Annotated in this window: 54 protein-coding genes, 5 tRNA genes, 1 rRNA gene and 1 other annotated feature (1 of these 61 running past the window's edge); of the genes, 11 read left to right on the forward strand and 49 right to left on the reverse strand. The window is 28.8% G+C overall.

Annotated features, from left to right (window positions below; translation table 11 throughout):
• Positions 1–395 precede the first annotated feature (395 nt).
• The 3 genes from groL to QMG30_RS23370 form a co-directional block, all read right to left on the reverse strand.
• Positions 396–2,024: a chaperonin GroEL gene (gene groL / locus QMG30_RS23360; protein ID WP_281819546.1), complete on the reverse strand. Its 1,629-nt coding sequence runs from the start codon at positions 2,022–2,024 to the stop codon at positions 396–398.
• Positions 2,025–2,083: 59 nt separating this feature from the next.
• Positions 2,084–2,368 (reverse strand): co-chaperone GroES, encoded by a 285-nt coding sequence (groES, locus tag QMG30_RS23365; protein ID WP_281819548.1) that lies wholly within the window; start codon positions 2,366–2,368, stop codon positions 2,084–2,086.
• A gap of 316 nt (positions 2,369–2,684) precedes the next feature.
• Positions 2,685–3,563, reverse strand: a complete 879-nt coding sequence (locus tag QMG30_RS23370; RefSeq protein WP_281819549.1) for a DNA-3-methyladenine glycosylase family protein — start codon at positions 3,561–3,563, stop codon at positions 2,685–2,687.
• A 122-nt stretch (positions 3,564–3,685) separates the two neighbouring features.
• On the opposite strand from QMG30_RS23370, the gene QMG30_RS23375 reads away from it, so the two are divergent.
• The gene (locus QMG30_RS23375; protein WP_281819551.1) at positions 3,686–4,411 is read left to right on the forward strand and encodes a DUF6062 family protein; all 726 of its coding nucleotides are present in this window, start codon (positions 3,686–3,688) and stop codon (positions 4,409–4,411) included.
• Positions 4,412–4,518: 107 nt separating this feature from the next.
• On the opposite strand, the gene QMG30_RS23380 is transcribed toward QMG30_RS23375, so the two are convergent.
• The 5 genes from QMG30_RS23380 to QMG30_RS23400 all read right to left on the reverse strand — a co-directional run bounded on the left by QMG30_RS23380 (position 4,519) and on the right by QMG30_RS23400 (position 9,776).
• Positions 4,519–5,379, reverse strand: coding sequence for a DUF2225 domain-containing protein (locus tag QMG30_RS23380; RefSeq protein ID WP_281819552.1), 861 nt, complete (start codon positions 5,377–5,379; stop codon positions 4,519–4,521).
• Between the two features lie 576 nt (positions 5,380–5,955).
• A complete protein-coding gene (locus QMG30_RS23385; RefSeq protein ID WP_281819553.1) occupies positions 5,956–6,354 on the reverse strand; it encodes a hypothetical protein in 399 nt (132 codons plus the stop codon).
• A gap of 179 nt (positions 6,355–6,533) precedes the next feature.
• Complete coding sequence (locus QMG30_RS23390; protein ID WP_281819554.1) at positions 6,534–7,661, reverse strand: DHHW family protein; 1,128 nt, start codon at positions 7,659–7,661, stop codon at positions 6,534–6,536.
• 23 nt (positions 7,662–7,684) lie between these two features.
• Positions 7,685–9,097, reverse strand: coding sequence for an MBOAT family O-acyltransferase (locus tag QMG30_RS23395; protein WP_281819555.1), 1,413 nt, complete (start codon positions 9,095–9,097; stop codon positions 7,685–7,687).
• A 58-nt stretch (positions 9,098–9,155) separates the two neighbouring features.
• Positions 9,156–9,776: a DUF4358 domain-containing protein gene (locus QMG30_RS23400; protein ID WP_281819556.1), complete on the reverse strand. Its 621-nt coding sequence runs from the start codon at positions 9,774–9,776 to the stop codon at positions 9,156–9,158.
• Between the two features lie 583 nt (positions 9,777–10,359).
• Here QMG30_RS23400 and QMG30_RS23405 point away from each other — a divergent pair.
• The gene (locus tag QMG30_RS23405; RefSeq protein WP_281819558.1) at positions 10,360–11,325 is read left to right on the forward strand and encodes a copper amine oxidase N-terminal domain-containing protein; all 966 of its coding nucleotides are present in this window, start codon (positions 10,360–10,362) and stop codon (positions 11,323–11,325) included.
• Positions 11,326–11,614: 289 nt separating this feature from the next.
• Here QMG30_RS23405 and QMG30_RS23410 read toward each other — a convergent pair.
• The 35 genes from QMG30_RS23410 to QMG30_RS23580 form a co-directional block, all read right to left on the reverse strand.
• A tRNA-Thr gene (locus QMG30_RS23410) sits at positions 11,615–11,687 on the reverse strand.
• 45 nt (positions 11,688–11,732) lie between these two features.
• Entirely contained in the window at positions 11,733–12,374 is a 642-nt protein-coding gene (sigH, locus tag QMG30_RS23415) for an RNA polymerase sporulation sigma factor SigH (RefSeq protein ID WP_281819560.1), read from the reverse strand.
• 17 nt (positions 12,375–12,391) lie between these two features.
• Positions 12,392–12,904, reverse strand: a complete 513-nt coding sequence (locus tag QMG30_RS23420) for an NYN domain-containing protein (RefSeq protein ID WP_281819562.1) — start codon at positions 12,902–12,904, stop codon at positions 12,392–12,394.
• Between the two features lie 212 nt (positions 12,905–13,116).
• Complete coding sequence (gene rlmB, locus QMG30_RS23425; protein WP_281819564.1) at positions 13,117–13,860, reverse strand: 23S rRNA (guanosine(2251)-2'-O)-methyltransferase RlmB; 744 nt, start codon at positions 13,858–13,860, stop codon at positions 13,117–13,119.
• Positions 13,861–13,876: 16 nt separating this feature from the next.
• The gene (locus tag QMG30_RS23430; protein WP_281819565.1) at positions 13,877–15,478 is read right to left on the reverse strand and encodes a putative polysaccharide biosynthesis protein; all 1,602 of its coding nucleotides are present in this window, start codon (positions 15,476–15,478) and stop codon (positions 13,877–13,879) included.
• Positions 15,478–15,891, reverse strand: a complete 414-nt coding sequence (locus tag QMG30_RS23435; RefSeq protein ID WP_281819567.1) for a Mini-ribonuclease 3 — start codon at positions 15,889–15,891, stop codon at positions 15,478–15,480. The genes QMG30_RS23430 and QMG30_RS23435 overlap by 1 nt, the downstream gene beginning before the upstream one ends.
• Before the next feature lie 29 nt (positions 15,892–15,920).
• Positions 15,921–17,324, reverse strand: coding sequence for a cysteine--tRNA ligase (gene cysS / locus QMG30_RS23440; protein WP_281819568.1), 1,404 nt, complete (start codon positions 17,322–17,324; stop codon positions 15,921–15,923).
• 29 nt (positions 17,325–17,353) lie between these two features.
• Positions 17,354–18,040: a serine O-acetyltransferase EpsC gene (gene epsC / locus QMG30_RS23445; protein WP_281819570.1), complete on the reverse strand. Its 687-nt coding sequence runs from the start codon at positions 18,038–18,040 to the stop codon at positions 17,354–17,356.
• Positions 18,041–18,110: 70 nt separating this feature from the next.
• Positions 18,111–18,332, reverse strand: a binding site (T-box leader).
• Between the two features lie 241 nt (positions 18,333–18,573).
• Positions 18,574–19,323 (reverse strand): hypothetical protein, encoded by a 750-nt coding sequence (locus QMG30_RS23450; RefSeq protein WP_281819572.1) that lies wholly within the window; start codon positions 19,321–19,323, stop codon positions 18,574–18,576.
• A gap of 156 nt (positions 19,324–19,479) precedes the next feature.
• Positions 19,480–21,723, reverse strand: a complete 2,244-nt coding sequence (locus tag QMG30_RS23455) for an acetate--CoA ligase family protein (RefSeq protein WP_281819573.1) — start codon at positions 21,721–21,723, stop codon at positions 19,480–19,482.
• 306 nt (positions 21,724–22,029) lie between these two features.
• The gene (locus tag QMG30_RS23460; protein WP_281819574.1) at positions 22,030–22,458 is read right to left on the reverse strand and encodes a DUF134 domain-containing protein; all 429 of its coding nucleotides are present in this window, start codon (positions 22,456–22,458) and stop codon (positions 22,030–22,032) included.
• A gap of 3 nt (positions 22,459–22,461) precedes the next feature.
• Entirely contained in the window at positions 22,462–23,271 is an 810-nt protein-coding gene (locus QMG30_RS23465) for an Mrp/NBP35 family ATP-binding protein (RefSeq protein ID WP_281819576.1), read from the reverse strand.
• Positions 23,272–23,442: 171 nt separating this feature from the next.
• On the reverse strand, positions 23,443–24,084 hold the full coding sequence (locus QMG30_RS23470) for a TetR/AcrR family transcriptional regulator (RefSeq protein WP_281819577.1): 642 nt from the start codon (positions 24,082–24,084) through the stop codon (positions 23,443–23,445).
• A 42-nt stretch (positions 24,085–24,126) separates the two neighbouring features.
• Positions 24,127–27,228, reverse strand: coding sequence for a beta-galactosidase, LacZ type (gene lacZ / locus QMG30_RS23475; protein WP_281819578.1), 3,102 nt, complete (start codon positions 27,226–27,228; stop codon positions 24,127–24,129).
• Between the two features lie 231 nt (positions 27,229–27,459).
• Positions 27,460–27,933, reverse strand: coding sequence for a 2-C-methyl-D-erythritol 2,4-cyclodiphosphate synthase (ispF, locus tag QMG30_RS23480; protein ID WP_281819579.1), 474 nt, complete (start codon positions 27,931–27,933; stop codon positions 27,460–27,462).
• A gap of 29 nt (positions 27,934–27,962) precedes the next feature.
• Positions 27,963–29,933 (reverse strand): fructose-1,6-bisphosphatase, encoded by a 1,971-nt coding sequence (locus QMG30_RS23485; protein ID WP_281819580.1) that lies wholly within the window; start codon positions 29,931–29,933, stop codon positions 27,963–27,965.
• Positions 29,934–30,473: 540 nt separating this feature from the next.
• Positions 30,474–31,631: an ABC transporter permease gene (locus tag QMG30_RS23490; RefSeq protein ID WP_281819581.1), complete on the reverse strand. Its 1,158-nt coding sequence runs from the start codon at positions 31,629–31,631 to the stop codon at positions 30,474–30,476.
• Between the two features lie 10 nt (positions 31,632–31,641).
• Positions 31,642–32,292 (reverse strand): ATP-binding cassette domain-containing protein, encoded by a 651-nt coding sequence (locus tag QMG30_RS23495; protein ID WP_281819583.1) that lies wholly within the window; start codon positions 32,290–32,292, stop codon positions 31,642–31,644.
• A 37-nt stretch (positions 32,293–32,329) separates the two neighbouring features.
• Positions 32,330–33,118 (reverse strand): class I SAM-dependent DNA methyltransferase, encoded by a 789-nt coding sequence (locus QMG30_RS23500; RefSeq protein ID WP_281819584.1) that lies wholly within the window; start codon positions 33,116–33,118, stop codon positions 32,330–32,332.
• A 41-nt stretch (positions 33,119–33,159) separates the two neighbouring features.
• Complete coding sequence (locus tag QMG30_RS23505; RefSeq protein WP_281819585.1) at positions 33,160–35,292, reverse strand: B12-binding domain-containing radical SAM protein; 2,133 nt, start codon at positions 35,290–35,292, stop codon at positions 33,160–33,162.
• A gap of 31 nt (positions 35,293–35,323) precedes the next feature.
• Entirely contained in the window at positions 35,324–36,655 is a 1,332-nt protein-coding gene (locus tag QMG30_RS23510; protein ID WP_281819588.1) for an aminotransferase family protein, read from the reverse strand.
• Positions 36,656–36,685: 30 nt separating this feature from the next.
• Positions 36,686–38,077, reverse strand: a complete 1,392-nt coding sequence (locus QMG30_RS23515; RefSeq protein WP_281819589.1) for a radical SAM/SPASM domain-containing protein — start codon at positions 38,075–38,077, stop codon at positions 36,686–36,688.
• Positions 38,064–38,279 (reverse strand): hypothetical protein, encoded by a 216-nt coding sequence (locus tag QMG30_RS23520; protein ID WP_281819590.1) that lies wholly within the window; start codon positions 38,277–38,279, stop codon positions 38,064–38,066. Before QMG30_RS23520 ends, QMG30_RS23515 begins: the two co-directional genes overlap by 14 nt.
• Before the next feature lie 3 nt (positions 38,280–38,282).
• Positions 38,283–39,617 (reverse strand): B12-binding domain-containing radical SAM protein, encoded by a 1,335-nt coding sequence (locus QMG30_RS23525; RefSeq protein ID WP_281819591.1) that lies wholly within the window; start codon positions 39,615–39,617, stop codon positions 38,283–38,285.
• Entirely contained in the window at positions 39,610–39,915 is a 306-nt protein-coding gene (locus QMG30_RS23530) for a PqqD family protein (protein WP_281819592.1), read from the reverse strand. The genes QMG30_RS23525 and QMG30_RS23530 overlap by 8 nt, the downstream gene beginning before the upstream one ends.
• 32 nt (positions 39,916–39,947) lie before the next feature.
• Positions 39,948–40,811 carry a CPBP family intramembrane glutamic endopeptidase gene (locus QMG30_RS23535; protein ID WP_281819594.1) on the reverse strand — a complete coding sequence of 288 codons (864 nt, stop codon included), beginning with the start codon at positions 40,809–40,811 and terminating at the stop codon, positions 39,948–39,950.
• Between the two features lie 109 nt (positions 40,812–40,920).
• On the reverse strand, positions 40,921–41,142 hold the full coding sequence (locus QMG30_RS23540; protein ID WP_281819595.1) for a hypothetical protein: 222 nt from the start codon (positions 41,140–41,142) through the stop codon (positions 40,921–40,923).
• Positions 41,143–41,173: 31 nt separating this feature from the next.
• Entirely contained in the window at positions 41,174–41,389 is a 216-nt protein-coding gene (locus QMG30_RS23545; protein ID WP_281819596.1) for a hypothetical protein, read from the reverse strand.
• 53 nt (positions 41,390–41,442) lie between these two features.
• Positions 41,443–41,853 carry a hypothetical protein gene (locus QMG30_RS23550; RefSeq protein WP_281819598.1) on the reverse strand — a complete coding sequence of 137 codons (411 nt, stop codon included), beginning with the start codon at positions 41,851–41,853 and terminating at the stop codon, positions 41,443–41,445.
• Entirely contained in the window at positions 41,846–43,636 is a 1,791-nt protein-coding gene (locus QMG30_RS23555) for an ABC transporter ATP-binding protein (protein WP_281819599.1), read from the reverse strand. The genes QMG30_RS23550 and QMG30_RS23555 overlap by 8 nt, the downstream gene beginning before the upstream one ends.
• 476 nt (positions 43,637–44,112) lie before the next feature.
• Positions 44,113–44,481 (reverse strand): DUF1667 domain-containing protein, encoded by a 369-nt coding sequence (locus QMG30_RS23560; protein ID WP_330680842.1) that lies wholly within the window; start codon positions 44,479–44,481, stop codon positions 44,113–44,115.
• 29 nt (positions 44,482–44,510) lie between these two features.
• Positions 44,511–45,776 carry an NAD(P)/FAD-dependent oxidoreductase gene (locus QMG30_RS23565; RefSeq protein ID WP_281819600.1) on the reverse strand — a complete coding sequence of 422 codons (1,266 nt, stop codon included), beginning with the start codon at positions 45,774–45,776 and terminating at the stop codon, positions 44,511–44,513.
• A gap of 50 nt (positions 45,777–45,826) precedes the next feature.
• The gene (locus QMG30_RS23570) at positions 45,827–47,257 is read right to left on the reverse strand and encodes an NAD(P)/FAD-dependent oxidoreductase (protein ID WP_330680843.1); all 1,431 of its coding nucleotides are present in this window, start codon (positions 47,255–47,257) and stop codon (positions 45,827–45,829) included.
• 289 nt (positions 47,258–47,546) lie between these two features.
• Positions 47,547–49,118 carry a hypothetical protein gene (locus QMG30_RS23575; RefSeq protein WP_281819601.1) on the reverse strand — a complete coding sequence of 524 codons (1,572 nt, stop codon included), beginning with the start codon at positions 49,116–49,118 and terminating at the stop codon, positions 47,547–47,549.
• 164 nt (positions 49,119–49,282) lie between these two features.
• Positions 49,283–49,846: a glycerol-3-phosphate responsive antiterminator gene (locus QMG30_RS23580; RefSeq protein ID WP_281819603.1), complete on the reverse strand. Its 564-nt coding sequence runs from the start codon at positions 49,844–49,846 to the stop codon at positions 49,283–49,285.
• 509 nt (positions 49,847–50,355) lie between these two features.
• On the opposite strand from QMG30_RS23580, the gene QMG30_RS23585 reads away from it, so the two are divergent.
• The 9 genes from QMG30_RS23585 to QMG30_RS23620 all read left to right on the forward strand — a co-directional run bounded on the left by QMG30_RS23585 (position 50,356) and on the right by QMG30_RS23620 (position 56,381).
• Positions 50,356–51,975 (forward strand): complex I subunit 5 family protein, encoded by a 1,620-nt coding sequence (locus tag QMG30_RS23585; protein ID WP_281819605.1) that lies wholly within the window; start codon positions 50,356–50,358, stop codon positions 51,973–51,975.
• A 180-nt stretch (positions 51,976–52,155) separates the two neighbouring features.
• Positions 52,156–52,635, forward strand: a complete 480-nt coding sequence (locus QMG30_RS23590; protein ID WP_281819607.1) for a Na+/H+ antiporter subunit E — start codon at positions 52,156–52,158, stop codon at positions 52,633–52,635.
• 29 nt (positions 52,636–52,664) lie between these two features.
• Entirely contained in the window at positions 52,665–52,886 is a 222-nt protein-coding gene (locus QMG30_RS25275) for an MrpF/PhaF family protein (protein WP_353511686.1), read from the forward strand.
• Complete coding sequence (locus QMG30_RS23595) at positions 52,886–53,182, forward strand: monovalent cation/H(+) antiporter subunit G (RefSeq protein ID WP_281819608.1); 297 nt, start codon at positions 52,886–52,888, stop codon at positions 53,180–53,182. The genes QMG30_RS25275 and QMG30_RS23595 overlap by 1 nt, the downstream gene beginning before the upstream one ends.
• Complete coding sequence (locus QMG30_RS23600) at positions 53,182–53,715, forward strand: Na(+)/H(+) antiporter subunit B (protein WP_281819609.1); 534 nt, start codon at positions 53,182–53,184, stop codon at positions 53,713–53,715. Before QMG30_RS23595 ends, QMG30_RS23600 begins: the two co-directional genes overlap by 1 nt.
• A complete protein-coding gene (gene mbhE / locus QMG30_RS23605; protein ID WP_281819610.1) occupies positions 53,712–53,969 on the forward strand; it encodes a hydrogen gas-evolving membrane-bound hydrogenase subunit E in 258 nt (85 codons plus the stop codon). Before QMG30_RS23600 ends, mbhE begins: the two co-directional genes overlap by 4 nt.
• Positions 53,970–53,995: 26 nt before the next feature.
• The gene (locus QMG30_RS23610; RefSeq protein ID WP_281819611.1) at positions 53,996–54,382 is read left to right on the forward strand and encodes an MnhB domain-containing protein; all 387 of its coding nucleotides are present in this window, start codon (positions 53,996–53,998) and stop codon (positions 54,380–54,382) included.
• A 35-nt stretch (positions 54,383–54,417) separates the two neighbouring features.
• Positions 54,418–54,771, forward strand: a complete 354-nt coding sequence (locus QMG30_RS23615; protein ID WP_281819612.1) for a cation:proton antiporter subunit C — start codon at positions 54,418–54,420, stop codon at positions 54,769–54,771.
• Positions 54,768–56,381: a complex I subunit 5 family protein gene (locus QMG30_RS23620; RefSeq protein ID WP_281819613.1), complete on the forward strand. Its 1,614-nt coding sequence runs from the start codon at positions 54,768–54,770 to the stop codon at positions 56,379–56,381. The genes QMG30_RS23615 and QMG30_RS23620 overlap by 4 nt, the downstream gene beginning before the upstream one ends.
• A gap of 5 nt (positions 56,382–56,386) precedes the next feature.
• Here QMG30_RS23620 and QMG30_RS23625 read toward each other — a convergent pair whose 3' ends face one another.
• From QMG30_RS23625 to QMG30_RS23650, 6 genes are all read right to left on the reverse strand, one after another.
• A complete protein-coding gene (locus QMG30_RS23625) occupies positions 56,387–56,938 on the reverse strand; it encodes a DUF421 domain-containing protein (RefSeq protein WP_281819614.1) in 552 nt (183 codons plus the stop codon).
• Between the two features lie 233 nt (positions 56,939–57,171).
• A tRNA-Met gene (locus QMG30_RS23630) sits at positions 57,172–57,245 on the reverse strand.
• 22 nt (positions 57,246–57,267) lie between these two features.
• Positions 57,268–57,340: transfer RNA gene (locus QMG30_RS23635), tRNA-Val, on the reverse strand.
• Between the two features lie 32 nt (positions 57,341–57,372).
• A tRNA-Asp gene (locus QMG30_RS23640) sits at positions 57,373–57,447 on the reverse strand.
• Positions 57,448–57,451: 4 nt separating this feature from the next.
• Positions 57,452–57,524, reverse strand: a tRNA-Trp gene (locus QMG30_RS23645).
• Between the two features lie 145 nt (positions 57,525–57,669).
• Positions 57,670–57,671 (reverse strand): 23S ribosomal RNA (locus tag QMG30_RS23650) (its annotated part continues 107 nt past the right edge of the window); the annotation flags it as partial.

A 57,671-nucleotide genomic window follows, 5' to 3' on the forward strand; every position in this document is an offset into this window, starting at 1 on the left:
AAAAAATATATAAAAACACAAAAAAATAAAAAAGGTACGCAAAAATCTCAAAATCAAAAAAGCTTGATATGCCCTATTTACAAGGGGTTTCAAGCTTTTATTTTCTTTCAACTGTCAAAGACAGGATTATATAACAATACTCTTTACTATACAACTAGAAAAACATAAATACCTTTAATTCCTAACATACAATTTTTTATAAAATATAACACATATATTGTGTAAAATCACAAAAGCATTATATAACAATACTCTTTACTATACAACTAGAAAAACATAAATACCTTTAATTCCTAACATACAATTTTTTATAAAATATAACACATATATTGTGTAAAATCACAAAAGCCACCAGCTAAAAACTGATGGCTTTTTAATAATATATATATCTTTAATTACATCATGCCCATTCCTGGAGCTCCACCGCCCATTGGCATTGCTGGTTCATCTTCTTTAATATCTGCTACAACTGATTCTGTTGTAAGTAATGTTGAAGCTACGGAAGTAGCATTTTGAAGAGCACTTCTAGTTACTTTGGTTGGATCTATAATACCAGTAGATACCATATCAACATACTCTTCAGTAAGAGCATTAAATCCAACATTAACTTCTGATTCTTTTACTTTGTTAACAACTACTGAACCTTCAAGTCCTGCATTTGTAACGATTTGACGAAGTGGAGATTCTAATGCTTTTAAGATGATGTTGATACCTGTTTTTTCATCACCTTCAGCATTATCTGCTAATTTAGCGACTTCTTTAGAAGCATGGATATAAGCTGTTCCACCACCTGCAACAATACCTTCTTCTACTGCTGCTCTTGTAGCTGCTAATGCATCTTCCATTCGAAGTTTCTTCTCTTGCATTTCTGTTTCTGTAGCTGCACCAACTTTAATTACTGCAACTCCACCAGCCATTTTAGCTAATCTTTCTTGTAATTTTTCTCTATCAAAGTCTGAAGTTGTTTCTTCTATTTGAGCTCTGATTTGACTAACTCTAGCATCAATATCTTCTTTTGCACCAGCACCATCAACAATGATAGTATTTTCTTTTTGTACTTTAACTGATTTTGCTTTTCCAAGCATTTCCATTGTAGTTTCTTTTAAGTCAAGACCTACTTCTTCAGAAATTACTGTTCCGCCTGTTAAGATTGCAATATCTTGAAGCATTGCTTTTCTTCTATCACCGAAACCAGGAGCTTTAACAGCTACAACACTGAATGTTCCTCTCAAACGATTAAGAACTAATGTCGCTAAAGCTTCACCTTCAACATCTTCAGCGATTATTAATAATTTTGAACCTGATTGAATGATTTGTTCAAGTATAGGTAATATTTCTTGGATATTACTGATTTTTTTATCTGTAATCAAGATATATGGGTTATCTAGTTCTGCAACCATCTTATCCATATCAGTAGCCATATATGGTGATAAGTAACCTCTATCGAATTGCATACCTTCTACTAATTCAAGTTCAGTATCCATAGTCTTTGATTCTTCAATAGTTATTACACCATCATTTGATACTTTTTCCATTGCGTCTGCAATAAGTGCTCCTACCTCTTCATCACCACCTGAGATAGCTGCAACTTTTGCGATTTGATCTTTACCAGTTAATGCACTGCTCATATCCTTAATAGCATCTACAGTTATTTTTGTAGCTTCTTTCATTCCTCTTCTAAGAATAATTGGATTAGCACCTGCTGCTATGTTTTTAATTCCTTCTTGAATCATTGATTGTGCAAGTACTGTAGCTGTTGTTGTACCGTCTCCTGCAACATCATTAGTTTTAGTTGCAACTTCTTTTACAAGTTGTGCACCCATATTTTCGAATGCATCTTCTAATTCGATTTCTTTTGCAATAGTAACACCATCATTAGTAATAAGTGGTGTACCGAATTTCTTATCTAATACGACATTTCTTCCTTTTGGTCCTAGTGTAACTTTAACTGTATTTGCTAATTGGTTAACTCCTGCTTCTAAAGCAGTTCTTGCTTCTGCACCAAATTTAATTTCTTTAGCCATTATGTAGCCCTCCTTGTTTTCTTATTACTTTTACTCTAATATTGATTATTGCTTAACCATTATTCTACAATTGCTAATATATCACTTTGTTTTACGATAATATATTCATTATCATCTAATTTCACTTCTGTACCAGCATATTTAGAATATATTACCTTATCTCCTGCTTTAACTTCCATTTTCACTTCTTTTCCATCAACCATTCCACCGGGTCCTACGGCTACTACTTCCGCTTGTTGTGGCTTTTCTTTCGCTCCAGTAGGTAATACAATACCTGACTTAGTTACTTGTTCAGCTTCTAATTGTTTAATTACTACTCTGTCTCCTAAAGGTACTAGTTTCATGTTTATTTACCTCCTTATAATTATCTCTTATTATTCTTTTTCTTGTTGTTAGCACTCTCTCTAATCGAGTGCTAATCTCAAGGTATATATTATTAAAATAGGCAATTAATTGCAAATGTTAATTTCAGCCGTTATACTCCATTATCTGCTCATATATCTTTTATGCTTTTATTTGCTCTTGATTTCTTCATTTTGCTCCATTTTTTATTAAAACACAAAATTTGAAATATTATTTTATTGATATATAAGCTTAATATCTTATATTTGAACTAATATATATTTTTACCATATATAACAGATTTATACAAACTAATTTTTATTTTTTTCCAATTTTGAAATCTCTTGCATAATAAAAAAGGTATTGCTGAGCGAAACCAGCTAATGTCCCATAGTGTTCAACTGCAAACTCATGAATAACTTTTATCTTAGTATCATTTTCAAAATAATAATGTTCCATTATTCTTTTAACCCATACATCAGTTGGAAATACCTCATATCTCTTAGCTCCAAAAAGCAATACACAATCAGCAACTTTAGGTCCTACCCCTTTAATTTTCATTAATTCGTTTTTTGCATCAGCAATATTCATATCAGCTAATCTACTAAGATTCACTTCATCATTTATGACTTTTCTACATGCATCAGCAATATATGGTGCTCTAAAGCCTACCTTCAAGTCTCTTAGATCTTGTTCCGTAGCTTGAGATAATTGTTCTATTGTTGGGAAAGAATAAAATTTAATTTCATCTTCCTCACCTATATAAGTTCCATATCGCTTTGATATATCTTCTATAAGTTTTTTAATGTGTGAGATACTTTTATTCTGTGATATAATAAATGAAATCAATGTTTCCCATGTATCTTGTTGTAAAATCCTAATACCATCTTTTTCTGTAACTGCTCTATGTAAATGTTCATCTTTATCACTAAGTATTTTTTTTATAGAAGTATAATCCCTCTCTAGGTCAAAATATTTAATCCATATTGAATTGAAATCTTCTTCATCAATATTATGGAAAACAATTTCATCTTTATCTTGAGTTATTCTCAATATCTTATCATAAGCAACTATTATATAATCTTTATCTGACTTTTTATAGAATCTAAAACATTGCCCACATTCCAGAATATGTTCAATATCAAAATCACACAATCTATTAATTATTATATTATTGCTATCAACCATATATTCCATTGCTTTACCTCCTCAAAATAATCTATCCTAAACTCTATCACTAAACGCATATTTATGCTATACTCAATATATTCCAAATAACTATCGAATTACAATATATTATAAAACGAGTAGGTGAAAAAATGAAAGAAAAAATATATACGATTCCCGTTATAGATTCATTTAAAGAAAGTGGTGAATGCCCTTTTTGTAATATGTACAATACTCTTGAAGAGAATACCATACAATTTGTTCTAGGTCCATCTTATATGGAAACTGATGTAAGAGAACAAACCAACAAACTAGGTTTCTGTAACCATCATCTTCAAAAAATGTATTCTAACAAAAATAGATTAGGTCTTGCATTAATGCTTAACAGTCATCTTGATAAACTTCAAAAAGATATTGACAAACAAATTACTACAGATAATCCAAAATCCATAAAAAAATTATTCTCCAAAAAAGATACTAGCGATCGAGAACTTTATACTTATATAACAGAAAAAAATAATGATTGTTATATTTGTGATAAGATAAAATCAACTTTTGATAAGTATACTGATACCTTTTTTTATCTATGGAAAAAAGATGATTCTTTTATTGATCTAGTAAAGTCTAGTAATGGTTTCTGTCTTAATCATTTTGCTCTGTTATACAATGAAGCACCCAAATATCTTAACGACACGCAACTTAAAACATTTCTTGATCTAATTGTTTCACTCGAAAGAGAAAGCCTCAATCGCATAAAGGAAGAGTTGGACTGGTTCATCAAGAAAAATGACTATAGATTTGCAGAAGAACCTTGGAAAAATTCAAAAGACTCGTTAATCAGAACTATCCTGAAAATAAATAGCTTACGTATTGATTAAATAACAAATGACATCTAACATCTGTTGCAGAATAAAATAAAATCAATCCATTTTATTTTATATTCTGCAATATATATTATGAAATCCTAAAACCCGTAAATACAATACTAATTTTCATTGTTTTTTGCTACCAAAATTCTTTTTTGCTCCTTAACTAGATTTTTGACATTTCTAGCTTTATCTTTTAGTCTTTCATTAGCTGTTCTTGATACAATTACTTCTGACACCCATCTGGTAGACTCATCTAACTTACCTAGTTTTCTAGCTAAATCACCTAATAGATATATTACTGTCATTTCTTGCATTCCACATACTGGGAAATCTTCATTCTGATATGTATTAACAAACCCTTCATACGCTTTTTCAATAAATATCATTTCATTTTCTTTGACTTCATCTAATAATGTGTTAGAAGATGATTTTTTCTGCAAATCTTCTGAATAACATCTATATAACCAAGCTATCTTAAGACATATATAGGCTTTTTCACTAGCCTTAACTTTCTTGACAACAGCATTAAGTAAAGCTAATTTATATCTTTCTATAGCAATTTCATATGTATATTCATCAGGATATTTTCTTCCTCTGTATGAATTTGATATCTGTGATTTAATCCAATCTGCTTGAGTTGCAGTAATTTTCTTAAAGAACTTATTTAGAGCTGCATACCCACAACAATTACATAATACAACATCATAGGCATATGGTGTTATCACATCATATTTAGGTCTCAAATCAGTATCAATAGATATTAATTTCGCCTTTCCTGCTCTAACAGTTCTTGTAATGAATCTTTCACCACAAATAGGGCATAGAACCTTCCTATCATAAAGTAAATCTTTCGCTGAAATTTTCTTAGTTTTATTTGTTATCATTTTCACTCTCTTCTTTTTTTCATCTGCAAATATATCTGTACCTTTAATATTATTAAATCCTAATTTCTCTAGTCCAGAAAATATATCACTCATAAAATGCACCTTTTCTACTGTGGTATATATGAATCTCATTGAGTATCCTTTATGTTTATTATTTAACCCCTATACATACTCCTTCTAGGCATAAGAAAAAAACACATTATAAGATATAGTATTACAAAAAATACCTAATTTTTCCTATTATCTATATATGATATCATAATATGTGAAAATTTCATAGACTTATATTCAATAATTTGATATCATTTTGCAATATTCTCATCAATAGTTCATTAAATATACATATCATATCAATACATACTTAAGGTAAGAAATTATAATACAACCATATAATTAATTTGTATTATAGCATATCTATTCCATTAAGAATATACGATTTTACATTTATATTGCTATTCAAAAACAAACATACTAAGTAAAATTACTATATACGAGATGTCAAAATCTATTAAATATTTTATTTTAAGATACTAAAAAGCTGTTGACAAAACATTAATGCCTTATCAACAGCTTAATCCATTTATTATGTAATCAAAGAGTTGTAATAAATCATAATTTATTATATAACTCTTATATTACAATGATTTAATCATATTTTTATAAAATTATTTATTCTTGAGTTTCAGCTTCATCGTTGTTTTCTGTAGTAGTATCATCTGTAGCAGCTGCATCATCATCAGTAGAATCATCAGTTGCATCTTTACTATCATCTGTTGCATTATCTTGATTATCTGTAGAAGCATCTGCATCAGTTGAATCATCTTTGCTATCTTTATCATCTGTTGCATCTTTATCTGTATCAGTATTATCTGCATCAGTTGCATCTTTATCTGTATCAGCATTATCTACAGTAGCTTTATTGTCAGCATCAGAATCACCTTTATTACCTGATTCAGTACTTTCTACTTTAGCTTTATTATCAGTGTCAGCTTCATCTTTCTTACCACATCCTACAAAAGCTACAGACATTGCCATTATTATTGTTAATATTGCTATCATTTTCTTCATTTTAATTGCCTCCATATTCCTTAATTTGTTTAATAGTCACTATTTGAGTTATTGTTTTTTGTGCAATCATTCCTCCTTTAATATTTGATAGACGTTATTATATACAAAAATCTTATAAAAGTAAAGTTAAAAATTGATTAGAATATTCTACTTAAATTTTAATTTTCACTGTGACCCTGCTATCTATCAATGATTCTAAGACTATTATCTTTCGAAAAATTCAATATATCATATAAAAATAACGTTTCTGTAATATTATTTTGATTTATATATTCATATACATCCAATTTATAAAATCTCAAATCCAAAACATGAATTTCCTCATAATGATTAACTAAAAAAGGTATTAAACAATGAGCATATGAATTCTTGAATATAACCAACTTCTTTCCATTTGATACATCTGATTTTATTGTAACTATAGGATGATTCCCATCTAAAAAATAGGAATATTTATCTTTAGTTTCTAGATGATTCTTTTCATATAGAGAATTCGCCAATATATTTGAATTAATATAGTTAACAGAAACATTCCTTTTCATTTTTGGTTCAAATACTTCAATATAGTCAGGTTCTATACGATAATTATTTGCTTTGGAATATAAAGTCCCATAGAAATCATTTGAAACCACATTAATATCGAATTCATCTATTCCCAATGGTTTTATATCCATAGCGTCAGCTAACTTGACATAAGCATAATAAGCACCTCTCATTGTCCAATGATGATCTGTCCTAAAAAATATATATTCATTACTGCTATTTTTCAAATTATCATAAACATCAATGAAACTAATATTTTGTAGATTCTTCTTCATTCTATCTATTGTTATCAATTCATCATATGGACTTGCAAAGAGTGGAAGCTTATCTTCATTAATTTTAACAGATGTTGGTGGTAACAAAACATAAGTTTTCATGTTTTCTAATCTGCTTTGATAATTATTTATAGCTTTAATATTATTAATAATAATATTATCTTTTGGCATATTGTAATTTTCTAATAAATATTCATTTTCACCAAAAAAGATATCATTATTATCTTGTTTTAACCTGAGCCTTTCTATATCCGATTTCAGGCCAACAAAATAATCTCTAAAAATAAATTGATCAGTTATATAATCTTCAAATTTTTGAGTAAATCTTCCATTCTTAATTGATTTCCATGTTAATTCAGGTTTTTTAGCCAATATTCTGTTTTCTGACTCTGAAAAATGTTTATCCTCCGTTATAATATTCAATAGATTAATTGTTAGTATAAATACTATAAACATCACTATAACAATAATACTTGCTCTTCTATTCATTTGTTCTTGTCTCCTTTAATCTATTAAAATCTAAAATACAAGAATGGATTATAGGTTGAATCAACCAAATAAGCAGTTGATATGAAGAGTATCAAAAATAGTGCTATAGGCATAATTGCTTCTTGTATTTTTGTGCTTTTATTGTTACTGACTTTTGTCTGATACCATTTTTTTATAATAGGTGTTGATAATACGACTAACACAATTAATAAGATTAGATTAGTGTATAAATAATACATAAATTGATTATTTATTAATGGAACATCATTAAATCCAAACATCACTTTCAAATATTCAATAGTCACTTCTAAATCATCGAATGAGAATAAAACCCAACCTACTATTATTAACAATAAAGCGTATAGATGTCTTATGGGTTTCCACAATTTATTAATATATTTTAGCAAAAATGCTTTTTCTATAGCTATTATAAATCCAAAATATAACCCCCATATGACAAAATTCCAACTTGCACCGTGCCAAAGTCCTGTTAAAAACCAAACCACAAAGAGATTCCTATATAATTTGAATCTGCTTCCTCTATTTCCACCTAAAGGGATATATACATAATCTCGAAACCAGCTTCCTAATGATATATGCCATCTTCTCCAAAATTCAGTAATACTAGTTGAAATATATGGATAATTAAAGTTTTCTAGAAAATCAAACCCAAACATCTTACCTAATCCTATCGCCATATCTGAATACCCACTGAAATCAAAATAAATCTGGAACCCAAACGCTATAATTCCAAGCCATGATGTTAATATCGTTAAATCGTTAATATTCGTATTTTGAATTTGTCCCCATAGAAATCCAATATTATTTGCTAATAAGACTTTTTTACCAAGACCAATTATAAATCGTTCTAATCCATGTGCAAACTTATCTACCGTCTCCTTACGATTATTAATCTGATGAGCTATTGTTTGGTATCTAACGATAGGTCCAGCGATCAGCTGTGGAAATAACGTTACATAAGTGGCAAGAGCAATAGGATTTTTCTGTACTGGTGCTTGTTTTCTATAAACATCTATAGTATAGGACATAGTTTGGAAAGTATAAAAAGATATCCCTATTGGAAGAGGCAAATTGAATGTATCTAGGCTAGTTCCCAATACACTATTTATATTAAGTATGATAAAATCAGCATATTTAAAAAATCCAAGTAAACTTAAATTTATTATGACTGATGACAAAACCACTAATTTTGCCTTGATTCCTTGGTCTCTATATTTCTCTATCAACATACCATGAATATAATCTACTATTGAAGAAAATATCATTAATAGAATATAAATAGGTTCACCCCAAGCATAAAAAATCAGACTTACTATTAATAAAATAATATTTCTGATTTTTTTAGGAGCTATAAAATATAATATTAATGTTACAGGTAAAAAAATAAATATAAATACTAAACTGGAAAATACCATATGTCTACTCCTATTATCTAGTAAGGAGGGTATATACTATACCCTCCTTGCCTAATTATTATTTTATCATGTTATCAAATATCTCTTCTATTATTTCTGGATTATCATAAGTTACATATAATAAGTATTTACCACTTGTTTTAATAATATTATTTTTTACTTTTTCATATTGGTCAGGTAAGTATTGTTCCCAAACACCTATCTGGTCTTCTTTAGTTTTTTCTAAAAATTCTTTTAGGTCAGTTACTGCTTCATCATCAACTGCTTTCAATATGATGATTTGATCAGAATTAAGATTGATCATTGGAACTATCATTCTACCTTCTTCAATTTTATCTTTATCAATTTCAAGTGTAACTAGAGCATCTTCTTCTCCTTGTTTCAAATCAGAATATATATATCCAGGCAAAGGGGTTTCGTCTGTAATATCTTCTTCATTTAATCCTTTTTCAACCATATCTTTTACTATTTGATCTTTAATTGATTCTGCGATATCTTCAACTTTAACATCTTTCTCTATTTCCTGATTACCATCCTTGTCTTCATTATCATCTTTATTGCCTGAATCTGGGTTTTCAACATTTGTATTATTATCTTTATCTTCATTATCCTTGCTACACCCTACAAACATTACTGACATTGCCATCATTATAGTTATTATTGCTAATATTCTTTTCATATTCGTCTACCTCCATATTGTAATAGTAAAATAAATTTCAAGTTAATAAATGTCATAAATTATGTCTATTTAATTCCTCCCTTATTAAGTATTCCTCTATTAAACGAAAAAACTATAAAATTTGTTCCATAAAAAATAATAAATATAATTTTAGCTAATAACTTATAGATTAACTCTATACATATAAATAGATTTTTTACATAATCTAATTTCAACTTCTTAGCTTGAGTATCCCTTATGATAAATTTATTAGTGTTCTTTATAAAATAAAAATATACTGTTTCTAGATTATTAATTATGAAAATAATTTTATTTGACTATTAATAATGGAAGTCAAATTAAATACATACAAATATTGGAACTTTTTGAAAATGTTTTTCGTCTAATATAAGTAATTCAACTTCCCCACCTTTAATTTAATATTGGTAAATAAAAAATTATAAATTTGGTTTGCAAGACAAAAATTTAGAAGAAACACCTATATTTTTATTCTGAAAAGCCTTTTAATTAACTTACCAGCATAGAATACTGAAGTGAAAGTTGAATAAATAAAAAATAATACCCAAGGAAGGAAGATATTTATATGATAGTCAAAAAAAGTTGTATTGCTATAGCTTTAGCTGGTGTAATGACATTAGGTACTGGAATTACCTCTCAGGCAATATCAGATACTGATATTATTTGTTATAATAGTGAAGAGATCATGAAGAAACCTGTATCCATAGATACTAATATTGGTGTAGAAGGTCTAGCATACCAGAAAGATGGTTATTTGATGCTACCCCTTAGATTAACATGTGAAAGATTAGGTATGGATGTAAAATGGGTAGGCGAAACACGTTCTGTTGAAATATCAAAAGATAGTATATGGACATCTATTACTTTAGAGAAAGACTCCTATTTCCAAGGAAGAATGGCTCCATTTTCATTAGGCATAGCTCCTGAATTAATTGATGAATCAACATATGTACCCGCTGAATTCTTTAATGAAATATTTGATCAAGACGTTTTTGATATATTTGAGAGAAATAAAGTTGACGGAACTGTAAGTAATATTATAGAAACTAAGAATGGAAAATTAATTAGTGTTGAGTATGATGAAAACAAAATAATATTTATTGTTAACGACAATACAAAAATTGCTGATAAATTCACTAATCAAGAATTAAATGTTGACGACATTGAAGAAGGCGATAGACTAATAGCTATACATGACTCTAAAATGACTATGTCTTTACCTCCTCAAACATATGCCTATAGCATTAATGTTGAAAAAGCAGATACGATAAAAGGAGTAACATCAAATATAACACAAACAAAAAATGGACATATGCTTACTGTTGACTATGATGAAAACAAAACAATTATATTTAACATTAGTGATGAAACGAAAATAACCGATCAAACTACAGGTGAAATCAAAGATATTACTGATATAAAAAATGGAGATGAACTTGTAGTGAAACATAGTAAAATTATGACTAAATCAATACCTCCTCAAACCGTTGCTTATGAAATTCAGATTTGTTCTAATGTAAAAGACAAATAATAGATAACAAATAAAAGGGATTCATATAAAAAATCAATCTATAAAAACTCAGTTAAGATTAGTTTTACTATTCTTAACTGAGTTTTTTGTATGATATAATTTAATTCTATTAAATAATCCTACATATTATTATTTTTGTTATAAAATTATAGAACAAAAGAGGCTATGCCTCGTTCCGCAAAGCGGATTTGTCGTTAGGAAAGTTTCCTTAGCGCATATGAAAACGTTCCTATTTCATATGCTTAAAAAGTAGGACTTTCCTATAAGATAAAAAATAATAAATAAAAAAAGCTGAAGAGCAGACTTGAACTGCCGACTTCTTGCTTACCATGCAAGTACTCTACCTACTGAGTTACTCCAGCACACTGACTAATTTTATAATAATTTTAGGGGTTTGTCAAGCATTATCAAACCCCTTTTTCAACTAAAATAATCTCAACTTTTTTCTTTATTCTCTGTAACGCATTATCAATCGATTTTACAGGTCTATCAAGATTAACTGCTATCTCAACATAACTTTTACCATATATATAACTTTGTAAAACTTCTTTTTCAAGTTTACTTAGTCTTTCTGAAAGTTCATGCTCAATAATACTTAGGTTTTCCTGTCCAATTAATAACTCTTCAGGATTAATAATTTTTCTAGATGGCATTTTATCGATCAAAGTCGTTTTATCATTTTCTTCCTCATAAGATGGTTTATTTAATGAAATATATGAGTTCAAAGGAAGATGTTTTTGTCTTGTAGATGCCTTCACAGCTGATATCATCTGTCTTGTCACACATAAATCAGCAAAAGAATAGAAGGACGCAGTCTTTTCTTCTTTAAAATCGCGAATTGCCTTAAAGAGTCCAATCATACCTTCTTGAATAATATCATCTCTGCTAGCACCTATTAAAAAATAAGATTTTGCTTTCTTTTCAACCAAAATTTTATACTTATTCATTAAGTAATCTAGAGCTTCGTTATCCCCTTCTCTCACTAACTCCACAAGTTGTTCATCTGAATACGTAACATATGAATCGTCGTACCAAGTAGCATAATCCAACTACATCAACCCCTCTATCATTTTCTACGCATCTTTTCCATCCATTCTAAAACTTTAGAGTCTAGGTGACCTTCTAAACGATTATTATCAATCTGTATTTTCTCAATAAAATTCTTTCGAATATCTTTATCCATCATATTTATCTCGTTATGTAATTCTCTAGCTGATATTCTGCTAGCACCTTTTCCTAGGATAATAGTTTGTTCAAGTCCATCTGATGTAGCTACCCTTACTCTGTAATCTCTTCCTATTAGATGAGCGACTTTTTCAATATAATGATCAGCTGTCTCAACTTCTTTTGTAAATACTACATCAATGTTATTATATCTTTCGATACTTCTATTTCCTTTCACTCTATGTGCATCAAATACAACTATTACATTTATTTTTTTATAGCCTTGGTAATTAGACATTATATCTAATAATTTCTTTCTAGCTATTTCTAGACTCTCTTCTTCTAATGCTTTCTTCAGCTTGTCCCAAGCATAAATAATATTGTACCCATCTACTAATAGAAATTCTCGTGTCAAAACTTATCCGCCTTCCAACTTAATTTGAAAGCATATTTAAGTATACTATATAATTTCTAGTTTGTAAATGTTATTACACCAATTTCAATTATGATAATTCACCTATAATCCTTAATATTTAATAATCAAAAGATCATACAGCAATAACTTTAACATGTCTAATATCTGTTAATATACTTATATATTATTTCAATCAAAATCATAGTATACTTTTAATTATATTCTCTCTGTCTTAATGCTTCATAGGTTAAAACTCCTGCAGCAACAGATGCATTCAGTGAAGTTATATCGCCTTTCATTGGTACCTTCACTATGAAATCACATTTGTCTTTCACATTCTTAGATACTCCTTCACCTTCATTACCAATAACTATTGCAAGAGAACCTTTTAAATCAACATCATACATAAGGTCACCTTCCATATCAGCACAAGCTATCCAAAAACCTTCTTTTTTAAGCTCATCAATAGTTCTAGCAACATTAGTTACTCTTGCTACTTTCGTATATTCTATTGCACCAGCTGATGTTTTTGCAACAGTCGAAGTCAAACCTACCGCCCTTCTCTTAGGAATAATTATACCATGAACACCTACAATATTAGCCGTTCTAAGTATAGCTCCTAGATTATGTGGATCTTCAATACTATCAAGAATTATAATAAAAGGAGCTTCTCCTTTATCAGCAGCTATTTGTACTATATCTTTTACATCAACGTAGTTATATGCCGCTGCATAAGCTATGACTCCTTGATGTTTTTTTGTAATGGAAATATCATTTAATTTGTCTTTATTTACAAAATTAACAATAATATTTCTCTTTCTTGCTTCTGCTACGATTTTTTTTAATGGACCGTCATGTTTGCCATCTATAATAAAAACCTTATCTATACTTCTATCAGCTTTTAGCGCTTCTGCTACAGCATTTCTTCCTTCTAATATTAAATCATTATTATCCATAACTATACCTCTCTTGTTATTTTATGAGTTTCATATTTTTTAGCCTTTTAACAATTTTTTCATTGTTAGGGATAAATGCAAAATCTTCCTCTTGCAATGTTCTTGTTACTATTAACATTATTACATATACTATTATACCACATATTATAGATAATAAAGTAGCTATAGTATTGCTATTGACCAATTCAATCATACCATTATATATCAACCAAACGCTTAATCCCATAATGCCAGTTGAAATTAAAGGTTTTATAATTATTTTTATCACATTAAGCTTTAATTTGGTTTCTTTTTTTATCATCAGATAGTTCAATAAGACATAAATAATATAATAACATATTGAACCAATAATAGCACCTTTTAATTGTAATTCGCTTGCAACTAAAACATAATTCATTATAACTTTTATGACTATACTTACTGCAAGAGATATTAATGGAAAATAATATTTACCCATTCCTTGTAATATACCTGCTAATGCCTGTCCTAGTATTATAAATATCAAACAGATACTATATAGCCTCAAGTACTCATACCCAGCAGATGTAGGATATAATAATTCCATTATAGGCTTTGCCAGCAAAAATAAGCCAATAGCTGCAGGTAAAGCAAGTAAAAGTGCAAATCTTATCGCCAATTTTATTTTAGCTACTAAATCCTCTAAGTTTTTCTTAGTTACAGCAATAGATACAGCTGGAACTATGCTAATCATAAGTGCAAGACTTATAGTAAGAGGAACATTGATTATAGTAAATGCGTTACCCATTTGTCCATACATATCAACTGCCTGCAATTTATCTATTGATATCGCTCCAAGTCGCTTATAGATAGTACTAGAATCTATAAGATTCATTATAGAATATGCAGCAGAGACAATTGTTATGGGTATTGCTATAACTATAAGTTTTTTAGCTACTGCATTAAAAGCAATATGCCTTTTATGAGATGAAAAATCTATTTTTTCATTTATTCTATATCTACGTCTCAAATAGTACAATATTATAAATACTGTAGAGACCAAAAATCCCAATGAAGTACCTAGTGCTGCTCCACCTACTGACATAGTGATACTATAATTCATATTTATTAGAAAATATGTAATCCCTATACCTAAAATTACTTTAGTGATGTTTTCAATAATTTGAGTCAATGCCGTAGGAACCATTATCTGCATTCCTTGAAAGTAGCCTTTAAAAGCTCCTGTAATAGAAATAAAAATAGGAGATACAGCTAGTCCATAAATAACGTATCTAACTTCATTTGGCCAATCTCCAAGCTTAATGATTTGGTCAACGCCCAGTACCATTATTAATGAAATAAATGCTCCAAATATGCTAATCAGAATTAAGGAATATTTATAAATATAGTGAGCATTATAATAATCTTCCTCTGCTATTTTTTCTGATGTCAATTTTGATAGAGCATTAGGTATTCCTACTAAAGATGCAGAAACCAGTATTGAATAAAGGGGATACACAGTGGTGTAATATCCAATACCTTCAGTACCAACCAAGTATGCCAAAGGTATTCTATATAATGCACTGAATATTTTTGCTATCAAACCTGCAATTGAAAGAATCATTGCCCCTTTTACAAATGTTTTTGTTTGCGTAGTCATTATTCTACTCCTCTAACAATTAATTCAATGATTCTTTTAAATCTATTCTTCAAGTATAAAAAACCTATTAAAGCTTCTAGTCCAGTAGCAACTCTATAATCAATCAAAGCTGCATGTTTTGGTACTGTTGATGACTTAGCGTTTCTTCCTCTTTTGAATATGACTAATTCTTCATCGGTCAATATATCTTCAATTCTTCTAAACATCTTAGCTTGTGCAGATGCCTTAACATAACTGCTAGTCTTTTTATGCAGTTTGTTAACTGGTGCATTTCCTTCTGCTATAACTTTTGACTTGATAACCAAATCATATACACTATCTCCAATATATGCAAGAACTAAAGGTGAATACTGCTTAGGATCTACGTCTTTTATTTCTAGACTATCTTTAAAATAGTCAATAAACTCTTGCATTCATTCCATTCCTTTCTCATAAGTATCTATTATCCTCTATGCCAACGTACACCTTCACGTGTATCTTCAAGGATAATACCTTTTTCTTTTAACTCATCTCTTATTTCGTCAGCTAATGCAAAATCTCTGTCTTTACGAGCTTGCTGTCTTTTTTCAATTAATTTATTTACATCTTCGTCAAGAAGACCTTCTTTTTTCTTACTCTCTATTCCTAGTATACCACATAGTTCGTCTATTAGTATAATAATATTATTAATAAACTCTTTTGAAGAATCAGAGTCAGTATTCTTATTAGCGAATTTAACTAATTCAAATATTACAGATATAGCATCTGCAGTATTAAAATCGTCTTCCATAGCAGATTCGAATTTATGTTTATATTTCTCTAGTTCTTTATCATTAACAAATACAATTTCTTTTTCAGTATAGTCATTCATTTTAGCATCTTCATATAAATAATTTAGATTTTTTCTACCTGTTTGAATCCTTTCCAATCCATTAGCTGCTGCTCTAATAAGCTCTCGGCTAAAATTAATTGGACTTCTATAGTGAGCATTTAACATAAAAAATCTTACAATATCATATGAAAATTCATCTACTATTTCCCTTACTGTAAAGAAATTACCCAAGGATTTTGACATCTTCTTATTATCAACATTAATAAAACCATTATGCATCCAATATTTAGAGAACTGTTTACCATTAGCAGCCTCACTTTGTGCTATTTCATTTTCATGATGTGGGAATATAAGATCTTCACCACCAGCATGAATATCTATGCTATCTCCAAGATGTTTTTTAGCCATTACAGAACACTCTATATGCCACCCTGGTCTACCTTCACCCCAAGGTGACTTCCAAGCAGGTTCTCCTTCTTTCTTAGGTTTCCATAATACAAAGTCCATTGGATTTCTTTTTTCTGTATCTACAGCAATTCTAGCTCCTGCCTCTAGATCTTCTTGATTTTTATTAGATAATTTCCCATATGACTCGAATTTTTTGGTTTCAAAATATACACTGCCATTAACTTCATATGCATAACCTTTTTCTATTAGAGTCTTAATCATTTCAATCATACCACCTATCTCTTCTGTTGCTTTTGGATACATGGTAGCAGGTTTAACATCTAATCCCTTTGAATCCACTAGAAATTCTTTCATATATTTACTGGATATTTCTTTAAAATCTACTCCCTCTTCATTAGCTTTTTTTATAATCTTATCATCTACATCTGTAAAGTTGGTAACATATTTAACATCATAGTTTTTGTATTCAAAGTATTTTCTTACAGTATCAAATACAATTAATGGTCTTGCATTACCTATATGAATATAATTGTAAACTGTTGGACCGCAGACATACATCTTTATTTTTCCTTCTTCAATAGGTGTAAATGTCTCTTTTTTATTTGTTAAAGTATTATAGATTTTCATTTTATCTTATCCTTCCTCTTTTTTATAGATTATCTACTAATCTTCTCATGCAAAAATAATTTAAAATAATCTTCAGGTGGTATTGATGCCACCTTTTGCTCTAATTTTTCTATTCTAGTAAGTAATTTGCACATCTCCATTCTTACTGGATCTGGTAGATGAGTCTGGTCTAGTGTCTCACACGGTGATACCTTTTCATTATTCCTGCGAACAACTCTAGCAGGTATACCTACTACTGTACAATTAGGAGGTACTTCATTTAGCACTACTGACCCTGCTCCAATTCTACAGTTATCACCAATTTTAAATGAACCGAGTACTTTTGCTCCAGCACTAATCATAACATTATTTCCAATAGTTGGATGTCTTTTCCCATGTTCTTTTCCAGTTCCACCTAAAGTTACTCCTTGATAAATAGTTACATCATCACCAATTTCACATGTTTCCCCTATAACTACACCATGACCGTGGTCAATAAATAGATTTTTCCCTATAGTAGCACCTGGATGAATTTCTATGCCTGTTTTTTTGGCTGCTCTTTGGGATACCCATCTAGCCCAAAAGTAATGTTTTCTTTTAAATAATGCGTTAGCTATTCTATAACTCATTATAGCTTTAAAGCTGCCATAAAGGAAGACTTCTGATGTGGATTTTATAGCTGGGTCTCTATCTTTAATTACTTTTATCTCTTCTTTTATGAACTTTATTAATCCCATAGTATCACACTCCTTGTTGTTCAATTTAAGTCAATTAAAATTAAATAATAAAAAACTCCATCTCTTATAAATAAGAGACGAAGTTATTCCGCGGTTCCACTCTTCTTGAATAATTATAATTATTCCAACTTCTTATCTGTATAACGGTCAGCTCCGTAACTAGCTACTATTATTTCACTAGATAAGCTCAAGGATGCACTTCATCTAATTTCACTTAAGGAATGCTTTCAGCCGGTGACACTCCATCTCTTATAAGATCATCTAAAATTACTCTTCCTATCAAAGCTTTTGATTATATTAGTTTTTCATATAGGTTGTCTATTAATATTAATATATTTTATTATATGTCATTTTTTAAAATTTGTTAACTTAATAATATATTACCTTAATTAATTAGTCAAGAACATTTTAATATATTACTTTTTCTTAGTTAACGAACAAAAAAGGCTATGACTCGTCCTGCAAAGCGGATTTGTCGTTAGGAAAGTTTTCTTAGCTCATCTGAAAATGCTTTTGTTTCAACGTATTTTAATTCAATACTCTGTTTTATTTAACTTCTTTAAATCTCGATATATCTGTTCATTATCTACTCTCCATTCTTCAATAGTTTCTACACTATGCAATTTATGAGTAGCTGGAACAGTTTGAATGATTTGTTGTAATAAGGTTTCAATTTCCTCTTTGCTAAATATAGAGGTTTCTTTATCTAATTCATCTAATAAATCTGATACAACAAATACACCCAACTCAGTAATTTTTTGTTTTTTGTTCTCATTTGATATTTTATTAGAATTCATGAGATATTCAAATTCATCCGAACTATTATTTACTTTTCTTTCATAACATAGCCTGAATTCTAATGCATTTGACCAACCATAATCTACATCATAAATATATTCTTGATTAGTAATCTCTTCAATTGCCATCGCTAATATATATTCATAAAGTCCAGCATCTGGTCTTTTATACAATATATCATACATAGGTTTAACAGCTTCAATACCCATATTTACTAATTCGTCATAAGATGTAATTTCTTCTACAATTGCATATGGGCTTGAACTCATAGCTATTATAGGGTTACTTTTTTTCAATTCTTCAAGCTCATCCATAATGGTATTTAATTTTTCATCAACATCATCTGTAGTTTGTGCATATACCTTTGTAGAATCAAAAAATGTTTTTTTATTATCTGTATTATCAATTCTGATACCTAGAAAGCACAATACCATAAGGGATAATGTAATAGATATTCCAATAATTAATTTTTTATGATTCTTCATTATATTTCCTCCTAATATATTTTGTTGTGATGATTTAATTATACCACAAGTAAGCTCATTTTGTGACTTGCCTTTTTCATTTTTTAGTATAAAAAAAGGGTATCTTACCCTAGATTTTCATCTATTTGGTGAGACACCCCTTTTCTATTGCTATATTTATTGTAAATCTCTTGTATTGTAAGATACAAATGTATCAAGTGCCTTCACTGATGATCTTATATCACTATAGACCGCAATTTTGCCTTCTTCCATGATTGAAATGAACTCTCTATAGAATTTACCAGCATTGACAGATACTGTAATTGGTTTGTTATATTTTTTGACCAGCCTTACAAGTGTATTAGCTAAACTGTCATCTTCATAACATGCATTAGGTAAAGCTCGTAAATCATTAGCATGAGGAACAATGCTAACGAACAAAGCATCAACAGCATCATCCTGTATGATAGTTTCTATGTATTTAGCATATAAAACATCTTCTGTCATAGGTGTTACATCAATGATTGATGATGATGTATCAATAAGTCCATGATAATTAAGCTGTTCTAATTTTTCTTTTGTTTCATCACTGAGAGTAGCTAATTCTAGATTTCCTAATTCGTCAGCTGCAATTGTTGCCTCAAATCCTGCATTAACGACACCAGCTACTTTTCTACCATTCACTTTTTTATCTGCTAACAATGAAAATGCCTTTATACAATCATAATAAGTCTTTATATCATCAATTAGAATAACTCCCGCTTGTTCACATACAGCTTTAAACACGTCATAATCACCAGACATAGCCGCTGTATGAGATGCTGCTGCTTTTGCTCCTGCATCAGTTTTACCTGACTTATAAATAATTATTGGTTTATCAATATCTTTAGCCAATTCATAGAATTTTCTTCCTTCACCTTCGTCAAATCCTTCAACATAAAGTGCTATATTACTGATATCATCTTTTGGAGCAAAATATTTAATCAAATCAACTATCTTGACATCATACTTATTACCAAAGCTAACTACTGATTTAAATATTTTCAGATGGCTAAATTTATCAATTAATGTAAGAGCCATTCCACCACTTTGAGTTAAAAATACAGTGTTACTATCTTCACAGGTATTCAGTTCTAACCTTTCTTCGTCAATAAATAATGTATTTACTCCTTGATTAACCTCATCATTTCCATAAAAAACACCCATACAGTTAGGACCAATTATCCTAATATCTTCTGGTAATACCTTTGATAGATTTTCTTTGAATTCAGCATACTTCATGTCTGAAGGAATACCAGGTATCAATACTACTGATTTAGGAATATTGGTTTTCATATCTTCAAAGAATGAAAAAACATATTTTGCTTTCGCAACATAAACAGCTAATTCAGTATGTACAGGTATTTCATCTATACTTTTATATAATACGTATTCTTTATCTCCTATTACTGTTTTTCCACCTTTGTTATTTACAAAATATATATCTTCTCTACCCAAGTCATGCAATAACTTGGCTATTTCTCTACCCATACTATGCTTATCTGGATTAGCTGATACACCTATAACAGCTATTCCTTTAGGATTAAAGAAAGGTTCAATATTGGTAACATTAGCTTCTTTCATTGTTTCTTTCATTGCATCAGCTTTTTCGAATTGTGCAAATCCATCTACTGCAATGAATCTATTATCTTTTGTTATAACAAAAGGATTAATATCAAGAGCTTTAATAATATATTTAGGCTTTTCTTTGCACGCATAAGAATAATGGAAAGCAAACGAACTGATAAGACTTGCAGCCTTTGCCATTAATCCAAGATATTCTTCATGACCGATTTCTTTGAACTTGTGACATATATTAAGGTCATTTACTAATTCCAATGCCTTCTTATAACTGAAAGGAGGAAGAAATAGATTAGCAGGATCATAATATTTAGCGAAGAATTCTGCATCATCTCCACCTTTAGTAAATGTTATTACTGGTCCGAATGAAGAATCATCTTTACCACCAATCAATACTTCATAACCGATGCTCTGGGTATGAGGAACAAATTCCACAATAAGAAATCCTTCTATTTTGGGTTTATCTTCATCAAAATGGGATAGAACTTCTTTTTTCATTTTATCTAGTACATATCCTACATATAGAGTCTCTTGATTTTTTACTACTTTTACTCCACCTAATTTTTGTTTATGAGAAATATCTGATGAAACTATTTTAACAACAATATCATGACCGAATTTCTCTAGCATTTTTTCTGTTAATTCATTCGAGTCTTTAACAAATACAAATTTTGGAACATCCAAACCTATACTTTTCAATAACATATATACTTCATGTTCATATAGAGTTTTACGACCGTTTTCATAAGCATTATCAAGTATATCATTAATTATACTTATAGATCCTATTGAAATATTCATTTTACCACCCCGCATTATTATTTATGAGGTTGTCTTAAAACACTAATAGTTATATATATTTTAAGACAGCATCATATTTTTATTTGATTTTTTTGTATTAGTATATAAGAAAAAGTTTAGTCAATCTCATATATAATCTAGTAAATCTTGAGTTTATAGCAAAATATTACATTGCTATTATAACAAAAAGAAAATTATAATAAAAGTCAAACAAAAATTAATTTTATTAAATTAAGTTTAAGATGGTAAATATTTTGTTTTTGCAAAAAAACACAATATGCAGCTATACATATTGTGTTTATAATACTATTTCATTATTCTATTACAAAATTGTTGTTTTTTCATACAATATATTTTGTTTGATTTACATCTAGGACACTCTGCTGTTTCAGAAAAATCAAACTCATATTCGTAATTACAATCTTTACAAATAACTTTGCATTTCTTAGTGCAGTAAATTCCGCCGGTTATATTTATAGCCAAACCATTAGTTAATGCTTTAGTAACTTTTTGCCTAGCACTATCAATTATATTTTGAAATGTCTGCCTTGATACATGCATTTTTTCTGCACATTTTTCTTGGTTCAATTTTTCTATGTCCTTTAATCTCATAGCTTCTAATTCTTCTAGATTAAGAATAATTTCTTCTAATTCTTCATCAGATTTACCAATAGGCTTAAAATAGGTATACTCAGGGAAAAAGTCAACTCTTCTACATTTTTTTGGTCTTGGCATAATTTATTCTTTAATTATTCCATCTGTAATTTTTTCGAACATCTTAGCTATTTCTTCTGACTTATTGATTCCATCCCTGGCAATTTCTTTAGTCATTGGTAATTCACCTAATAATTTGATACCCATTTTATCTAAGAAATCTCCTGTATCTCCTTCAAACATCTTAATGATTTTTCCACAGTCTGGACATTTAATGTAACTCATGTTCTCAACAACACCAATAACATCTACGTCCATTTTTTTAGTCATATTGATAGCTTTTGCCACTATCATTGATACCATATCTTGAGGAACAGAAACCATTACTACGCCAGTTATAGGCATCACCTGCATGATTGTTAACGCTACATCACCTGTTCCTGGTGGTAAATCTACTACTAAATAATCTAAGTCTTCCCATAATACATCTGTCCAGAATTGTTTTACTGTTCCTGATATAATAGGTCCTCTCCAAATAACAGGTGTATTCTCTTGATCAATCAAGAAGTTAAGTGACATAACTTTCAATCCATTTTCTGCAATAACAGGTAGAATACCTGTTTCAAGAACTGTTGCTCTTTTATCTTGTAAACCTAATAATCTTGGAATACTTGGTCCAGTTATATCTGCATCCAATATACCTACTTTGTATCCTCTTTTAACTAAATCATTAGCTAACATAACAGATACTGTCGATTTACCTACTCCACCTTTTCCACTCATTACTCCTATAATATTCTTTACATTATTAATAGGATTATTTTCTACCATACAATTCTCTTTTTTACTGTCACTGCAATTACCATTTGATGCACATGTATCACATGATGCCATAAAATCACTCCTATCATATCATTAAATTTTATATAAATAACTCAACTTTCCTACCTTTTATTATGCTCTAGGTTATATACTTATTAAAGTTCTTTATTAGCATATGCCAATAAAAATATACACCTTTTTAAGTCTATTGTCAATAAATTTCAGCATATTTGAAGAATTACACTATGCTTTTAAACCTTTTAGGAAAAGTGATAATTGTACAGAAATCATTTTTCTACAATCCTGCTCATTCATATCTAAACTTTCATTCCTCTTAAAAACTCTCCTAGCTAAACTTAACCATGAATCTCCAATAGTATTAGCGGTTATTGTAGGATCACAATCTTTTAACGAACCATCTTCTATTCCCTGCTCCAATATAATTACTAAATATGAAGTAGCTTTTTTGACAATTCTATAGAATTCTGTTTTTAAAGAAGAATTAATATCATTAGTTTTTACATTATAATCATAGATACCAGTAAAAATTATCTCATTCTGAAACTCATCTATATTTCTATCTATCATTTCAAAATACTGACACAATTTATTATAACCATTACCAGTAAAGCTTGGAATTGTTTTTTCCATTATCCTATTATATTCTTTTAGTACATACATATCAATAGCTGTAGTTATTTCTTCTTTTGATTTGAAGTATTCATATAGTGTTTTCCTACTTATATTGGATTTTGCTGCGATCTTGGCCATAGTTGTATCTTTAAATCCATTTTTTATAAATAAATCAAGTGATACCCTTACTATTCTATTTCTTGTAATACCTTTTCTATTATTGATTTCGCTATTTTCAACACAAATATCCATATTACATCCTTCCCATAAGCAAAATTTAGTTCTATTTAATTTTTATTTAGTAGGATATATAATAAAACCATAATAATACTTTTTATATTTCAATAATTTGTATGGTTTCTTTAAACATGCAATAGCTGGCATATCTCCTCCTACTCCTCTTTGACCATAATCAACGTTCACAGTATTAAATTCTCTTCTTGGTAATAGATGACTATGTGTTGTGTTTTCTAAATCATCCATTGTATAAGGCCACATACTTACATTAATAAATTCACCAGTTATATCAACTATTTTTATACCTTCGTTGTCTTTATTAGTTATCTTAGCCCATCTGACGTCTGTACGATTACCATTCTCTTGTGGCATCAAGTAACTATGCACTAAATCTTCGCATGCTCCTTTATATATACCAACTAATGCACTTTCTTTTCTATCAACATATGATTCATGAAAACCTCTTCCATACCAAGTCATTGTATTATACTCCCTTAATACTTCCATTTGCATACCAAATCTTATCATGTTTCTTAAAGGAATAATATAATTTTCTATCTTAATAGCTCCATTGGGATAGATACTATATACAGTTGTTAATCCATTTCTAGTATTAATTACTTTTGATTCAACTGTTATTTCAACACAACCATTTGCCTTATCATTAACTACTATGTCTTTTACTTTCACCGTATTTGTAGCTTTTTTCCACATATGTCCAATATTTATACCTTTAGCAAACGGGAATATATCTGTAACAGTATAATATCTATCATTATCAATTGGTGCTCTCCAAAAATTAGGAACTAATTCTTTATGTAATAATTCTTTATCGTTATATTTAAGGGAATGAATACCACCACTTTTTTTATTGATAGCTACAAAGAACAAATCATTATATATATCTATATATCTGTTGGTATTTTTGATATTCATATCTTTATCCTGAAAATTAATGTTGCATGGTTTTATTAGTGTTATATTGTTGAATCTAAGTTGTGAACAAGCCACTACATCTCCCTCATTAAGCCAATCAGTATTATTCTTAAGTGCAAACTTTACATTAAGAAAATACTCTTTATCTTTTTTAAAACTATAATTAATATAATTAAGCTTAATCTGTTTAGTTTGTTGAGGCTTGACATCATCCACATTAACTTCACCATTCAATACAACATAACCATTCTCAATAACTTCCCAAATCAATTTGACAAATGACAAATCAATAAAAGAATACTTGTTTTTAACATTAATCAACCCTTGAGATACATTAGAATCTCTGACATCTATGTTCTGATAAACTTTTTTTACCTCATGTAATGCTGGATGAGGAGTTCTATCTGCTGCTACAATCCCATTGAAGCAGAAATTGTAATCATTAGGATTATCTCCAAAATCTCCGCCATAAGTCCATATATCTTTACCATCTTTTGATTTTCTACGTATACTCTGATCTGCATAATCCCATATGAATCCACCTATACATCTATCATATTTTTCAAAAGCTTTCATATAATCATTGAAATTACCTAAACTATTTCCCATACAATGAGCATATTCACATAAAATGAATGGTTTATCCTCATACATTTTCGGTGTTATTCTCTGACCTAGTAATCCTGTGTTTTCACCTAATCCAACTAGTACAGATTTATTATTTCCGATTTTATGAACTTGTTTCACTGTACCGTACATCATGCTAAATACATCTGTATAAGCTAGCTTGTAATCACCTTCATAATGAATTGGTCTAGTCTTATCTATCTTTCTAGCAGCTTCTTTCATTTTTAAAAAAACATTTCCTGATCCAGCTTCATTACCCAATGACCAAAAAATTATGCTAGGATGATTTTTATCTCTTTCAACCATTCTCTGCATTCTATCAACGCATGGGTTTTCCCACTCTTTTTTATTATTTGGAACTTTATTACGTATTCCATGAGTTTCTAAATTACATTCATCCATAACATAAATCCCATATTTATCACATAGATCATAGAGCCAAGAATTATTAGGATAATGACTGGTTCTTATGGCATTAATATTATTGGCTTTTAAAATCATTATATCTTCTTCTGTCCTTGAATACGGAACCGAATGGCCATTATCCGGATCAAATTCATGTCTATTAACTCCTTTAATCATAATAGGATTACCATTAATTAATAATTTAGCATTCTTGATTTCAATTTTTCTAAATCCAAAATTACAATACCTGACATCAATTATTTGATTATTTTCATCAATTAGAGATATTATAATTTTGTAGAGATATGGTGTTTCAGAAGTCCATTTATGAGGGTTGATTATATCTTGTTTGAGATGAATTATATTTTTGTCGATAGTTTTTTTACCTATGAAAGTTACTTTGTTACTATCATCAATTACTCTCATTTGGACTTTCATCCTACTATTATCATTCATTAGTTTAATGCTAGTATACAGAATAGCATCTTCGTAATTATCATCTAAATCGCAATAAACATAAAAATCTTCAATTTGTTGTTTTGGCTTTGCTATCAAATAGACATCTCTAAAAATACCTGACAAACGCCACATATCTTGATCCTCCAGATAACTACCGTCACACCATCTATAAACTTCCACAGCTACTTCATTTTTACCCTTTTTTACAAAAGATGTAATATTGAACTCAGCTGGAGTCATAGTCCCCTGAGAATAACCTACTCTTTTCCCATTAATCCATAAATAAAATGCTGAGTTTACCCCTGAAAAAACAATATATATATTTCTATTGAACCATTCATTCGAAACAATAAAATTTTTCTTGTACTGTCCTGTTTCATTATTATGGGGATTAATATTAGGAATAACTTTAGTATCAATACTTTTAGGATATTTAATGTTTAGATATATTGGCTTTCCATACCCTTTTATCTGCCAATTTGAGGGAACATTAATTTTATCCCATTCCTTAACATCATAATTTGATTCATAAAATCTTATTTCACGATCATCAGGTTTGGCATACCATTTAAAATGCCATAAACCATTAAGACTTTCCACCCATTTGGACTGTTGACCATTAATGACCTGATTAACATCATCATATGGAAATGTCATTATATGGGGCGGTTCTTTGTTAATACCATAAACATTAACATTATTCCACTCTACATCATTATTTTGTATTTTCATAAATACCTCCCTGTTGTAATTACGCTTGAACGTAACACGTGTAACCTTATATATATTATCTTATAATTTTGGTAAGTATAAGTCAAGATAATTATCTCATGACATCGTCATATCATTCATTTGCCATCACACCAAGCAATATGACAATACTATATATTATTGGTTAGGAAGATATTAATTTAATAGCTCTTTCCAATTTAACAAAAAAAGAATAGACATTCCTATCTATTCTCATCCATTATTAATTAAACAAATAGCTTGAGACGAAATCCCAAGACCAGTACCAGTAAATCCTAATCCTTCTTCTGTCGTTGCCTTGATATTTATGTTACTAGAATCAATGCTTAAGACATCAGCTATATTTCTTTTCATTTCTTCTAGATATGGTGCCATTTTAGGAAGTTGAGCAATTATTGTTGAATCAATGTTCACTATTTCATATCCTTCTTGTGTAAGCAATTTCTTTACCTCTCCTAACAGTTTCAGACTGGATATTGATTTATACTCATCTTCTGTATCAGGGAAATGCTTACCTATATCTCCTTTTCCCAAAGCACCTAATATAGCATCCATAATTGCATGAACTAGAACATCTGCATCGCTATGTCCTAAGAGTCCTTTTTCGTATGGTATATTAACGCCTCCAATTATTAATTCTCTACCTTCCACTAGTTTATGTACATCATAACCCATTCCTATTTTCATTAGTTAATTCTCCTTTTTTACGTGTATTCCTATTTCTCTTTTATAATTCCTTTATGATATGCTTGTAATAGCATTTTTAATCCAACGATTTCTTTTTTTAGTTCATTACCTATATCAGTATTTCTAACTCTTATTCTTTTACTATTCTTTTCTAATATCTGATATGAAGATACGATATCTCTTTCATTCTGTATAGCTTTTTTCTTTGATTCAAATTTCTCATGAGCTACCATTAATAATCCGTATGAATTATATATAAGAGTATATCCAGCTATTCCTGTTATATGTTGATAGGCTTCTGATAAACCTCCATCAATAACTAACAACTTACCATTAGCCTTTATTGGACTTTCACCCTTCTTTACTTCTACTGGAACATGACCATTAATGATATGAGAATTATCTTCGGCTATACCGAATTCAAGTAATATCTCTCTGCATTTCTCTTCACTGTCCCTATATCTGTAATAGCTATTTTTTTCTTCCTTTTTCACTGATTTATCATTCAAGAAATATCTTTCGAATGTAGCCATTTTATTTTTACCGAATAACGGTGAATTGGGACCAGTCCACAAATACCAGAAGTAATCAATATTGTTATGGGTATTGTTATTATTGAAATAATAATCTCTTATTAATAATTCTATTTTGTCAATCAGGTCTTTTCCTCCATAACTACTATCATCTATAGTAACTTTATTAAATACCCCTTTCTTATCCATAGGAATGCACCCATGAAAAAGCAAGTTGGAATTATAAGTCAGATACATACTGCCTTTTGAAAATAAAAATCTGGTATGTTTTTGTAGTTTTTCATTATTCTTATAAGATAATCTTAACTTATCCATAACATCTTTTTCTTCTATTGTCAATTCATATGGATTCTTAGGATTTATTGTGGGGAAATAATTATCAGATAGTTTATATGGTTTTTCATTTAATGTTATAATACCCTTTTCATAGTCTACCATATTCAATAATAATCTATCATCCATCTGGAAATTAGGGTTTCTTTTAATTATCTGACCTTCTAATTTAAACTGAATTACAGATATGGCCTTATGTATTTTTTTTATTATATTGATTTCTTTACTAGTATATTCACTTTTATTTGGTACAACCAAATCAAAATTGTCACAAGAATCATCCTTATAATATTCCATCGCAAATGTAGCTAATGGGAGAAGATTAATACCATAACCTTCTTCTATAGTACTCAGATTACCATATCTTGAAGATATTCTAATAGTACAAGCAATACAAGCTAAAGAACCTGCAGCAGCTCCCATCCATAGAATGTCATGATTACCCCATTGCATATCAATCGAATGATGTTTCATTAATTTATCTAGTATAATATGAGCACCAGGTCCTCTATCATAAATGTCACCAATAATATGAAGCCTATCAATAGCTAATCTTTGAATAACTCTACAAATAGCTATCATAAAATTATCAGCCCTATTGATTTCAATAATTGTGTTGATGATACCATCATAATATTCTTGTTTATTAACTTCTCTTTGTTGTTCATGGAGCAATTCTTCTATAATATATTCAAAATCTTTTGGTAGAGCTTTTCTTACTTTCGACCTAGTATATTTCGATGATATTTCTCTACATACTAAAACTAATCTGTGAAGTGTTATTTCATACCACTCCATCAGATTTTCTTCTTCATTCTTAACCTTTTCCAGTATCTGCTCTGGATAGTAAATCAACATTGCCAACCGTCTTTTCTCATGTTCTCTTATCGTATTATCAAAAATGTGGTCAATTTTTCTACGTATGACTCCTGAAGCATTGCTCAGTACATGAATAAAAGCTTCATATTCTCCATGTATATCAGATAGAAAATGCTCTGTTCCTTTCGGTAAATTAAGTATAGCCTCCAGATTAATAACTTCTGTACATGCTGAATTAATTGTAGGGTATTGTTTAGATAACTGTTTAACATACTGTAGGTTGTTGTTAATTTCTTTATCCCAATAATTATTCATTTTACACCCTTCTTTTATTATTTTTACATTATAAAATGTAAATTATTGCCCAAATCATATATCCGACTTTCTCACATTAATCAAACCGAACAGTCTTGAAAATAGAAAATCTTAATTGGAAAGTTGAATCTTATATCTGATTATACAATAAAATGTTTATTCAATCTATAATTATAATAAATGTATTAAAAAAAGAACAAAAATTAAGAATCAATTAATTAAAATAAAACAATAAAACATATCTTTATGCTAATTAAAGTCTAAGATATGTTTTACCACTTTTTTTATTCTTGTACTTATTTACAAAATTATTATTTAGCTCTTCCAGTAATTATTGATTAATGTTACCAGAAACAGTTGATTTTCACTACGAATCTTCCTATAAATCATCACTTACCTATTGACATTTTTATAGAAATAGATTTTCTATTAACAGCGATGTTACCAAAACGAAAACGGAGGCTAATAATAATTTTTTTGTTGTTTTTGTCATCTAATCACTCTTCCTTTTTGTATTTATCTCTTATAAAATAATGTCTTCTAATCTTTCATCATAGCCTTTTTGGGAGATATCTTACTATTGTATCTATAGATATTGATATAAGAGACTAAAGAACAAGCTAAAACAAATAATATTCCTACTAATAAACTATAATTATTCATTTCATATTCCTTTACTTGATAACCTAAGAAATTGCTCATATTAATATTTAATAAAATAGTTATCACATATGTAAAAACAATAGATAATAAATAACTTATAAAATAAGTTAAACATAGTCCCCCTATAAATACAGCCAAAATATATTGATTTGAAATTCCAAGAGATTTTAATATACCAATCTTCTTAGTAAGACCTTTCATTAGATATGCTATCATTACCAATACTAGAACAAGAGCTACTATCCCAATAAGTATACAACTAATAGTTGCTTTTCTTCTAGCCATTACCTTATAGTGGAAATTCATGATAACATCCCCAATATTATTATCCTTTCTCTTAAGTTGATATATCATATCCAAAGCATTATTATAATCTTTTTCCCCATTAACATAAATAAATACTAGATTCTCTTCTACTTTATTATAAAGTTTCTCATATGTATCCCTAGATAAAAATATTCCTCCTTTGAAAAATTTCATATTTTCATCTAAAACTCCACTAAGAGTATAGTTATTGATATCTTTTTCTATCCAATCAGTATTAAGAGTAATTGGATGATTGATTCTTTCATCCACATTTACTTTATAAAAATTTCTTGCATAACTTCCCATCACCGCTTCTAATTCTTCTGATTGGGGAAGTCCACCTTGAGAAATCTTATGGGATAGTTTTTCCTCCATGAAACGCTTATCTACACCATATATAGTATATTCTATTTTACTATTCGTTAATGAATCTTTCATGGTAGCCATACTTCTAGTTGTAATTCCATATACCTTAATATCATCATCTAATGACTCAGTTAGTTGTCTACTTACTGTTGGCATATCATTATAATATTTATATCTTAGCTTACCATCTTCATCCATTTTCCCTTTAACTATAATATCCGGCATACTATTTTCTTCCAAATCATTAGTTAAGCTAATAATTCTAATACTAATAAATGTAAGAGTCAATATAAGCAATAAAATAAAAGTAACAAGTATTTTTTTGTTTTCAAATAGTACATTAGAAAATAATTTAAAACCCATTTTTTACCTCCTATAAATTTATGATTTCATCGGCACACTTATCAAAATGGTTCGTATGGCAACTAATAATACCTACTTTTCCATTTTTGTGGCAATAATCATCTATAAAGTTAATGATTAATTTTGAATTTTCTTCATCAAGGTTAGAAATAGGCTCATCATAAATACATATACTAGGATTTTTAATGATAGCTCTAGCAATTCCAACTCTTTGTTGTTCACCACCTGATAATTCTCTTGGATATGCATATTTTTTATCTTCTATTTGTAACATTGCCAATACTTCTAATGCCTTATTCATTGCATCTTCTTTTGTTAAGTTTTTAGAGCATACATCAGTAAGTATTACATTATCTATTACATTTAATCCTCCTAAAAGATTATAGTCTTGAAACACGATTCCCATATGCTCTCTTCTCATTTTACATTTCTCTTCTAGACTCATTTCACTAACTAATGTATCTCCAAAATATATCTTTCCACTGTCTTCCTTATGTAATAACGCTATTAAACTTAAAAGTGTAGATTTTCCTTTACCAGATTGACCTTTTATAAGGTATATTTTACTTTCTTGAAACTCATGATTAAAATCTTTAATCACTTCTAATTTCATATTATTTTTTTTATATGACTTATATAATTTTTCAATTTTTATATTCATATCCATACCCTTTCAATTATTCATATTATGATGTTACTCATTTCTTGAGAACATAAAATTTTATAAGCCCCTCTTGTGTACTAATATTCTTTTCTTTTACTACAGTGAATCCTATATCAGTTAAAATCTCATCTATACTTTCCTTAGTAATTATATTCTTACAACTTGAACCTACAAACCGTTTAATACCTCCAGTAGAATCCACCTCTTCACTATATAGATTAACAAAAACTTTTTGTAACTCAAGATCAACTTTTTCAAATAATATCGTATAAGCTTTTTTAGAAGGATTAAAATAATAATTAGGTTTCAATTCTCCACTACTATGCATTTTCTTGGAATAATCTACAAAATTAAATACAAAAATTCCGCCCTCTTTTAAAAGAAATTTATATACATTATTAAATAACTGAACTCTTTGCTGATGACTTTCAAGTAAACTGATAGATATATGGGAGAGAATTACCATATCAAACTTTTTATTACATTTAAAAGTACACATATCTCCAAAATATATTTCAGGAGTTAAATTCTTTTTCTTGCATTTGGCTTTTAGAATATCTATCATATGAGTAGACAGGTCCACTCCATGAATTTGTAATCCCCTTTTTAATAAAGGAATTAATACTCTTCCAGAACCACAAGCCAATTCTAACACTTCTTTTCCATATTCTTCTGATAATTCTTGATAAAAATCAATATCGAAATCATCGTTTTTTACTAGGCTATCATAAAATTTTGCATAATATCCTTCATACATATCAGAATATATAGTGTCCGGCATATTCATTTGACTAATTCCTTTACAGAATCCAAAATATTCCATATAATCACTCCCTTGTTCTTATTTACTTATTAAATTGATTTCTAGTTAATTACAATAAATTGTTTGTTTTCCTTTACAAGTAATATATCTTCTTCATTATATTCGTCTATATTATATTTCTTTTGAAATTCGTTTATAAATTTAACGTATTCTCCTATATAATAAAACTCTATCATATAATCCCTAAATTCTTTTTTGTCAAAACATGTAGGTACAAATAAACATGAACAGAATTTCTGTGAATTACTAGGTATATTGGTATTACACTTATTATTTTGATTTGTCGATTTTAACAACTGATGAATATTGTTTAATACTTGGTGATAGGATAACATTGTTGTACCTATAGGTACTGTATTTCCACAACAGTATAAATTGTCATCTGAAATTTCAACTCTTTTCAACTGATTTACACTACATTCATGAGTAAATCTACAAGCATTTTCTATTATTCCTAACCCAATATTTTTTATTTTTATCCTCCTCGTTTTATGATACTGTTCAGCTTCATTAGCTAACTGTTTATAGTCTTCTTTATCAGTTAACTCTCTAATTGGAATACTAATTGGAATTTTTGTGTAATTATCATTATATTGTAAATAAATACGATTGTTTTTTTTAAAATAGAATATTTGGTTGGGTAAAAATATATTATCTTCATAAGCTCTTTCTAGATTTTCATCATACTCTCTAACGGTTCTCTTTAGATTTTTTCGATTGTCTGTATAATAATCCTTTTTCATGTGTAATTTTTCTGTTTCAATATACACTGTTCCATTTATGTTCAACCATTTATGTATACATTCCTTTGATATATCATTATGTGTTACAAATACATTAGAAATGCCTTTTTCCTGCTGTTTACCATTAAAAGTTCCAGCCAACACATCAATTACATTTCTTTTAACTTTTTTAACTCTATTCGTGTCTATACCTAATTTAGTTAACTTATAGTACACTTCTTCCATGTATTGTTTATAATAAGTTCTATATGGCATAATCACTGGTGATGGTTCTTTTATCACATTATACTTTTCGCTAGCATCAAATATCTTACTTTCTGGAAAAGCTGTCATATAGCATATACTTGAATTCTTCTCTAAATTATGCTGCTTTATATATTCTATAGATTGATTTGCCTCTATTCTATCTTCATATGGCAATCCAAAGTTAATACTTAGATACGGATTAATGCCTTTTGCCATAGCCACATTATACATGTGTTGAAGATGTTTGATATAATTATTAGGATCTTGTGTATCTTGTAATTTTCCTAATGCCTTAAGTATTCTAGGTGAAGCTGTCTCTAGACCGATAACCATTTCCTTGAAATTACACTTCGCCATTAATGACACTAGTTCTTCATTAAGTAAATCTGCTCTGGTACAACACCAATATCTAAAGATCAACTTATTCTCTATAAGTCTTTCACAAAGTTCATAAGTCCTTTCTGGATTAACAGAAAAACAATCATCTAAGAAATTAATATTAATATCCTTTCCCTTAACAAATTTACTGATAAATTTTAATTCATCAATAATCCCATCTATGGTATGTAACTTAAATATTTTACCTTTTAATTTATAGGAACAGAACAAACAATTTCCATAGCAACCACTAGAAGTCAACATTCCAACATTTTGTATTTCTGAAACTGGTATGAATCCTGAACTATAAGGAAAAGATAATGAATCTAATTGATTACCATAGTCTTTTTTACAAGTCATTATCAAATTACTAGTTTCTCTATAAATGAGATTTGGAATGTCTTTATACGGTAATCCTTTAAGTATTTGCAAAATGATATATGGTGCTTCATCTGTTATACAAACATCTACTTGTATTTGAGACATATGATTCTTGCCAATATATTCGGCTGACGGACCAGCAATCATTATTAGGCAATAAGGCTTTACTTCTCTCAACCTATTAATTATTACCTTAGATACATAGTAATTATATTCATTAATATAAAATAAATATTTTTCACAATCAAATTCATTTAATTCCTTAACCATTTCCATATATCTATTGGGATTTTTATGAATATATTGTAGTACTTTTACATGGTTTTTAAGAAGATAACTTCCTATGTATCCACAATCAAGTTGGTATTCTGCGCCACTTACGTATCCGTTATAGCAATTCATATAAGTTAATACTAATTCCTGCATATATATCCCTCATTCACGCTATATATTTATTTTAGAAGATATAATTATGAAACACATTTTCTATAATCTTAGTTATTTTATCTGCTTCTTCTATAGTTATAGTTAATATAGGAAATAATAATAATCCTATCATAGAACGATATACCAGTAATCCTTCTTCAGCCAAAACATTTTGGATATGTGCTATTCTGACTTCCTCTAAAGTTTTGTCATGATCAGATGCATTTACTAGATCAATGGAAATAAGCAAGCCAACACCCCTTACAGATTTTACATTACTATGATAGACAAGTTTTTCCTTCAGTTGTTTTAACAAGTATGTGCTCACATTTTCTACATTTCTTTGTATGTTTTGTTCTTTATATTCCTCTAATGCCCCAATAACTGCCGAACAGGCCAATAGATTTCCTGCTTGAGTTGATCCATGTGATAGAAAAGATTTATTATTTTTATAAACCTCTATTACTTTATCACTAAAGGCTACTGCTCCTAACGGAAGATACCCTGCATTAATACCTTTTGCCATGCATACTAGATCTGGTTTCAATTGAGTATTATAAAAATAAAATGCCTTTCCAGTCCGATAAAATCCTAGTGCCACTTCATCCGTAGCAACTAATATATTATATTTTTGACAAAGCTCATTTATCTCATTTATATACTCACAGGGTACTATTTCCATACCACTGGAAGTTAAAATAGGTTCTATTATAATACCAGCTATTTGGTGATGATACTCTTCTATGTAACTTACCAATTTTTGCATATAAACCTTATTATCTTCATTTGAATAGAGATCACTTGGAACTTCTTTCATAACTATTTGAGATAGTAGTGGGTTATATCCCTTATTCTCTCTCTGAGTAATTCCACTTATACTCATGCTTCCATAATAAGTACCATGATAAGATTTATTAAAACTAATAATAGTATTTTTATTAGGTTGCCCCAATATATGCCAATACTCTCGTATACATTTTATAGCAAGGTCATTACTTTCTGAACCTGAACATGTAAACATGAGTTTATTCATATACCTAGGTAACAAATCAAGAATTTTATTAGCAGCTAATACTACTGTAGAATTAGTATGTTCAAACAAAGAACAAAAAGGTAACTTATCTAATTGTTTTTTTATATAGTTGTTTATTCTTGTATTATTGTATCCTAAAGACATATTCCATAATCCGCTACAAGCATCTATATAGCATTTTTTGTTATTATCATATACATAGATGCCCTCTCCTTCATTAATAACTAATTGATTGAAGTAATTTTTTTGTAGATTAGAAAATGGATGCCATATATTATAGGTATTAATCTCTTTTTCTTCCATAATCTTTCTAAGGTTTAAGTTATTCATTCGCTTCCTCCAATATTACCGTTCTTTCTTCTAACTAGAGTGATATAACCACATATACTCCATAATAGATTTTTTATAATAATTACAATCAGGGTCATGTCCTAATATATTATCTGCATATTTCGCACATGCTCTACAACCTCCACCACAAAAGTATTTATATTTACATTGATTGCATTCTGGTAAGTTATGTACGCTCAGATGTTTTGCAACTTCTTGACCCCTTTTGATTACTGTATCTATTTTATCAGTATAAATGTTTCCTATTATGTTATCGGTATCAGAAAGCGATGTACATGGATATACATTTCCATCATAACCAATACTGATGGTAGCATCTCCTGCTCCACAACCTGTTACTTTATTTCTATTTTTTACTTTCTTTAGTTGGTCTGATGCGAAAGTAACGGAACGAAATTTTGTCTTATCCTCATCATCTAAGAATATTTCTTCTGTTTCTCTTTTTTGGTATATCTTTTGATTAACATATTGTATATTATCTTTAAATTCTTTTATGTATTTAGTATACTTATCATTATCGGGTGATATATCTTCCTTATTCGTTTCTCCTCTTCCTACTGGTAATAATCTAGTTACGTGTAAATGTCCAATATCATGTATATACATAAACTCTGGGAAATTCATAATATCTTCTATATTATATTTAGTAGCTGTAAATGAAATATACATATCTTTAACATCTAACGATTTCGCATATTTAATATTTTCTATAGTTTTATCAAATGAACCTTTACCCCTTGTAAGATCATTTATTTCTTTTGTAGTACCATCTACAGATACCTGTAATAGATCAATATATGGAAGTACCTCGGGATACATTTTACTTCCTACTGTACCATTAGAGATTACTGTTACTTTGAATCCCATCTCTTTTAGCCCTTTCACTAATTCAGGTAATTTCTTATACAAAAATGGTTCTCCACCACTAATAATAGCTCGTTTCCTTTGTTCTTTTGGAGATGGTTCCAAAAATTTCAGAATATCATCTGGATTCAAAGTTTTAATACCTTCTGGTGTAGCATTTGAATAACAAAATGGACATGATAAATTACATTGGTTAGATACATGTATCCATATGGTATTAGGATATTGCAATTCTTTAGTTATGAACTTTTGTTTTTCCTTACCTTCTTCAATAATTACTTGTTTATCTATTGCGAATTCAATAAATGATTCAAATTGCTCTTTCAGGAAATCTACTGTAAATCCATAATCTTTTGCTATATGCTCTAAAACTGTTTGAAAGTTATTAGGTTTTTTACAACCATTCAATATCTCCAACCCTGTTTTATTAGTTCTAAACCAGTTAACATTATCAAAATCAATCAATAAATATTTATCATCTCTAACATTTAATTCAAAATCTTTATCTAAGTAATAATTCTTGCTATAATCCAACATTAATGTATTCCTCTCCTTTTCTTACCTGTCCATTGGCTTCTATTATGCTTTCTATCTCTTGCAGTGGACACCAGATTTTTATTCCCGAGTTATAGCTAGGTTGAATGAATACTCCTCTATCTTCATTTATATTAGTTGCTACTACTTTTCCAACATAGCTTAAATTATTAGTGGTTCTTACAATTACTCTCTCTGTCTTCATCTATTATCCTCCAATCTTACTCATTCTTTCATGATGACCTATATATTTACTTACATAGCAAAATATATCTCTCTGATCATCTGTATTAAAATTATCCGTTTCTACAATTGGTTCTAAAAGTGTATATTTATTATACTTGTTTGTCACTAATCTCATACCTAATTTATCTCTATGTGTATATTGGTATGTACCTGGAAATGGTGTATTAAAAGATAAAGCCAATTCTGAACGATATTTATTATATAATTCTTCAATGAAGTAAGCTGTTTGCCACATAGTTTCTTTTGTATCGCAATGATGTCCTATCATAAAAGATAAGCAAGTAATTATCTTATTTTGATGTGAACATTCTATAATTTTTTTAGCTTCATCTAAGTTAATACCCTTCTTTATACTATTCAATACTTGTTGACTACCACTTTCTATCCCATATTGTATAGCTATACATCCCGCTTCATGCATTTTTTTTAGTAACTCATTACTCATGACATCAATTCTTGACTCGCACTGCCAGTATATATGTACATCATATTCTTTCATCAGCTCTGTAAAACAGCTAATTCTATTGGGAATTGCAGTGAAAGTATCATCTACAATATATATCTTAGTTAATCTATCTTGTAACATATATTTTATTAGCACCATCTCTAATAATACTGAATCTTCACTTCTGGTTCTATATGTTGCTCCTGAAAGTGCTGTTGCTGAACAGTAAATGCATTTTCCAGGACAGCCTCTACTTGTATATATGTTAACAATGCCATTATATCTTTCAATTTTAACTAAAGTGCGATTTAATAATGGTAATAGATCAAGATTACATATGTTTTTTCTATAATTATTTTTAATGATCTTACCATTTCTTTTAAATACTAATCCTTTTATTTCTTCATATTTTATTGCTACTTCATTACTACTTACAGCCTCTATTAGTTCTACTAATGTAGATTCACCTTCTTTCATAATAACAAAGTCTATATTCTCACTCTCCATACATTCAAGTGGCTGTAGTGTAGGATGAGCTCCTCCTAGTAATATCTTAATCTCTGGAAACTGTTCTTTAATAATTTTACTAAGTGTCATAGCATGATTAAAGTTCTCAGTATACATTGATATTCCTACAATCATTGGTTGTTGAACTCTTATTATTTTTAACAATTTGGCTACGACAATTCTTTCGTAACACATATCAATAATAATTGGTTCATGACCATTCAACTGCAAATATGTACCTAATGCTAATAATCCTAATGATGGGTTGTATGCTTCTTCAACATCTACAAAGTCCTTTTGAATATAATTAAGTATAGGTAGTTGAAGCAACATGACTTTACTCATATTGAAGCCACCCATCTAAGTCATCTTCTTCTTTTAAAATTAATAATCCTTTATCTATAAAATCTTGAATAGCCTCACAAACAATCTCTTCAATGTATTTTATAGTATTATCTTTTTTATATTCTTGAAAAATTTCCTCAATTATTTCCTGAATAGATAAACTACCGTCTATCTTTCTCCATATTAAACTGGATGTTTCATTCATCATTAACTTACCACTTAAAGCATTAATTAGTACATATCCACCTTTTACTTGCCAATTTAATGTTTTTGATTGTGGTATTTTTTCTAAATTCATTATAATTACCTCCTTTTTAATATAAAATCCCATTAAGCTACATTAATGATTAGAATGATTAAATATTTTAATCCTTCATTATTCAATCCATGTAAAATTATACATGGTAATAGACTTCTACTTTTTTCATACAAATGGACTGTAACAATTCCTAACATAATAATAGCTACATAGTTACAAAAGATATTAAATGTAAACCCATTATCAATAGCTTTAAAAAGCAAATTAAAATGTGAAAAAGTAAATATTATAGTTGTAATTATTTGAGACTTCCTAACATTGGTAATTCTCTTTAATACATTATAGAGATATCCTCTAAAAAATAATTCTTCTGCAAGTGCAGCCACAAAAAATGCTTGTATTATCATATGTATAGCATTATTAGTTGTAATGTCACTATATTTTGTCATATACACTGAAATCCTTGACAAACTATGAAATAGATAAACCACTAATAAGATTATTATATATTTTAATGTTTCTTTATTGAGACTGAACGCCCTTTTAAGTCCTTCCCTATCCTGCTTCAAAAACCATCCTATAGGTAATAAATATACAAAAATCATTGTATAGGTGGGCATTAATATAATTTCCTTATTAATGACTAATCCATTAGTCCACTTTCCAACTCCTATCATGTAATAAATTATATATATAATAAATGTTGAAGCAGTAAACAACATCAGATTACTAAATCTATTTTTTATTATATAATTAGTGGTATATTGCTTTTCTATTACTATATATGTAATTGTTAATGCTGACAGTAACGGTAATATCCTAAAAATATCAGTGTAAATAACTGGTAATACAATAATGAATGTACATGCTATAATGTTGATAATGTTAGTTTTCCTATCATTCACCTCTTTTTTATTGTTACTTGATAGCTCCAAGTTTTTCCCTCCATTAACAATATTCTTTATTACACTTTTAATTACGATAAGGGAATTAGCAAATTCCCTATACAATCTAGCCGCTTCCCTTATCTTATTCAGTTTAATATTATGTAAGTGCTATTCCCACTGTTACTCCAGCTCCTATTCCTGCTGCTATTGACCCAACACCTAGTGTATAAGAACAACCACCATCGTCATCATCATCACTTGAATCAACTTCACTACATGAGTAACCTGAAGCACAAGTATTTCCACTACATGCTAAATATCCTCCGAATAATGAAGAAATCGCATCTGGAATATCTAGAATTTTTGGTCTTTTTAACATAATAAATCCCTCCTTCATTCTTTTTACTCGTTTATGTGATTAATATACCAACTCCAACTCCTGCTGCAACACCACCAACAATACCTCCAACAGCAAATCCAGTTTGACAACCATCGTCGTCATCACTTGAATCAACCTCACTACATGAATAACCTGAAGCACAAGTATTTCCACTACATGCTAGACCACCGCCTAATAATGAAGCAGATGCATCAGGAATCTCAAGAATATTTGGTTTTTTTAACATATTTTCACCTCCTTATATTTAAAATATCTATATTATCTACTTCTAGATAATACCTAGTTTAAAAGAATATTCATCCAGTTCTTATAGTTTTTACTTATTTGGACATTGCATTGCTCCATCTCATCTGTGAATTCTACCTTATCATCTAAAGATATAATATATTGATTCAAATTACCTTCTGGCACTGAATATTCTACTTCACCATAATTAAATACTTCGCCTTGATAGCTTATACCTTCATCTAATAATATCTCCACTTTATCACTTATCTCCAATTCTATTGAACTATTATCTATACAATAAAAACTAAAAAAACTTTTATTATCAATTAGCATAAACTCACCATCAACTTCTATGGACTGTGAAAGCTTTACTCCCAATAATATAGTTAAAAAAACAATAAATAGAGCTGTAGCAAAAACAGTTCCTAACCAAGCATATTTCACCATATTCCTGCTATACAATTTGTTTATCCCCTTTCAAATAGATATGTTGATAAAATTTATTCTTTTTTAATAGTGTTTCATGTAGACCTATATCTTCGATCTCTGCATTATTCAGAATAATAATCTCTCCCTTGTCAGCTAATAGACTAATGTCATGTGTAATATATATCTTTATCTTATTACTTAATTCCATCTGTATACCTCGTATTATATCGATAGCTAATCGTTTATCGAGATTACTTGTTATTTCATCAAATATATAGATTTCTGAGTTTCTAAACAATCCTCTTGCTATGGATATTCTTTGTTTTTCACCCTCTGATAATTGAATACCTTTCTCTCCTATTAACGTTTCATACCTATCTTTTAAATTGTTCACGAAATCCTCTATATGACAAATTTTACAAACTCTTGAGAATTTTTCAGCATCTACATTTTCATTACCTAATAATAAGTTTTCTCTTATGGTATCATTGAGGATTACACTTTCTTGGATAATATAAGTAATTCTCTCCCTTAGCTTATTAACACTTAATGTTTTGATATCCATGTTATGATATCTGATATTCCCCTTAATTGGCTCTTGAAATTTAGTTAATAGACTAGCAATAGTAGTCTTTCCCTGACCACTTGGTCCAACAATTATGTAAGTTTTTTTAGAATTCAACACTAATGAAATATCATTCAATATTGTCTTTTTACCATAATTAAATGACATATTGGAAATTGATATTAGTCCTCTATTATCTTCTTTACATTGAATATAGTTTTCTTGCAAATTGGTTTCCGCATTTGATTCGCTTTCTGTATATTGTATACTTGGTTGTATACTTGGTTCATCATAGTCTTCCATTTTTAATTGGAATACAGTATCAATTCTTTCTATTGACACACATGCATTTTGAAATTCAATATTGAAATCCACCATACTGTTAGCATATTGATAGAATTTTTCTGTCAGTCCATCAAATACAAAGAGTGTACCTACCGACATTTTCCCCTGACTTATTTCATAAATTCCTAGTCCTAATATAGTAATAGAGCCTAAAAAAGAAATATAAGATATGCTTGTACCGTATAAATAACGTATAAAAAACTCTTTAAATTTTAATACTTTAATGTTTTTTAATAATTTAATATATTTACTATTATTATATTTTATTTTATTAAAGCTTTTATAAAATTTAAGATTAGTAAATAAATGTGTTAAATAGCTCAAATGCTCTGCATCTTTTTTCCTAAGATTTAGTCTATTGGTTTTAATTTTACTAGAAAATTTTTTGGATATGTACAATTGAATGATTCCAAAAAATAAAGCTATCAGTGTTAATTTCTTATCTATATAAAACATTACAAAAAAATAGACGATCAAATTAGAAATATTAGTTATTATCGTGATAATTGATGTTGTTAAGAATTGTGTGATAGTATTTATATCATTTTTTGTTCTACTAGTAAGATCACCTGTATTAATAATATTAATATCATTTAATTTTATTTTCTGAATGTAATCAACTAACTTTTGTTTGATTGTAATTGATATTTTTTGATTAATGAAAGTATTAAACATACCATTACTATAATTGATTATAGTGCTTATTAACTGACTGATTACCAGCATTAAAGCAATCGTACCTAATAAATAGTACTCCTGTTTTATAAGCACATTATCAATAACTACTTTTATTACTATTGAATATACTAAACTAATGACAGAACCTAGCACAATAAGATATAATATAATAACATAATATTTGTAATAAGGTTTAGCATATATCAAGTACTTCTTTATCTTATCCACTTTCCAATCAACCCCTGTTAATTTTTATTTTTGAATTTGATGTATTATTATATTTATAAATTATACAGTTTTATATGTATTTTAAATAATATTATATATATTATATTATTTTATTATCTATCTTTTTTTATTATTATTTTTTTATTTATATATCATTAGACTTAATAACACATTATTTTTATATATGTTATATATTATATATTATGTATGGTATATTTTCAATATTAATTATAGTATTTCTATTTATAATAATGAAATGTTAATAACAATTTATTAAAATGTCACTTTTCATTGGATTTAAAGCATAAAAATAATTAATTATAGTATAATAACATTATAAAATATTTATTAATCAATTATTATAAAAAGTACAAAAAATGTAGAAAAAAACAAAAAAACATATCTTGTTGTAATTCAAGATATGTTCCACTATTTTATTTATACTACTTCATTAATTGACTTAATACATTTATAACCTATAACGCTTTATCAATATCCCTAGTAAGAACTATATTCACACCTTCAACTATATCTCTAATCGCTACATCCCCTATCTTCATAGGAGCTTCCAAAACCACATCATTTACCATTTTCATACAATCTAATAATGATTCTTTGGGTAATGGTTTATCCGATTTTACAGAAACTACTGGAAGTCTGCCATTACGCACTTTCATAGTAGTGGTTAATATTCTAGTAGGATTAGTGCACTCTGTTTTTGCATACATCTCTCCTCTTTTACAAGTGTTTCCTTCAACCTTTATTACTTCATTATTTTCTAAAGTAACTGTAATATTACATCCAATAGGACATGCAATACAAACTAATTTTCTTTTCTCGATCATATCTTATACCTCCATTTCATAATAAAGAATTACTGATTCTCTAGCATAACTACTAAATCTTCACCGTCTGCCATAGCATCTAATATTTTGCTGGTTAACTGGATACTTTCCATCTCTCCAGGAGCTACCTTTGGCCTTTTCTTAGAATAAATAACTTTATCTTTTGACTTTAAGACTATATTGACTTTCTTCTTAACATCAACTACCCTAAAATAAAGTTTATTCTCATCTTGAACTAATTCTTTATTAATTAAATGAGGAACTACGTATCTAATTTCATTACCTGCAACTGTTTTAATTGTACATTCATTGTTCACCTTATTATTTCCTTTAATGTATCTAGCAGCGCAACGTCCAGCCAGCCTGCTCTCGGCAGTAACAAAATCTACCAAATCATGCACATGAACAACATTACCACAAGCAAATACTCCTTCTACAGAAGTCTCCATCGACTCTGTGACAACAGGACCAGAAGTTACTCTATCCATCTTAATACCCAAATCACGAGAAAGTTCATTCTCTGGGATAAGTCCAACTGATAACAATAAAGTATCACATTTAACATATTCATAAGTATCTTCTATAGGTCTCCTGTTTTCATCAACCTGTGCAATAGTAATTCCCTCTAAACGTTCTTTTCCATGAATATTTACAACTGTATAACTTAGTTTCAAAGGAATATCATAGTCATTAAGACATTGTACGATATTTCTTGTAAGCCCTCCAGAATATGGTAATAACTCGCATACCATTTTAACTTTAGCTCCTTCTAAAGTCATTCTCCTAGCCATGATAAGTCCTATATCTCCAGAACCTAAGATTACTACTTCTTTACCTGGCATATAGCCTTCCATATTAACAAATCTTTGAGCTGCACCTGCTGTATAGATACCTGCTGGTCTGAGACCAGGAATGTTAAGTGCTCCTCTTGTCCTTTCTCTACATCCCATAGCAAGAACAATTGCTTTTGCCTTAATATTAAGCAATCCATCAGTAGAGTTGACAACAGTAACAACTTTATCTTCACTTATATTCAATACCATAGTTTTCAATTTAAATGTAATTCCTAATTTTCCTACTTCTTTCGCAAATCTATCTGCATATTCAGGTCCCGTCAATTCTTCTTTGAAAATATGAAGCCCAAAACCATTATGAATACATTGCTGTAAAATTCCTCCTAGCTCATTATCTCTTTCAATAATCAAAATATCATTAACACCATTTTTATATGCTTCAATAGCAGCAGCCATTCCTGCTGGTCCTCCACCAATAACAACTAAATCAACTGTGTTCATATGTTATTCACCTCATTTTAGTATTAAAATCCATATTTACATATATATAATTACTTGCTTTTACCAACAAGAACTTTTGATTTTCCACCCATTTTGGTTACTTCATCTTTAGAAATATTGAGTTCCCTAGCAATTATATCTACAACTCTTGGTGTACAAAAACCTCCCTGACATCTTCCCATACCTGCTCTTGTTCTTCTCTTCACTGCATCTAGATTACTCGCTCCTATAGAACGATGGATACAATCAACGATTTCTCCTTCTGTAATTGTTTCACAACGACAAATAATATTGCCATAAAGAGGATTTTGTTTTATTAGATCCACTCTTGCTTTTTCATCCATTTCACGGAATCTATAAACTGGTTTTCTAGGTATGTGTTCATCTTTCTTAATTAATTCTATATCCATTGATTTTAGAATTTCTACAACATATTCACTGACAGCTGGAGCTGCTGAAAGTCCTGGTGATTCTATTCCTGCTACATTAATCAATCCTTGAACTTTCTTTGCTTCTTCAATAATAAAATCACCAATATTAGATGAAGCTCTAAGACCTGCAAAAGAAGTTATAACATCTCTAGTATTAACTGTCGGAATAGATTTGGTTGCACCTTCTATTACCTTATTTAAACCTATACTTGTTGTGGCGATATCATCTTTATCCATAATATTTTCTGCTGTTGGTCCAAGAAGTAGGTTACCATCAACAGTTGGAGTTACCAATATACCTTTACCTAATACAGTAGGTGGCTGGAATATAACTTTGTTTACAACGTCACCTTGTCTTTTATCAAGTAGAAGATACTCACCTTTTCTAGGATTGATTTGGAAACTGTCATCACCGACCATAGAAGATATATTATCACTATAAACACCTGCTGCATTTATAATGTACCTACTATTAATTTTGCCTTGAGTCGTGTCCAAAATAAAATTATCATCTGTTTTATCAATATCATTAACAGAACAATCTAGAATCAACTCAACCCCATTGTCAACTGCATTTTCTGCTGCGGCAAGAGTTAATTCATATGGACATATAATTCCAGCAGTCGGTGCATAAAGTGCCCCAATAACTTTATCAGATATATTAGGTTCCATCTTAAGAATTTCTTCTATATTTAGTATTCTTAAATCTGGTACATTATTTTGAATTCCATATTCATATAGTGTATTAAGTTGTTCCATATCATCATCATCAAAAGCTAATACAAAAGAACCTATTCGCTTAAAAGGCACATAGAGTTTTTCTGTAATATCATCCATCATTTCATTACCTCTAACATTAAGCTTAGCTTTTAGACTGCCTGGTTTTGCATCATAACCAGCATGCACAATTGCACTATTTGCTTTGCTGGTCCCCATAGCTACATCTGATTCTTTGTCAATAAGACATAATTTAATATCATATTTAGATAATTCTCGTGCTATCAAAGAACCTGTAACACCTGCACCTATAATACAAATATCATAAATCATACTAAGACCTCCATATATTTTTATGTAATTTTGATTAAGAAATAAGAAACACACAAGAAAAAATAATCAGGAAAGCAAAAAAAGCCACGTTCAAATAGAGTTAATCTCTATTTAAATGTGACTCCTAATCTCCTACACTTAAATTTAACTATTGTATGTAATTATTATTTAATTTAATATCTAAATTCATTATACTACAAAACTAATTAAATTAAAAGAGGGAATTCAAAAAACTATATATTACAAATAAAGCTTTTTATTTTTGTATATATGACTAGTACATATCTAACTATAATTTACTAGGTTTGCTATAACGCTTAGGAAATTCTTTTTCTATATCTAGAGTAATAATATCTTTATTACTAAAATCCAACTCACCATTAGTCATATAAGGAATGACTTCACACTTGACTCTAAATACAAATACATCTACTGTATCATACACTTGTATACATTTATACTCTTGTTTGTATTCTTCAGGAAACTTGAAATTTGTTTCTTCATATAATTGTCTTACTCTTTCTTCGTCATCATATGTAGTATCAATGGTTTCATTAGAGTGATTTCCTCCTCCACTTAAACTTAGCCATTTAAGTAATTTTACTTTAACTTCCCATGAAGTTTTATTAGTTTGGGAAGTTACTTTTTCAAAAGATGTTTTATAAGAATTTTCATTAAATACTATTTTGGTTGTTTCTGTTCCATCCATTACCATCCCTGTTTGTTCTCCAGGCAAATTACTGTAATAGGGTTGTTGCAAGTTTGATTCTAATACTCGATATAGATACGTTCTATCTCCACAAACTATAGTCTCTTCTGTTCCTTTTGGTATTAGTTCAATAGGATGACTTACATCTAATGTATTGGGCTGGTCCATATGCCATGCAAAAGGTCCTCCTTTTATTTCAGGTCTATAATATTTGAATGATATTGTAGTTGACCTATTTGAATTATATGGCTTATACCCATTAGTCATACATGCAAATTTAAAATATGAATCAGCGAAATGTTCAACTCTTCCATCTGCAAATATCACATGATAACCTACCAAACTACCTGGTCCAACATCAACAATCTGATTGCAATGTCTACATCTTAATCTGCCATTAGGATTTATGTCATAATCAACATAGAAATCAGTATCAATTAAATCTGTATATCCTTTTATAGGATTATCTGTAGTAAATTCTTCCCTTAACTCAACAACCATATCATATACTTCCATTTTACTGAAAGTATACCAATCTATGCCATTGCATCCTTTTGCCCAATTTGGAACCGAATAAGTAGTTGATTCTGTTATTACTTCTTTTTCAACTTTTCTTTTTGTATCAGTTGTTTTATAACTATTTGTAAATTCAGTGGTGAGGTCAAAATTAAAAGCTCCTATTTTTTGTACTAATTTTTCAGCAAAAGCATTTTCTTTATTTCCAGCCACACCAACACCAAAAGAAAATGAGTCATTATGCTTCTTGACATTTGAAGTCATATGAGTTGTAGTATAGCCATCAACATTCTTAACAGATTGAGTTTGTCCATTTGCTATAGTCATAACTTTATCCATCTGAGTATATGGCATGTTATTGGATTCTGCTACATTCTTTTTGCAACTTACTATTTTTAATGAATATTCTTTATCATCAATAGTCAATTTTCTCCAATTAGGTATCTTGTTAGGTATTGATAAATCATTTAGTTCATATTCATTATCAGGTATAAATTTTTTTAGCTGACGACTATAGGTGTATATTTGATTATTACTTTGATCAGATACAGATGCTTGTGAATAAGTTTGTGTTAAAGGATATGTCATAATAACTAGAGTCAAAGTGCAGATTAAAAAACATTTTAGTCTTTTCATAATCTTTTCCCCTTTTGCAATTATTTTATAACATATATATTATAACACATCAACAAAATCGACTCAATATCCAACAGACCAATATTATGAATCGTATATACTTTTACAATATTTTATAAAATAATAGAAAAAGGGGAATTATTTATACTATTCAATACTGTTTATTATAGATTCCATAAATCTTTTCTTCCCACAGATACACCTAATGCTCCTACCTTCAATATTGATATTATTTGATCCTTAGAACCTACTAATCCTCCTGCTATTATAGGAACAGCTAATTGGCTACTTAGTCTTTGAATAATTGTAGGAATGATCCCAGGCATAATTTCAATCATATCTGGCTTAACAGATTTTACTGTTTTTACTGTAGTTTTAAAAGATAGGCTATCAATTAAAAAGAACCTTTGGATGGTAAACAATCCTTTTTCTTTCGCATATTTTATATGATTACTTCTAGTACTTATAATACCATCAGGTTTTATTACTTGTGCTATGTAATCAATAGCTTTATTATCTTTACCCATACCTTCAATCATATCCATATGAACAAATACTTTTTTACCTTTATTTTTTATTTTATCAACTAAGGTTTTTAAATTAAAAATATCTGTATATAATAAAAAAACAGTAGATACAGAAGAATCTATAGCTGAATCAATATCTCCACGATCTCTAATTGCTGCGATTATAGGATTTTCTTCTATTGAATCAATAATGTTATTCATATAAACCACCCATCATAAATATAATATAATTTAATATTTTTCTAAATATAACACATTGCTAACAATATGTAAAGTTATGTACAGATGCAATTAATAATTTTAATTATAACCGTTGCATTACCATATAATAAAAAGCGATCTTAATTCTGTATTCTTTCATTATATTGAAAAGTTTTTAAGTTTTTGTTATTATATAAGGGGAAATACTTTGAAATATTAGTAAATAAGTTCTTTATAATATTCCTTAATACATATATATATTAATTCTTTAAATTCTAAAATTATATTATTATTGATAATTTATATCTATTAATATTCGTCTACCCAAATATTAATCCTAAATCAATACCTAATAAAACCTAATTGTTATATAAGCATTTTTTGACTTCTTAGTTAGGAGTAAAATACAATACTCCTCTTTTCAGTAGCATTTGATTCATAGCGCAATTCATACTCATTACTTAAAGATTTGATGATGACAGCATCTATAAAAAAAGAGGAGTGAATCTATGATACCCCTTTATGTTTTTATTTTATCACCTATTATGATTGCAACTATTTCATATATATTTAAAACTAAGTATAATAATATCATCATACTTATTTGTCAGCTAATACTATTTTCTTGTAGCATTATAGATTTTATTTTTGTTAAGTATAATTCTAAACTCTCATGTGTAATTGGCAATTATAAAAAAGGTATTGGAATAGCATTGGAAGCTGATACAATATCTATTGTGTTCGTTATGCTTGTAATTTTTCTATTTACATGTATGCTCATATATAATTTTAACAAACATTATATGAATAATTTATTCTTATTCTTATTTCTAATTCTACAAGGATTGATAAATGGTATTTTTTTATCAATGGATTTATTTAATCTATATGTACTTATTGAAGTGTCTACCCTTGTTGTTAGTATACTTATCATGTTCAAAAAAGATAGTAGCTCTATTTATGATGGAATGATCTATTTGTTCATAAACATTGTTGCTATGACTTTTTTCCTTCTGGGAACTGGCTATATGTATAAGATTTTTGGTTACTTAGATTTCACCACTATATATGACAATATGCATAAAGTCAAAGATACTAAATCACTAATATTACCTTATAGTCTTCTAATTACAGCTGTAAGTCTAAAATCAGCAATAATGCCTTTATTCAGTTGGCTACCTAGAGCTCATGGTTCACATTCTTCTCCATCAATCGTATCAGCCATATTATCTGGATTATATGTAAAATGTGGTGTATACCTGTTTATTAGATTTCAAAATTTATTTTCACCTGCATTTGATACAAATACCATTTTTCTTATTATGGGATTCTTAACAGCAGTAATAGGATTCATATTTGCACTCTCTCAGGTTGATATAAAATTAATACTTTCATATCACACTATAAGTCAAATTGGTTTAATTATATTCGGACTTAGTCTTAACGATATATATAGTCATTGGGGCAGTATATATCATATTATCAATCATGCTATTTTTAAATCCGTTTTATTTTTAACAGCGGGTATCATTATCGAAGAATATGAAACAAGAGATATAAGGCAGATAAGAGGAGTCTATAAAAGAATGCCTTTTGTTAGTATATATACTTTTATAGCTATATTAGGTATTACTGGGGCTCCATTTTTTAATGGAAGCATATCAAAATATTTAATTCAAAAAGGAAGTTATAGCGGAATACTCGATTATGGATTAATATTCATTAATCTTGGCACTATCTTATCGTTTGTCAAATATCTTAGTATGTTTAAGGGTACATATACGGGTAAAAAATATTCTCCACCGATCAATCAAAAAATTGCTATATCGCTGCTAGGGACATTATGTTTTTTAGGAGGTATATTTGGTATTAGGTTAATCAAATTACTTTTCAATATTAGTTTACTTATTACATTTGATGGTTATCTAATCAAAAGCATATTGTACATATTTAGTATCATTCTCGGTATACTATTCTATAAATTTATCTATAATAAGATAAAAATATTCAATCATATCAGAGAAATTAATTTAAGTTTTAACCAGATATGCTTAACTATAACTGTTTATTTTTCAGCCATACTTATAACAATGATGACATTACATAGAATTGGGCTTATATCAATATAATAGAACCAATAAATATAAAGCTAATAATACATATACCTAAATAAATTAAACCATACTATTAATATAATAAGATAATTGATATAATTTATAAAATTAATTCAAATAATTATATTGAAAATATTACAACTTTTTGTTATTATAAGAGTGTCTTCAAGCAAATAAATATTAAGGAGGAATAATTTGAAATACATCATTAATCATAAAATATTTACTTTATTTTTGACTTTCATATGGTGCATTTTATGTGGCAGTTTTTCTATCCATGCAATAATTATAGGATTAGTTATTTCATCTATTGCTATTTTTTTAGGTTGTCATATACCAGGTGGTGCCCAATATCTACATAGCCTGAATGTATCCTTTTTCAATTTTCTTAAATTCATGTTCATATTATTTATCGATATCTATATATCGACATTCAAAATGTTCAAATTAATTTTTACTTCAAATATTAATCCTAGGTTAGTACCTATTAAAACATCGTTAAATAACGATTGGTCAATATTTTTTTTAGCTAATGCAATAACTCTAACTCCAGGTACTGTTACAGTTAACAGAAAAGGTAATAAGCTATTGATATTAACTACATATCCAGAAGAATCCAACAAGATTGTAAATCAATCATTAGTAAATGCACTTAGTAAAGGAGTGAAACATTGATATACTATTTTTTTTCATTTTTATTAATAATGTCAATTATAAGCATAATAATAATAGTAAAAGGTCCAACCATATGGGATAGGCTTTTAGGTCTTAACCTTTTTTCTGCAAAAATCATATTATTGATACTTATTTTTTCTATATTGTTTGATTTACCGTATTTACTGGATATCGCTATAGTTTATACTCTATTTGGATTTATAGGCATTATTTTTATATCAAGATTTGTAAAAGGAAAGGGGAAAATTTGATGTTTGAGATTATAGGCTATATTATTATCTCTATAGGATTAATATTTATGCTTATAGGCCTAATCGGATTACTTAAATTCAAGAATTTTTATTCTCGTGTTTTAGTATCATCAATTATTGATACTGCTTCATTTATAACTATTATTATAGGTGTTATTTTTATAAAAGGCATAAGTTTTTTTAGTCTTAAAATAATACTTATACTTTTACTTATGCTTTTTTTGAATCCTTTAGCTACCCACACTATTGCTCGAAATGCAAATATTAGTGGTTTAAGAATAGGAGATGATAATTAGTGTTAGAAATCGCTTTACTGTTGTTAGTGGTCTTAGCAATACTTGCAGTACAAACTAATACATTGAGAAGGGCTATCGTATATCTCTGTGTATTCTCATTACTTTGTTCTTTTTGTTATCTACTTTATCAAGCACCAGATGTCGCTATTGCAGAAGCAGTTATCGGCAGTACATTATCAACTATCATTTATCTTGTCGCATTAAATAAATATAAAGTCTTTAGAGTGTACTATATTATGGAATCACAGGAATCATATTATATACAGAAAAATGATTTATGTAAGACTTTAGCAAAATATTCTTATGAAAAAGAATTGGAACTGGATATAGTTAATTCCAACAAAAGCATTGAAGACATAGTTAATGATTATCCTTATGATATTATAGTTCTTCATAGTTCTGATACTATAACTGTATATGGTGACAAATCAAATTACCATTTTGATGATTTGATTAAATATATTGGTGATACTACAAATATTGAAGTTACTTATGATTATCTAATAGAAAATGAAGGAGATACATTGTTATGAGAAGAAAATTACTAGCAATATTTTTATTGATTGTCTTTTTAATATGTATATCACTTGATATTGTTCCTCTTGATAATTCAACAGAGGTATTGAACTATTATGTTGATAATAGTTTAGATGAAACTGGAAGCGTTAACGTTGTTACTTCTATATATCTTAATTATAGAGTATTTGATACTATATTTGAAACATTACTATTATTAATAAGCATAATTGGTATAATATATTTTTCAAGGCATGAGGGAGATTATTAGTACTAAGTACAAGGAGGTCAACTGAAATGAGAAGCAGATCTGAACTGCTCATTAAGTCATTAGGTATACTATATCCCATTATATTCTTATTTGGTATATATATAACTATATATGGTCACAATACACCAGGAGGAGGATTTCAAGGTGGTGCTATCATGAGCTCTACCTTTATAATTCAATATATCATTAATCCTGAGATAGAAATTTCTCTATGGAAATTACAGAAGATAGAGAAAGTTTTATTTCTATGTATATTATTGATAGTAGTTATATTCATTCTTTATATGAATGGAACAACTAATACATTAATTAATAGAATCTATCTTGTTTCAATGAATATCTTGATTGCAACAAAAGTCTATTGTGGATTAAGTATTATTTTCTTTAGATTTGTACTTTTTGAAAGCAGATAGCTGTACGTAACGTAGAAGAAAGGAGGTTGAATTAAATGGATAATATCATAAATGGTGAAACAATAGGTGTAGCACTATTTTTCATAGGTATGTACGGTCTTTTAGCCAGACGTAATATTATAAAATCTGTTATTTCTATGGGAATAATTCAGTCTGGTATTATATTGTTCTTTTTAACTATCAACTACACAAAAAATTCTATCCCACCTATAGGTGAAAATATAGAAAAAGTAACCTCTGACCCTCTACCCCAAGCATTAATGATTACAGCAGTAGTAATAGGTATATCTATAACTGCAGTCAGCCTAACAATGTTTATAACACTCTACCATCGTTATGGTACAACAAACTGGCACAAAGCTACTAAAAAAAGAGGAGAGAATATATGATACCCCTTTACATTTTCATTTTATTACCGATAATAATAGCATCTATTTTTTATCTTTTCAGAACAAAATATAATAAAATATTTATACTAATAAGTCAGTTAATACTCTTTACTTTCAGTATAGTTAACTTTACTTATGTAAAAATGAACAATAATATATCATGTGTACTAGGAAATTATAAAGCTGGTGTAGGTATATCACTAAATGCTGACAAAATATCTTCTGTTTTAGTAATGCTTACAATATTTCTTTTTACATGTATGATAATACATAATTACCAAAAGAAATATGTGAACAATCTATTTCTTTTTTTATTCTTGATTCTACAAGGTTTGATGAATGGTATATTCTTGTCAATGGACCTATTTAATCTATATGTACTTATTGAAGTATCGACTATTGTCGTAAGTATTATTATTATGTTCAAAAAAGACAGTCGTTCAATCTATGACGGTATGCTGTATCTGTTAATTAATATAGTTGCTATGACCTTTTTCCTTATAGGGATAGGCTATATATATAAAATATTTGGTACTCTTGACATTGAACTCATATACACAAATATGAATAAAATCAATGATACAAAAACTTTAATTTTACCTTATTGTCTAATCATAACAGCTGTTAGCCTGAAATCAGCCATTATGCCATTATTCAGTTGGTTACCAAGAGCTCATGGAACACATTCCTCCCCTTCCATCGTATCAGCCATTTTATCAGGGCTTTATGTAAAATGTGGAATTTATATCTTCATAAGAATACAAAACATGTTCTCACCTGCATTTGATACTAGTATAATTTTTATGATTTTTGGATTTTTAACTGCTGTTGTAGGATTTATATTTGCTGTTTCACAAACCGATATAAAATTAATACTTTCATACTCCACAATAAGTCAAATAGGTTTAATTATATTTGGTTTATGCCTTAATAATACTTACAGTTATTGGGGTAGTATATACCACATAATTAATCATGCAATCTTCAAATCAATATTATTCATTACTGCGGGAATTATTATTGAAGAGTATGGAACGAGGGATATACGCCAGATAAAAGGTGTCTTTAAGCGAATGCCATTTATAAGTACTTTCATATTTATTGCTATTCTAGGGATTACTGGAGCTCCATTTTTTAACGGAAGCATATCTAAATACTTGATTCAAGAAGGAAGTTATAGTGGTTTATTGGACTATGGATTAATTTTCATCAATCTTGGTACTATTTTATGTTTTCTAAAATACCTTAATATGTTTAGAGGTCCATATGTCGGAAAAAAACATTCCCCTCCCTTAAATCAAAAATTCATAATATTTTTATTAGGTACTCTTTGTTTTATAGGGGGTATATTAGGAATTAGTTTCATAAAGATATTGTTCAATATTGATCTTAACATAACTTTTAATGGATATTTGATTAAAAGCATTCTCTATATAATCAGTATTATAATAGGTCTATTATTCTATAAGTTTTTATATAAAAAAATTAAATTATTCAATACTATTAGAGAAATCAATCTGAGCTTTAATCAAATCTGCTTAACTATAACCGTTTATTTCTCTTTTATACTTATTACTATGATTACCTTATATAGGTTTAACTATATTTAATATATCTATAGATGCTGTTTCTTTAATTCTTCAACTAGATCAATCGGTTTATCTATTAGATGTTTTTCTAATAGGATCGAATTTACAATATATTCTATATCCTGAACCCTAATTGGCTCAGCTCCTCTTTTTAGTATAAAGCCAAATTGTCCATTGGGTTCTAGGGTTCCTTTTTCAATATAATTAAGATTAGGAATCCCTTCTTGACGAACTCTAGTCATTATCTCAGTTTTTGTTATTTTAAGCTTTTTAAGATTTTCGGGTACAAAATTTCCATCTTTTATAATTATCACTTCTTTTCCAACAGCTAATTTCTCAAAACCATGGAAATGAAACTCTAAATATTCAAATATCAATAATAACAGAATATAAATAGACGCTGCTATTATCGTTTTAGCAACATCTTTATCAGCAAAAGGTTCTACAATTATTGCACCAATAGATATAACCATAACTGTTTGTGCTATAGTCATTTGGGCCAAAGACCTTCTTCCTGTAATCCTAAGAAGAATAATAGCTACAACATATAGAACTATTGGTTTTAGAATGAAAGGCATAATTACCACTCCTAAAAATTTTAATGTAATAATATTCCAATATTATATTTATTATATCCATTAAACTAATATATAATGCACTTAAGTACTAATCCAACTAAGAAAATAAATTTGTATATCAAAGTCTTAGTCGTTAATAAGTATATGTTATTGTATAAGGAAAAAAGAAACTTCATAGGGTAAATTATTTGTAATCTAAAAAAACTTATAACAATTAAGTTATAAGTTTCTAGTAGCGGAGAACGGAGTCGAACCGTTGACACTACGGGTATGAACCGTATGCTCTAGCCATCTGAGCTACTCCGCCACAATATTTAGCTTTAATTTAATGGGCGCAACAGGGCTCGAACCTGTGACCCCCTGCTTGTAAGGCAGGTGCTCTCCCAGCTGAGCTATGCGCCCTGGGAATAATATATAAATAATTTTTTAATAAACGACCCAGAAGGGACTCGAACCCTCGACCTCCGGCGTGACAGGCCGGCGTTCTAAACCAACTGAACCACTGGGCCAAAACAGGGGCAGCAGGATTTGAACCCACGACATTCGGTTTTGGAGACCGACGTTCTACCAGCTGAACTATGCCCCTAGATTAAAAACAAACAACACATTGATTTCTTATTACTAATTAAACTATCAATCAACCTAAGCAAATAACTACTATATAACTTATACATCTTAACTCTTAGCTTGACTTCTTATACATTCAAACCCTTAGGTTCAAACATATTTCCTT

The organism is Vallitalea longa, assembly GCF_027923465.1.
Classification (GTDB): Bacteria; Bacillota; Clostridia; order Lachnospirales; family Vallitaleaceae; genus Vallitalea; species Vallitalea longa.

Coding starts and splice junctions, on each gene's coding strand:
- groL (WP_281819546.1), bottom strand. CDS start 2,024: ATGGCTAAAGAAATTAAATTTGGTGCAGAAGCAAGAACTGCTTTAGAA.
- groES (WP_281819548.1), bottom strand. CDS start 2,368: ATGAAACTAGTACCTTTAGGAGACAGAGTAGTAATTAAACAATTAGAA.
- QMG30_RS23370 (WP_281819549.1), bottom strand. CDS start 3,563: ATGGAATATATGGTTGATAGCAATAATATAATAATTAATAGATTGTGT.
- QMG30_RS23375 (WP_281819551.1), top strand. CDS start 3,686: ATGAAAGAAAAAATATATACGATTCCCGTTATAGATTCATTTAAAGAA.
- QMG30_RS23380 (WP_281819552.1), bottom strand. CDS start 5,379: ATGAGTGATATATTTTCTGGACTAGAGAAATTAGGATTTAATAATATT.
- QMG30_RS23385 (WP_281819553.1), bottom strand. CDS start 6,354: ATGAAGAAAATGATAGCAATATTAACAATAATAATGGCAATGTCTGTA.
- QMG30_RS23390 (WP_281819554.1), bottom strand. CDS start 7,661: ATGAATAGAAGAGCAAGTATTATTGTTATAGTGATGTTTATAGTATTT.
- QMG30_RS23395 (WP_281819555.1), bottom strand. CDS start 9,097: ATGGTATTTTCCAGTTTAGTATTTATATTTATTTTTTTACCTGTAACA.
- QMG30_RS23400 (WP_281819556.1), bottom strand. CDS start 9,776: ATGAAAAGAATATTAGCAATAATAACTATAATGATGGCAATGTCAGTA.
- QMG30_RS23405 (WP_281819558.1), top strand. CDS start 10,360: ATGATAGTCAAAAAAAGTTGTATTGCTATAGCTTTAGCTGGTGTAATG.
- rlmB (WP_281819564.1), bottom strand. CDS start 13,860: ATGGATAATAATGATTTAATATTAGAAGGAAGAAATGCTGTAGCAGAA.
- QMG30_RS23430 (WP_281819565.1), bottom strand. CDS start 15,478: ATGACTACGCAAACAAAAACATTTGTAAAAGGGGCAATGATTCTTTCA.
- QMG30_RS23435 (WP_281819567.1), bottom strand. CDS start 15,891: ATGCAAGAGTTTATTGACTATTTTAAAGATAGTCTAGAAATAAAAGAC.
- cysS (WP_281819568.1), bottom strand. CDS start 17,324: ATGAAAATCTATAATACTTTAACAAATAAAAAAGAGACATTTACACCT.
- epsC (WP_281819570.1), bottom strand. CDS start 18,040: ATGGGATTAATAAAGTTCATAAAAGAAGAGATAAAAGTAATTAAAGAT.
- QMG30_RS23450 (WP_281819572.1), bottom strand. CDS start 19,323: ATGAAGAATCATAAAAAATTAATTATTGGAATATCTATTACATTATCC.
- QMG30_RS23455 (WP_281819573.1), bottom strand. CDS start 21,723: ATGAATATTTCAATAGGATCTATAAGTATAATTAATGATATACTTGAT.
- QMG30_RS23460 (WP_281819574.1), bottom strand. CDS start 22,458: ATGCCAAGACCAAAAAAATGTAGAAGAGTTGACTTTTTCCCTGAGTAT.
- QMG30_RS23465 (WP_281819576.1), bottom strand. CDS start 23,271: ATGGCATCATGTGATACATGTGCATCAAATGGTAATTGCAGTGACAGT.
- QMG30_RS23470 (WP_281819577.1), bottom strand. CDS start 24,084: ATGGATATTTGTGTTGAAAATAGCGAAATCAATAATAGAAAAGGTATT.
- lacZ (WP_281819578.1), bottom strand. CDS start 27,228: ATGAAAATACAAAATAATGATGTAGAGTGGAATAATGTTAATGTTTAT.
- ispF (WP_281819579.1), bottom strand. CDS start 27,933: ATGAAAATAGGAATGGGTTATGATGTACATAAACTAGTGGAAGGTAGA.
- QMG30_RS23485 (WP_281819580.1), bottom strand. CDS start 29,933: ATGAATAATTATTGGGATAAAGAAATTAACAACAACCTACAGTATGTT.
- QMG30_RS23490 (WP_281819581.1), bottom strand. CDS start 31,631: ATGGGTTTTAAATTATTTTCTAATGTACTATTTGAAAACAAAAAAATA.
- QMG30_RS23495 (WP_281819583.1), bottom strand. CDS start 32,292: ATGAATATAAAAATTGAAAAATTATATAAGTCATATAAAAAAAATAAT.
- QMG30_RS23500 (WP_281819584.1), bottom strand. CDS start 33,118: ATGGAATATTTTGGATTCTGTAAAGGAATTAGTCAAATGAATATGCCG.
- QMG30_RS23505 (WP_281819585.1), bottom strand. CDS start 35,292: ATGCAGGAATTAGTATTAACTTATATGAATTGCTATAACGGATACGTA.
- QMG30_RS23510 (WP_281819588.1), bottom strand. CDS start 36,655: ATGAATAACTTAAACCTTAGAAAGATTATGGAAGAAAAAGAGATTAAT.
- QMG30_RS23515 (WP_281819589.1), bottom strand. CDS start 38,077: ATGTTGGATTATAGCAAGAATTATTACTTAGATAAAGATTTTGAATTA.
- QMG30_RS23520 (WP_281819590.1), bottom strand. CDS start 38,279: ATGAAGACAGAGAGAGTAATTGTAAGAACCACTAATAATTTAAGCTAT.
- QMG30_RS23525 (WP_281819591.1), bottom strand. CDS start 39,617: ATGAGTAAAGTCATGTTGCTTCAACTACCTATACTTAATTATATTCAA.
- QMG30_RS23530 (WP_281819592.1), bottom strand. CDS start 39,915: ATGAATTTAGAAAAAATACCACAATCAAAAACATTAAATTGGCAAGTA.
- QMG30_RS23540 (WP_281819595.1), bottom strand. CDS start 41,142: ATGTTAAAAAGACCAAAAATTCTAGATATTCCAGATGCGATTTCTTCA.
- QMG30_RS23545 (WP_281819596.1), bottom strand. CDS start 41,389: ATGTTAAAAAAACCAAATATTCTTGAGATTCCTGATGCATCTGCTTCA.
- QMG30_RS23560 (WP_330680842.1), bottom strand. CDS start 44,481: ATGATCGAGAAAAGAAAATTAGTTTGTATTGCATGTCCTATTGGATGT.
- QMG30_RS23565 (WP_281819600.1), bottom strand. CDS start 45,776: ATGAACACAGTTGATTTAGTTGTTATTGGTGGAGGACCAGCAGGAATG.
- QMG30_RS23570 (WP_330680843.1), bottom strand. CDS start 47,257: ATGATTTATGATATTTGTATTATAGGTGCAGGTGTTACAGGTTCTTTG.
- QMG30_RS23575 (WP_281819601.1), bottom strand. CDS start 49,118: ATGAAAAGACTAAAATGTTTTTTAATCTGCACTTTGACTCTAGTTATT.
- QMG30_RS23580 (WP_281819603.1), bottom strand. CDS start 49,846: ATGAATAACATTATTGATTCAATAGAAGAAAATCCTATAATCGCAGCA.
- QMG30_RS23585 (WP_281819605.1), top strand. CDS start 50,356: ATGATACCCCTTTATGTTTTTATTTTATCACCTATTATGATTGCAACT.
- QMG30_RS25275 (WP_353511686.1), top strand. CDS start 52,665: ATGTCAATTATAAGCATAATAATAATAGTAAAAGGTCCAACCATATGG.
- QMG30_RS23595 (WP_281819608.1), top strand. CDS start 52,886: ATGTTTGAGATTATAGGCTATATTATTATCTCTATAGGATTAATATTT.
- mbhE (WP_281819610.1), top strand. CDS start 53,712: ATGAGAAGAAAATTACTAGCAATATTTTTATTGATTGTCTTTTTAATA.
- QMG30_RS23610 (WP_281819611.1), top strand. CDS start 53,996: ATGAGAAGCAGATCTGAACTGCTCATTAAGTCATTAGGTATACTATAT.
- QMG30_RS23615 (WP_281819612.1), top strand. CDS start 54,418: ATGGATAATATCATAAATGGTGAAACAATAGGTGTAGCACTATTTTTC.
- QMG30_RS23620 (WP_281819613.1), top strand. CDS start 54,768: ATGATACCCCTTTACATTTTCATTTTATTACCGATAATAATAGCATCT.
- QMG30_RS23625 (WP_281819614.1), bottom strand. CDS start 56,938: ATGCCTTTCATTCTAAAACCAATAGTTCTATATGTTGTAGCTATTATT.